Below are 57,329 nucleotides of genomic sequence, written 5' to 3'. Positions count from 1 at the left end.
ATAGGACTGTGTTGGTAAAGAGTAGCATCTCTGCCGAACATTCTCTATCTCTTATTTAATTAAACAGATGGTGCGTACAAGAAGAGAAGCGAACTTTTAATCAGATTTCCTATCACTTCATAGGAAATTCGTCTCTCCAGAAAGGAGGTGTTCCAGCCGCACCTTCCGGTACGGCTACCTTGTTACGACTTAGCCCCAATTACCAGTTTCGCCCTAGGCCGCTCCTTACGGTCACGGACTTTAGGCGCCCCCGGCTTTCATGGCTTGACGGGCGGTGTGTACAAGGCCCGGGAACGTATTCACCGCGCCATGGCTGATGCGCGATTACTAGCGAATCCAGCTTCGTGGGGTCGGGTTGCAGACCCCAGTCCGAACTGAGACAGGCTTTAAGGATTAGATGCGCTTTGCAGAACACCATCTCTCTGTACCTGCCATTGTAACACGTGTGTAGCCCCGGACGTAAGGGCCGTGCTGATTTGACGTCATCCCCACCTTCCTCACACCTTACGGTGGCAGTGTCCCCAGAGTGCCCAGCTTGACCTGATGGCAACTAAGGAGAGGGGTTGCGCTCGTTATGGCACTTAAGCCGACACCTCACGGCACGAGCTGACGACAACCATGCAGCACCTTCACAGAGACCCCGAAGGGCGTCATTGTCTCCAAATCCTTCCTCTGCAATTCAAGCCCGGGTAAGGTTCCTCGCGTATCATCGAATTAAACCACATGTTCCTCCGCTTGTGCGGGCCCCCGTCAATTCCTTTGAGTTTCACCGTTGCCGGCGTACTCCCCAGGTGGGATGCTTAATGCTTTCGCTTGGCCGCTGACCTATTCAGACCAACAGCGGGCATCCATCGTTTACCGTGCGGACTACCAGGGTATCTAATCCTGTTCGATACCCGCACTTTCGAGCTTCAGCGTCAGTTGCGCTCCAGTGAGCTGCCTTCGCAATCGGAGTTCTTCGTGATATCTAAGCATTTCACCGCTACACCACGAATTCCGCCCACTTTGTGCGTACTCAAGGAAACCAGTTCGCGCTGCAGTGCAGACGTTGAGCGTCTACATTTCACAACACGCTTAATCTCCGGCCTACGCTCCCTTTAAACCCAATAAATCCGGATAACGCCCGGACCTTCCGTATTACCGCGGCTGCTGGCACGGAATTAGCCGGTCCTTATTCATAAGGTACATGCAAAAAGTCTCACGAGACCCACTTTATTCCCTTATAAAAGCAGTTTACAACCCATAGGGCCGTCATCCTGCACGCTACTTGGCTGGTTCAGACTCTCGTCCATTGACCAATATTCCTCACTGCTGCCTCCCGTAGGAGTTTGGACCGTGTCTCAGTTCCAATGTGGGGGACCTTCCTCTCAGAACCCCTACTGATCGTCGCCTTGGTGGGCCGTTACCCCGCCAACAAGCTAATCAGACGCATCCCCATCCATCACCGATAAATCTTTAATCTCTTTCAGATGTCTTCTAGAGACGTCATTGGGTATTAGTCTTACTTTCGCAAGGTTATCCCCAAGTGATGGGCAGGTTGGATACGCGTTACTCACCCGTGCGCCGGTCGACGCCTAGAAAAAGCAAGCTTTCTCTATCGTTTCCCCTCGACTTGCATGTGTTAAGCCTGTAGCTAGCGTTCATCCTGAGCCAGGATCAAACTCTCCATTGTAAAATATCATTTTTACGTCGTCACTTCCGAAGAAGTAACTCGGTGTTTGTTGTCTGTACTTAGGACGAATATCCTTTTCGTTTATTGAAGCTTAGTAAACCTGACTTGTCAATTGCTTGACGGTTCGTTTCTTTTACCCAGTCAATTTTCTTATTTCTAAGAAGTTAACCGCTTCTTGTACTACTTGTCTGTTTATGTAAAATCTTTCAAAGAACTCTTTCTTCTGTTGCTTTGAGTAATGCTTGATTTCTCAAAAGCGAGTGCAAAAGTACGAACAATTCTTGAATCCACCAAATTTTTCACGAAAAAAGTTTTATTTTACCTTATATTTTAACAGTTATAAACAATTATAAGCGTTTTTCTTTCTTTTTACTCCTTATAATATACATACACACATGTCATGTGTGTGCAGGCACACAGGCACGCATACCCATAGGCGTACGCATACGCAAACATATTTAATATACGATAAAAACAGGGAGAACTTTTGGCTATTCCAATATTTCTTCGTACTTTTGCTCTACCAATCAGTTAGGTTTAACAGAAAACGGAAATTCATCATGAAAATTATTGTATCAGAAGAAATCGAATCAGTTTGCCCCACCTTTGTAGGTGCATGCGTAGAAGCCAATGTAGTAAACACCCCATATTGTCAGGAACTCTGGGATGAGATTCATGCACTTGGCGAGATGTATAAGGAGACGCTGACCACAGAATCCCTGAAAGAGATGAGCGGCATCGCTGCCACTCGAAAGGTATATCGTGCCTGCGGCAAGGACCCTTCCCGCTATCGCCCTGCTTCAGAAGCCCTCATCCGAAGAATGCTGCAGGGCAAGGAACTCTATCAAAGAGATACGCTGGTGGACTTGGTAAATCTGGCAAGCATAGCATACGGCTACAGTATCGGCGGTTTTGACGCCGATAAGTTTGAGGGAGACACTCTGACCCTAGGTGTGGGCAAGGCAGGCGAACCATACGAGGGCATCGGCAGAGGCATAATCAACATCGAAGGCCTGCCAGTTTACCGAGACAATATCGGTGGTGTGGGAACTCCAACCAGCGACAATGAGCGAACCAAGATGAATCGCGACACTACCCACCTGGTGGTTCTCATCAACGGATATGATGGAAACGAACAGCATGTTCGCGAGAATGCTGAGTACATCATCCAGCTTCTGAAGAAGTATTGCCAAAGCGATGGAGGCAACTACTTCATCTATCAATAGTACTTCATCTATCAATAGTACTTATTTATAAAGAAAGAAATCTCTCTAAAAAGAAAAAGGGAACCGGCCACTGCCGGTCCCCAAGACGAGAGAGATATAAGTGTTGACATTGTCAACAACGAGGCAAAATCACTTTGCCTTATATCTTTATATTCATTATCTCTTATATGACAAGCCGCCTCACAAATATGACTTTTTGTCATACATCATCCCTCTTTTGTTTAACAACTTACAAATTCGGGTACAAAGATACATACATTTTATAAAACAAACAAACTTTTTGATAACAAAACACCACAATTACCTTATTTTTCTATCTTTTTCGTATATTTTCCGCATGTTTATTTACTTTTAGAAACTATTTATAACTAAAAAGAGACAAAAGGTAAGGATTAATATCAAAAAGCTGCACTTTAGATTACTCCATACTTCAGCAGGGCATTCCTAACTCCATCCTCATCTACATGGGTGGTAATATAATCGGCCACCTGCTTCAGTTCTTCGCCGGCATTGCCCATTGCCACACCCACTCCAGCTTCCTTGATGATAGAGATATCGTTGCCGCCATCGCCGAAGGCCATCGTCTCTTCAATGTTCAAGCCCAGATAATCTGCCATGGCATGAAGTCCCTTGCCCTTATCAGCACCACTTGCCGTGATGTCGGTAAAGGCAGGATGCCATCTGCCGGAAGTACAATTTTCGAGCGTAGGCATCAGGAGCGCCTCCTGCTCCACGGTGCAGAAAGGAGTAACCTGCAGGATAGCCTCATCACCCAAACTGTTGATATCGGTGACGAAAACGCTGCTGTCTACCCCCAATCCCTTGCAGAAAATCTCATAAACCTCGTCGGTATAATGATGAATGGCAAAACGAGTCTCGCTGACCACGATGGCAGGATAGTTATCTCTATCAGCAGCCTCGATGATTTTCTTCACGTCAGAAGGAAGAATGGCGTGCTGGCTCACCAATGTATCCTCCACAAAGCAGCGGGCACCATTGGCTGTGATGTAACCATCGATGAGATGCTCTATCTGACCGAGGTTATTGATGATCTGCTTGGGGCGTCCCGTAGAAATATACACCTCTACCCCATTCTTCTTAGCCTGTTCCAAGGCGTCCACTGTGCTCTGCGGAATCCTGTGTGTCTTGAAACTCACCAACGTGCCGTCGATGTCGAAAAACAATGCTTTTATCTTCTTATCCATAAATATGTCTTTTAAACCTTAATATATATAAAGAGGTGTAAGCCTCATCTTGCTCTGATTTTCAGGTGCAAAATTACTAAAAAACAGATAATTAGCAAAAGAAATGCAGATTTTTTAAATTTTCCTTGCCACTTTCGCAGAAAAAACGTATATTTGCTTCGACTTTCATGCACAAGAAAACATCTTGACCCATGCATAAGAAAGCAATCCAAAAACCTAAAAGATTATGAAGAAGAAGAACTACGCTCTCGTAGCATCCTTCCTGATGATGCTAGTAGCGACGCTTACTTCATGCGAAAAGTTTGCACTCGATGAAACGAGTACTGACCCACATGATGCAAACGCCAATGTAACCTTCCATGTCTCCATGGGAAAGAACCAGTCGACAGAATTCAACACTAAGGCTGCTGGATTCAACACCAAGGCTGCCGACAGCAATGCCATCCCGCTAGAGAAAGTATGCTCCCGACTCTCACTCGGCATCTTCGACGAAATAGGAAAGGTGAAGACCCTCAACACCCTATCTACAGACAAGGAATACGGCAAGCTCTCCGTCGCTCTGGACAAAGGCGAATACCGGGTAGTCATCATCGGACATAACGGAGCCGGCAACTGCACCATCAGCTCTCCGGAAAAGATAAAATTCAGCAACAACAAACTCACCGACACCTTTTATTATTACGGCAGACTCAACATCACCAGCGAGGAAACCGAAGAGACGATAGAACTGAAACGAGCCGTGGCACAATTCAAGGTCCACATCACCGACTCCGTCATCCCTGCCAATGCCCGTAGCATCAAGTTCTACTACTTGGGAGGCAGCAGCACCCTGGACGCTACCAGCGGTTACGGATGCGTGAACAGCCGTCAGACCGAAATATTCAAACTGGCAAAGGACCAAAGAGACTATTCCGTATATACCTTCCCGCACGAAGACAGTCAGGGACTGAACATGAAAATCAGCATTCTCGACGCCGACGGCAAACCCTTCAGGGAACTGGACAAAGACAACATCGAGGTGAAGTGCAACTACATCACCAAGGCAAACATCAGCATAGCCGAAAGTTCCGGCGACAATCCGGGTGGCGGCGATGGAGAAGATGAAGACGATAAAGGAAATGGCGGATTCAACATCCTATTCAATCCGGAATGGGCAGGAGAAATAAACGTTGAATTTGAATAACTTATCAAAGATAAAGAGGATAACTTATCAAAGATAAAGAGAATAACTTACCATATTATTTAGGAGAAAAAGAACAACGAGAATTCATCTTGTATGTTCTTTTTTTCCATAATATAATATATTTTTCGATTCTTAAAGATTTGATAATTAAATTTTCTTTGCCATTTAAGAATAATTCCATAATTTTGCATCCGATATTATATAATATTATTGTAAAAGGATGAAAAAAATATTAACTCTTATCATGCTGATGGGAGCAATGACTGCCGCCGAGGCTCAATCTCTGGAATTGAACCTGGACAGTTGCCGTGCCATGGCGCTGCGCAACAACAAGCAGCTCAATGCCTCTAAGCTCAAGAAAGACGTGGCGACCAACCTGAAGAAGTCGGCACGCACGAAATATTTGCCTAAGGTGGATGCCTTGGGCGGATACGAATGGTTCAGTAAGGAGATTTCACTGCTCAATGAGGGTCAGAAATCAGCTTTCAGCAATCTGGGATCCAATATCCTGGGCGGCATTTCTGGCAACGCCAACAATATGATGACCGAACTGGTGGGCAAAGGACTGCTTACCCCGGAACAGGCGCAGAAGATTGGCGGATTGCTCAACGAGAAAGGCGGCCTTATCCAGCAGCAGGGCAACGCCCTGGGACAGAGCGTGGTGGATGCCTTCCGCACCGACACCCGAAACATGTGGGCGGGTAGCGTGATGGTGCGACAGCCTATCTACATGGGTGGAGCCATCATCGCAGCCAACAAGATAGCCGACATCGGGGAGCAAATCGCCGACAACGACCTCGACATGCAGACCCAGCAGACCCTCTACAGCATCGACCAGGCCTACTGGCTCGCCGTTTCCCTGAAACAGAAGTACAAACTTGCCACCAGCTATCACAACCTGGTGAAGAAGCTCAACGAGGATGTGCACAAGATGATCCAGCAGGGAGTAGCCACCAAGGCGGATGGACTGAAGGTAGATGTAAAGGTGAACGAAGCCGAGATGAAGATTACTCAAGCAGAAGATGGTCTGGTACTCTCGAAGATGCTGCTCTGTCAGCTCTGCGGCATTCCGATGAACCAGCAGATAACCCTTGCCGATGAAGACAAGGAGTCGCTGGCACTTTCTGGAACACCTGTGGATACTGAGCAGCAGCGGATAGCCGCATCCGATTCTGCCATGAACACCCGTCCGGAGTTGCGCATGCTGCAGAACACCCTCGATATTTCGAAGCAGGCCACCAATCTGGTGCGTGCCGTCTATCTGCCACACGTGGCTTTAACCGGCGGATACACCATCTCGAATCCGAATGTATTCAACGGTTTCGAGAAGAAATTCGCAGGTGTATGGAATGTGGGCGTCATCGTTCAGGTGCCGGTATGGAACTGGTTCGACGGAGCCTATAAGGTGCGCGCAGCCAAGGCTGCCAGCAACATCGCCCAGATGAATCTCGACGATACCCGCGAGAAAATCCATCTCCAGATTGCCCAAAGCCAGTTTAAGGTAAAGGAGGCGCAGAAGAAGCTCAGCATGGCGATGAAGAACATCGCCAGTGCCGAGGAAAACCTCAGATGCGCCAACCTTGGATTCAAGGAAGGCGTGATGGAGGTGACCGACGTGATGGCTGCACAGACCGCCTGGCAGCAGGCACAGAGCCAGAAGATTGACGCAGAAATCGACGTGAAGCTGACCCAGGTGGGCCTGAACAAGGCACTGGGAATCCTGCAGTAATTATAAAAACATAAAATAAAAATCAGAAGAATATGTCTAAGAAATCACAGCATAACAACATATTGCTCGCCGTTATCGGATTTACGGCAGTAGTCATCCTCGTGGGTGTCATCGGTTTCTTCACTCTGGAACAGAAGGACGACACCATCCAGGGCGAAGTGGAAGTATCAGAATACAGAGTATCCTGCAAGCTGCCGGGTCGTGTAGTAGAGTTGAGAGTGAAAGAGGGCGACTACGTTCACGTGGGCGACACCCTCGCCATCCTCGAAGTTCCAGAGATGAAATCGCAGGAGCAGATGCTCCAGGCTACCAATGCCGCAGCCGAGGCAATGAAGGATTTGACTGATGCCGGTGCCCGCAAGGAACAGATTCAGGGAGCCTTCCAGCTGGTTCAGCAGGCAGAAGCAGCCGCTACCATCGCCAAGAAAACCTACGACCGCATGCAGAACCTCTACAACGAGGGCGTCATCAGCGGTCAGAAACGCGACGAGGCCTTCGCTGCCTACAAGGCTACAGAGGCGCAGGTGGCAGCAGCCAGAAGCCAGTATGAGATGGCGAAGAACGGAGCCCGTGAGCAGGAGAAGCGCATGGCTGCCAACAACACCCAGGCTTCGAAGAGCGCCGTGGATGTAGTGAAGAATCTCTTGAAGGAGACTGTCCAGGTGGCTCAGTGCGAGGGCGAGGTAAGCAACGTTTATCCTAAGGTAGGCGAGCTGGTAGGTCTCGGTTCCCCAATCATGAGCATCTCTATCATGAGCGATATGTGGGGCACCTTCAATGTGCGCGAAGACCATCTGCAGGGCTTGAACAAGGGCGATGAGTTCACCGCTTTCGTGCCAGCCTTCAACAAGGAAATCAAGATGAAAGTGTATTACCTGAAGGACCAGGGCTCTTACGCCACCTGGAAGGCCACCAAGGACAATGGCGATTACGACCGCAAGACCTTCGAGGTGAAGGCCCGTCCTATCACCAAGCTCGATGGTTTGCGCCCGGGAATGTCACTCATCATTAAATAACTTCTATGTTCAAGAGATTATATCATATAGCCCTCAGAGAATGCAGCATCATGTGGAAGAATCCCATCTATCTCTTCTGCATGGTCATCTTCCCCATCGTGGTGGTGATCTTCTTCACCTCACTGATGAAGGAAGGTGTGCCTACAGACATGCCTGTGGGCATCGTTGACCAGGACAACACGGCTACCTCCCGACAGCTGGTGCATAAGCTCGATGCCTTCCAGACCACCAAGGTGGTATCGCATTACGAAAACATCGCTGAGGCAAGACATGCTATACAGAAGAACGAAATCTATGCCTTCCTGGTCATTCCCGATGGTACGGAGGCAGGGCTGATGGCTTCCCGACAGCCAAAGATTTCCTTCTACTATAGCAGTGTGTCGCTGGCGGCAGGTTCCCTGCTCTTCCGAGATTTGAAGACCATCTCTACCCTGGGAGGCGCTGCGGCAGGAATGGCGAAGCTCTCGGCCCTGGGAAAGACGAATGATGAAATCATGACCTTCCTGCAACCCATCGCCGTGGATCTGCACATGATTGGCAATCCATACGCCAACTACAACTACTATCTCTCCACCGTGATGGTGCCGGGACTCATCATGCTCTTCATCTTCCTGCTTACACCTTATTCTATAGGAACGGAATTGAAGTTCAACCGTGCCAGAGACTGGATGCGCATGTCGGACAACAACCCTTATCTCGCCATCGCCGGCAAGATGCTGCCGCAGACACTCATCTTCCTGAGCATCTTCCTGCTCTTTGAGTTCTACATCTATTATGTGTTGGGATTCCCTCATCCGGGCGGAGCACTGCCCATCGTACTCCTGGGCGTGGTGAGCGTACTGGCTTGCCAGTGCTTCGGCATCTTTGCCTTCGGACTGATGCCTTCGCTCCGCATGTCGATGAGTATCTGTTCGCTGTGGGGCGTGGTGAGTTTCTCCATCTGCGGAGCCACCTATCCGCTCTTTGCCATGGATTCCCCTATCGAAGCCATCGGCCAGCTCTTCCCTATGCGTCACTACTACATGATTTACCAGATGAACATCTTCAATGGTTTCCCGATGAGCGATGCCGTGCTCCACTGGGGTGCGCTAGTGCTTTTCTGCGCCCTGCCTATCCTCACCGTCTGGAACATCAAGAAGGCAATGCTGGTATATAAATACTTACCGTAATGAAGAAAAGTAGTTTATTATATAAGATTATCAATGGCATCTGGGACATGTGCTTCATCTGGAAGACGGAGATGCGCAATGTGTTCCGCGACGAAGGTGTGCTCATCTTCTGCATCCTGGTGCCGCTGGGTTATCCGCTGCTCTACTCGTGGATTTACAACAACGAGGTGGTGAGAGAAGTGGATACGGCGATTGTGGACTTGAGCCACAGCCATAGCTCCCGAGAGTTTATCCGCGACTACGATGCCTCTCCCGATGCCAAGGCCACCTATTACTGCAACAGTCTCGACGAGGCGAAGCAGCTGGTGCAGAAGCAGGCGGTGCACGGAATCATCTATATTCCTGCCGACTTCGACACCCGATTGAACCGTGGCGAACAGGCACATGTGGGCGTTTATTGCGACATGAGTCTGATGCTTACCTACAAGGCGATTTACCAGACGGCACAGAATGTGGCAAGCAAGATAAACTCGGGCATTCAGATTTCGAAAGGTGGAGGATTCACGGATAGAGACGATGAGCTTACCGCCCATCCATTGGAATTCGATGAAGTGCCGATATTCAACACCACCGGCGGATACGGCAACGCCATCCTGCCAGGCGTGCTGGTGCTCATCCTGCAGCAAACCATGCTGCTGGGCATCGGAATGGCAGCAGGAACATCGAGAGAGCTCAACAGAAACCGCGAACTGATTCCGGTGAGCAAACATTATGGCGGCATTTTCCGCATCGTATTCGGCAAGGCTCTGGTTTATTTCATGGTCTATGCCGTATTGGGCATGTATCTTACGCTGGTAGTGCCGAAGATGTTCGGCTTCGTCAGCATGGTAACCTGGACCACCATCCTGGGCTTCCTCCTGCCATACATTCTATCCTGCGTATTCTTCGGACTGATGCTATCCTGCTTGGTAAGATACCGTGAGAATGTAATGCTTCTGGTGGTTTTCACCTCAGTACCATTGCTCTTTATGACGGGAATTTCGTGGCCACAGAGCAATATTCCAGCCTTCTGGCAAGGTTTTGCCTGGGTTTTCCCATCCACTTTCGGTATCAGAGGATTCCTCAGAATCAGCAGCATGGGAGCATCGCTAGCCGACATTCTCCCTGAATTCCGGGCATTGTGGATACAAACCGGCGTGTATTTCCTCGCCACCTGCCTGGTTTTCAGACTTCAGTTGCGCTCAGCAAGACTCAAGGCGAATCTGCCAGCAGAAGTAGCAGAAGAAGAGGATGAGGCAGAAGAAATTATTGATAGTTAAGAGTTTAGAATTAAAAGTTTATAGCAATCTTGCTAACGGCTAAGCCCTATAAACTATAAATTATAAACTATAAACTATAAAAAATGAGCTGTTAACTGTTAACCCTGTTAACCCCCTGAGATAAAAATAAAGCTAGGACTGCTTGCGGGCAATCCTAGCTTTATTATTTTATGACTCAAGTTTTATAACCTTGCCAAATAGGTTATTTACTACTTATGAGTACTTACAATCTTGGTTGGAGCCTTCTCGGCATTTCTGCGGTTCACCACGGTAACGATGCTCTGGGCAAGACTCAGGAAAGCCTGACCGGTGATGGAATCAACCTTGGTTGCAGCAGGCGCACCATCATCACCACCCTCGCAGATGCTCTGAACAATAGGAATCTGCGCAAGCAATGGCACGTTCATCTCCTTGGCGAGGTTCTTGCAACCCTCCTTACCGAAGATGTAATACTTGTTCTCTGGCAACTCGGCAGGCGTAAAATAAGCCATGTTCTCGATGAGACCCAGGATAGGCACATTCACCTTATCATTCTGATACATGTCAATACCCTTTCTCGCATCGGCAAGTGCCACCTGCTGAGGCGTACTAACAATCACCGCACCCGTGATGGCGAGCGTCTGGAGCAAAGTAAGATGAATATCGCTGGTCCCAGGAGGCGTATCGAGGATAAAGTAATCCAACTCACCCCAATCAGCATCCGCAATCAGCTGCTTCAGGGCAGAACAAGCCATACCGCCACGCCACAAGGTAGCCGTAGTAGGACTTACGAAGAAACCGATACTCAGCAGTTTCACACCATATTTCTCTACAGGTTCGATAAGGTCTCTGCCATCCTTGTGAACAGAATAAGGACGCTCCTCTTCTACGCCAAACATCTTAGGCATGGAAGGCCCGAAGATGTCCGTATCGAGCAAGCCCACCTTGTAGCCCAACTTGGCAAGTGCGATGGCGAGATTGGCAGAAACCGTACTCTTGCCAACTCCACCCTTGCCCGAACTTACGGCGATGACGTTCTTCACCTGAGGAAGCATTTTGCCCACCTCTGGACGAGGAGCCGACTTGAACTCAGTAACAATCTCCACCTCTACCTCCTTAGAGATATGATAATGGATGGCAGCCTCAGCCGCCTTCACGGTACTCTTAAGGAAAGGATCCGTATCACGAGGGAAAAGCAAAACCACCTTCACTTTCATACCGTTGATGCTAGGCGTATCCGCCAGCATCTCGCTCTCGATGAGGTTCTTCTTGGTGCCCGGATAAATCACCGTAGCAAGAGCCTCTTCTATCAATTTTGGATATAATGTCATAATTTTTAATTTTATCTTGTGCAAAAGTAACAATAAATAATGTAATAAGCAAATAAAAACTAAATTATTTCAGATATTAAACACTTTTATGTATCTTTGCAGAACTGCAAAATGTGAAGTTTCGCACTTAAAGACGAACATCGGTTCAAATATCGACGAACATCGGTTCAAAATATCGACGAACAACGTCATTTAATGAACAATCAACGTTTAAAAACGAAGAAAATGAATTATAAGAAGATTATAATATGCATCGCCTTGGGCTTGGCTGGATTCACTTCGAATCTTTCGGCAACCGAACCTGCCGCAGCCATCAAGAGCCACAAGGCCGTGGATGCTTCAGCACCCAATGTTTACTGGACAGATGCCAATGGCCAGGTAAGCTACAACATCAACGCCAAGACTGCCCCTGTGGTAAAAATCGCTCTCAACCTTTTCGAGAACGACATGAAGGCAGTAACCGGAAATGCTGCCCGCCAGAAAGCCGCCGCTCCTATCCAGATATTCCAGCTCGACCAGCTCAGCAACAAGGAGTTTTCAAGTCTGGAGAAACTCGGTGCGCCCGTTCAGAAAATCATCACCACCAAGGACGCCTACTTCATCGGAGTAAGAAAGAACAAGCTGATTGTGGTGGGAAGCAATGCCCGAGGCACCGCCTACGCCATCCTAGAACTCTCGAAGATGGCAGGAGTTTCACCTTGGAAGGACTGGTACGACCTGAAGCCTCAGCCACGCAAGAGCCTCTTCACCCCCGTAGACCAGCAATGGACAGGCATCCCGAGAATCGAATTCAGAGGTCTTGCGCTGAATGGCAGCAAGTGGATGAATCCGCAGAACTACAGCCGCATTGCCCGCCTGATGCTGCGCCTGAAATACAACACCCTCTGGCAGGTGGATGGCAAGCACGACGCCACCTACAACAAGGCAGTGGTAGACAGTTTCGACATCTGCATCGCCGACAACTACAAGGTAACGGAATGGACGGGCAAGAAGCACAAGAAGAAGCACAGAAAAACCATCGAGAACGTGAAGATGGTTTGCGATAACGCCGAAATGCCTATCGAGAATGTGGCTCCGGGCCTGGTACTCGATATGCTCAACAACAGGGATTATCTGGAAACCAAATCAGAACGCCACGAGAAATCCCACCGCCACGAGGCTCATAACGACGAGGACTGTGCCTGGATAGCCAACGTAACCAATCCCAAGAAGGCACCCTTGCAGCTTGCCATGATGTCGGATCTTGCCTGGAACAAACATGCGCTCAAGGCGGGCATCAGAAACTATCTGCAATCGTGGCTCAACCAGCTTTTCGGAAGCATTGCCGGCAAGAAGATCCAGCCGCTCATGGAGGAGTACTACCGACTCACCAGCATCCGCCAGCCAGCCTACATGGCCATGCCATACGGCGACACCAAGTTCCATTCGGGCGAGTTCGGCAACGAGCTGGAGCGTTTCCTCTACAACTATGATTTATTGAAGACGAAGACGGTGAACATCGAGAAGACCCTGCCAGCCAACCAGCGCGACGGTTTCTTCGAGATCGTGAAATACCCTATCTTCTCGGCTGCCCTCATCGCCGAAAAGGAGCTGGAGGCACAGGAGGCAAGAGACATCGCACGTCCGGGGCTGTTCCCCAATGACGATGAAGCCAAGGCTGCCGCTGCCGTGAGCCTCAGCGCCTACAACACCCTGAAGCAGCTCAACGCCTATTATATGAAGTTGGGCAAGGGCAAATGGAGCAACTTCATCAGCATCAATGGTGCCGAGATGCAAGCCCCACAATTGCCGGGAACCCTTACTGCCAACGAAATCAAGCAACTGAAGGGGGAAGCCTTCGACAGAGATCAGGACCTTCAGCCGCTGGTAAACTTTACCAAGCCGATCATCGCCAAGAACGCATACGACTATACGAGTTATACGAAAGCCCCAGTCCTGAAGGGTCAGACTGCACAGGATATAGAGCTGAAGCCTTTATTGGGTCACAGCAACAAAGCCGTGAAGTTGCCTAAGGGAGCGAGTCTGCGCTATAGATTTGCAAGCAGTCAGTTGGGCGATGCCCGCTTCACGCTGGCCGTGATTCCGGGTTATCTGTCGAATACGAAGGATATGCGAGTGAGTGTGAGCATCGACAATGCCGAACCGGTAGTTTGCCAGATGATGGAGGATACCCGAAGCAAGGACGGCAAGTTTGGCATCTGGCGAGGTCAGGTGCTGAAGAGTTTCTACGTCACCCTGCTCGACGGTTATCACACCATAGATATCAAGGCATTGGATGACAATGTGATTATCGACCAATGGGCATTGGATTTCGACGTAGATAGAGAATACTATGTATTCCCTGTGTTGAAATAAGATGGGTTCCTGTGGTGAAATAAGATGGGTTTCTGTGGTGAAATAAGGAAAACGTTAACAAAACTAACTCGCTCTAAATTGGACTTTGATTGAAAATCAAGAAGTTGGGCGTTTGCCTATATTATATAGGTAACAATATGGAAACGAGCGGACTTCTGCTCGTTTCTGTATTTTGCAATATGCAAAGAACGCCTCAATTCGGGGACAAAGATACGATATTTTTCTTAATATCCCATAATTTGCAAGAAGAGAAACATAGAAATTAGGACTTTTTTACATAAAATCTTCTGTTCAGATATGTTCCTATTCATTTATATTATCCCCCTCACTGACATAAGAAAGAACCAAACGGCGAACCACGGCATGAATGTCTTCATTAGGGAACTTCTGGCGATATTTCTCCGTAAGGTCTTCGCAGAAATACATCTTGCTATCAACCATAGAAGAAGGAATATTTTGATGCATAAACACATCGTATGTTGCAACAGGCTTGCCATCCTTTGTGGCGACAGGCAAAATATCCATCTTATACCAACCATGTGCAGATGCGGCAGGGAACAATCTATAATTGTCCTTACGCTCCACTTCACCAGCGATGCGCAGTATATATCCGTCAGCAGACTTATCGTCCTCAGGATTCACCGCATATAGCATAAATAAAGGAGCAAGATTCGAGTATCTTTTTATTATAAACTGATATTTTTTGCTTCCTCCAAAAGGAGGGTTTGCCTTCAAATCCTGCTCTATATCCTCACGAATTTGCGGCGCATCCACCACAAACTCTACTTCGCCAGTATAATTGACGACAGTTTTCGATGACTGTGGATTTGGCTGAATAACTTCACCATTGTCATTGCTGTTGTCACACGCACAAAAAGCCAAGACTACCAACAGTAGCAAGACTGATTTTTTTACAAAAACACGCTAAAATCTGCCGAATAGCTTAAAATGAGCGATTTATAACGGTTTCACCTCAATGGAGGTAATGATTTAGCAACATTCCTAATTTCTGCAATCTGCGTACAGTTGCTGTCAAACAACTCTCCTTGGCTGCAAAAATACAAAAAAGAAGGAATTTACATGCCAAGATTGTTATAAAAAACATTAAAAGCAACAACAAATATTTGCAAATCTTTTATTTATTCACATTTTTGCATTATATTTGTGGCGAAAAGAAATTAATAGATAAACTCATATAGGATAAAACAATGAAGAAATTATTGGGTATCATATTATTGACAGTATTGGTTGTATTTAGTTCATGCAACTCTAATACAGATGCTTTTCTTACGGAAACATCACCACAACTATTTGGTGTATGTCAAGTAAGCACAGGCAATGTTGTGCAACATAAGGATTCTATAGCCTTTACTGATTTAGATATTGCATGGTTCAATCCTAAAACACGAGAAATCAAATTTAAGGAATATGATAAAATAAAATCTATTCCAATCTATGCATCAATAAGTGTAAAAAGTTCATCTGAAACACTGTTCATTATAGCAGCTAATATCAATCCTGTTGTGAATCGTTCATATGATGATTTGGTCTTATTCTGTGACAAGGATGGCAAATACTATCTCAACGATAATTATCCGAATTATTGGAATTTAGAAAAGACAAAACAAAATGCAGATAAGCGTTCTGAAGGTTGGAATAAATTTATCAATCTTCTCAGAAAAGAAGGGCGTATCAAATAATTAAAAAATGAACAATATGAAGAAATATCCATTGTATATTATAGCATTATTATCATGCATTCTGTTTCTATCGTGTGATAAGACAAAACATGAAGATACTTGGTGGTTTGACAACGAAACTGAGAATCTTTTTACAAACGGTTTGTTTGTCAATTATGAGTCAACATGTCGGGTTATAACTATTGGCTGTAACTCAGACAGTTGGATTGCGACGGTGAATAATAATGACAACCAGAACAATAGTTGGATTACTATCAATAAAGAAGAAGGGAATGATGGTATTAGCTATTGTTCTATTAAAATTTCAGAGAACAAAGGATGGAACGAAAGGTGCGCATATGTCAAATTTGCTAATGGTAATGACATCAGACTCCTAACAATAAAACAGGAGGCAGAGAAACGTGTATATATTCCGTATAAACTTGTGCAGATAACACGTGAAGGTGGAATGGTTGAAGTATCTTTTGAAGCAAATGTCAATTGTGAATGTAGTATAAGTAGAATAGGTTGGAATCCTTCTTGGATTGAAATGGTTTCTCACGAAAAAGACGGACAAACGAATAAAATCGTTCTTAAAGTTGATGAAAATTTATCTTTGGGTAGACAGGCCATCCTCGATATTTCTATAGCAGAAATAGGAACTACCGAGCATATTACTTTGCAACAAGAGCCCCGTTTGTTTAATGAAAATGAAAATATAAATATATATAGAGAGGGTACACTTGGGACTCTTCTGGGTTCTGATATTGCAAACTGTCGTAATATAAGAACATTAACATTATCTGGAAGGTTAAATGTGAGTGATATGATTTGTCTATATAGATTGACTAATGGACCGAACAGTTCCATAAAGAATCTTAATATGTTCTCGTGCAATACAGATGCATCTGGAAATACAATACTTGATGAGATGTTTAGTAATTCAAATATAGAAAGGGTAAATTTACCAGGAGACTTGAAATGCATTCCATACAAAGCGTTCTATCGTTGTACATCTTTAGATAGTATAAACGTAGAAGCAAATATTAAGAAAATAGACATACTGGCATTTGCGGGTTGCTCCAGTTTAAAAAGCATATCTTTTGATAGTTACTGTCAATTGGCTGAGATTGGAATGGGGGCTTTTAATACTAAATCGGTAATAGAAGATTTAGTTCTTCCTACTTTCAATGTAAAAATGCCTCCAAGTGCATTATATGGATGCACTATAAAACGGTTGCACCTTACAGAAGAGGTTCCTCCTATATTAGTAGGTGAAGGTAAGGGCTTGCAGAATACAATTCTTTATGTTCCTGCAGAGAGTGTCGAATTATACAAAAAGGCCAAATTTTGGAGGGATTTTAAGGAAATCTGTCCACAACAGACCTATTAATACGATTTCTATTAAGGTTTCCAAAGACGAAGAGCAAATGTTTAGTTCGATTTATAAGATGTAAATGGATTTAATGTAAGAAGGTATTTTTTTGCTACAATAGGTGTGTTCTGAGACAGGATGATATCCGGTATTGGCTATATTTGATAGATTTCAATCGTAGCTGTTAAAGAGATGGTGGCAGACCCATCGCATTCGGCATGCAGGTGCTGATAGCAAACCACTTTGTGCTGCTCTGATGGAAACAGATGGGTAGTGAACGACAATTGAAAGTCTTCCGTAAGGTTGGCAAGGTATGCGTCAAGGAGATGAACACAAGTGAACCATTGATGAAGCATCGTTAGCAAAATTTAGCAAGTCACATCAAAACAGTAACTACTCAGCACCCCTATGGGCATGAGTAGTTACATCTATAGGGGGTGCTGAGTAGTTACAAATAGAACCACCACCGTTAAAAATGCTTATTAGGGCGCTTTTGCGAGGTAATGATTTGAAAGCGTTTCTATTTCTCCAATCTGCGTTTTTTCGCTTTTTTAGGCGTTATTTTATAGTAAAATATTCAAGTTTCGCAAGTTCAGAAGTTAAAGGAGTTATCACTCCCTACGGTCGTTCGGGAAGTTAAGAGACAATAGTCTTCTAGCTTAAACATAGGACATTTGTCCCTTAACTTCCCTCTAACTTCCCTAACTTCCCCACATGCGAAACTTCAGTTAAATGACAAACATACAGGAACAAGACTATTCTCTGTGGAAATGCTACATTAAGACAAAGAATACTACCTTTTTGTTTTTATCAGTATTTTATCAGTATTTTATCTGCCTTTGCGTCTTAATGTCCCATTCTTGATGTATCTACAGCCTTTACGTTCTTCTCCTTGTAGCCACCAAACTTATAGATAACTGCAAAGGTGACAGACGCCCAGTTGTAGTTTATCTTCATACGGTAGTCTTGGTTGCCTTGTACTGAACGGGTGTCGAACCGGTTGTTGAAGATGTTGCTGCCATTTAGGCGCACGCCCCATTTACCGTCATGCGACGACCATTGCAGCTTGGCATCCATCCTGAAGACAGGACTTATGTCGTAAACACCTTGTATGGCCTTAGTCTGATAGAAAGGATTCAGAATGAGACGCAAGTCCTGTGTGCTGCTTAGTTTTACGGATGCTGTACCTCCAAGTATTACAGAGAGTTTCTTGCGATTGAATGGCAAGTCGAAGAAATTACTGCTCTTGTCGTGCTTGTAGGTTCCTACAGCAAACACATTGCCATTGAGCCATTTGCCTGCATTGAATATGACTGACGCCTGCAATCCATAACTATTGGAATAGTCGAAGTTGGTTTCCTTCATTATCACAGCCATGCGTTCTGTGGTCTGATATGGCAACTGTACGAAATAGTCGGGCTTCAGACTTGCAAAAGCCATCAGCGTATAACGTCGCTTTATCTGCCACATCAGGTTGACGTTATAATAAGAGAAGGGTTTCAAGTCGGGATTGCCATGTATCTCTGAGTATGTTGAAGAATAGAAAACGTTACTCATGGTCGACCAATAACTCGGGAACTCCGAATTGGAGCTGAATGATAGATTGAGCAAATGGTTGTCGTTGACGTTCCACAAAGCATTGAGCGTAGGATACACGCGCCATTTATCCCATATCGGAGAGTGGTATTGCTCGGCAGCAACAGATGCCTCTACACTAATTGCCTTGTTTATCTGCTTGCTGAAACCAGCATATATGTTCCATATCCGCTCATTGTTGTCCACGCTACTTGTCCCATTGGGCTGGATGGTTCCATCCTTATCTATTGTGGTCTGATAACTTTTGTTGCTTGTGAATTGCCCTTTCACACCATACGACAATCCCCAGCCGTGTGCCAACGAATGGGTTTGGTCGGCCGTGAACATCCATTTGTTGATGGTCTGCTCACTGCCGCTTGTCAGGTTGCGTTCTGTTTCCAGCATGCTTTCATCCGTATGCATCGTGCCGTCGAGGGCTTGTTGCTGAGGCGTGCGATAGTAGGTGTACGAACCGTTAAGGGTGAGTCCGAAAGGAAGCGAATAGTTAACATCTACATTGTGCAGATACTCATGACTGTCATGATGCATTCCGCTAATGCTCGATCCTGTGGTGTTGCTGTTTGAACACCTCTTGTCCCAGTGTCCTGTATAGGCAACGTCGAGACGATGGTTCTTACTGAAAGCATAATTCATCCCCAGTCTGTAGTTGTGTGTAATGCCAAACGACTTCTGCCCGGTTTCATCATTATAATACACACGATTGTTGCCAAGTGGATGATTGGCTATGCGTGAAGATTCACCGTATGAATTGCCGTTTACATATTTATATTGTGCGTCAAGTCCAAACTTGCCTCTTTACAAGGAAAGATATAAATCGCCAAAACCTTTGGCGTATTTGCTTTGCTTCATGCCGCCAATGACCTGCCCCGAAAGCTGATTGGTACCAGCATAGTCTTTCGTAACGATGTTGATAGCCATACCACGCACATGATAGCGAGCAGGGGCAGACAGCATCACCTCGGCTTTTGCCAACTGTGCGGCAGGCATTGCCTTCAGACGCTCTGTCAGTTGTTCCTGCGTCAATGTGGTGGCTTGTCCGTTGACAATCAGCGTCACCTCATTGCCCGAAAAAGATATGCTGCCAGTAGCATCGCTGATGCCTGGTATGCGTGTCAATGCCTCGTAAGCGTTGTCGGCAGGCAACTGCTTCAATAGCAACGGCATATTGTACGATAGCATACCCCGCTCTGCCTTGACAATAGGGCGCGAACCTTTTACCATTACTTCTGGAAGGTTGTGCATCATATTCTCCATTGTGAGCGAATCTGTATGCGTCAGAGTTTGAGCTTTCACGTTGGCAACAGAAAGCAGAAATAATCCTAAAAGAAATATCTTGTTGACCATATTTTATCTTTTTAATTGCACCAAAACGAAAGCAAACTGCAATTATTTGCCTCATTTTGTATTCCGATTGCAAAGGTATAAATACTTTTTGAAACAACATAATTTTAGGAGGATATTTAAATCACATTAAACAATGTTATACGTGCTTACACTTTGCATAATAATACAAAAATAACGTTTTCATTTACTTTTCTTACTGTTTATCTGCATTTTTATCCTATTTGATTCATCAATAAGTTGTCTTGCTATACTATCTTTATATGATGCTACCTCAACCATTTTATGGTGTTGATAGACAGAATCTTCATAAACATCAACTCTGGTTCTGAGCTTGTATATCACATCTTCATCTCGTTGCACATTGAAATGCTTTTCGATGTAGCGAATATTCGGGTCATCAGATGGAAGAACCATTTTCAATGCCCTATACTTCAAATCTGCCTCCTCCCAATCTTGGTGCTCTCGCCATTGGGTGAGATTGCCCCAAATGGAAATGACAAGAGATAGAGCCAAGCCACCTATGAAAAGAAGAATATTCTTTGAGGTTGGCTCGAAGCGATGGGTTACAACCTTCTTTTGAGGTGATTTGTTCATCACTTCAAGTTTATCTTGCAATGCTTTTAAGGAAACATCATTCTCTTGTCTCATCTGCTTGACAGCATCAACCAAGAGCTTGCTTCGCTGCTCATTTTTGCCGAGTTCAGCCTTGATAAGGTCAACAAAAACAACAATGGCATCTCTTAATTTGGATATTTTACCTCTGACTTCCTCTTCCTTGCCAAACATAGCAATGATTGATTTCTCCAACTTGGTTGTGTCATTACTTGCAGGAACGGTTTCCGCTCCTGCGTACTTTGGTGAAGCAGAAAGTTCATCGACTTTCTGCTCCAATCTCTCAACTGTGCCGTAGATGGCTTCCAATAGTTCTTCTTTCATCTTTCTTTTGTTGTTTGAATGGTTTGTAACTTGCATCAAAGGCTAAAGCCTCTTCTGCGTTTCTTCTTTTTCTTCTTGGATGATTCATCCTCTGGGAATTGCTCAAAGGTCTGAGCATTGGCTGGAGCAAAAAGTCCAATGGAAGAAATACCATTCCATGGGTTTTGGCTGCTCTCCGACATGAATGACAACAGTTCGTCCTTGAAACTACCTTGCTCATATTGTTGAGTAGAAATGGCTCTTGCTGATACATGGTTCTCCGTTCCCTCAAATCTTGCATTCAGTTTGCCAAAGCTATAGTCTCGGCTAATCTGCGTACCCTTGAAGCTATATCCATCCTTACAGAAACGGATGCCTTGAACCTTTGTTCGCTCCTTATCCTTATAGACAAACTCTAAGTGAACACCTCGCTTTGCAAGTTCACTTTTGAACTCGTCCCAACTATCTGCCATTCTCAATGCGCTCTTTACAGCATTGTGAATCTCGTATTTGGCACGCTCAGCATTGTGTAACTTGCGAGTATTAGTATTGCTCTTGTCCGTTCCGTAGGTCAGTTCATACTTGGATTTTAGAGCCTTGGTCACTTGCTCATTACGCCTGTAATCATTCCTGTCTGATATGAGTTTGCCCTCGTTATTGATGCGGTTATACACGATATGACAATGTGGATTGTCCGTATTGTGATGCCTTACGATGATGAATTGGGTATCGGTGATGCCCATCATCTGCATGTATTCAATGGCTATCTTAGCCATGAACTCATCCGTCAAGCGTGGCTTGTCCTCGGGCTTGAAGCTCAAAGCTATATGTCCCACCGGCTTCTTAATCCTTGGATTTAGTTGCCTTTGCAGCTCAAAGCTTTGCGCCATTTCGGTATTCGTGCCGAGTAACACTCCATCGGATGCAAGAATTTTCGCCTCGTCCTTGTCTGTCACGTAGCGGACGCAACCACCAAAGGATGCACCTTTCTTTAGCTTGCCTATCATGTGGCATCCTCCTTTCTGCCTATTCCGCATGGCTTAGATTTTGGACTTGCTTGGCGATACTCGCCAAGGATTTCTTTCAATCTTCTCAACAAGTCCACCACATATACATGGGTTTCATGGAAACCTCTCTGATGCGACAGCTTGGTAAGTTGGTTGAGGTTGTTCGCCATGCCAATGAGTTTCTTGGCGATGGCTACCGTCTCTGCATTGTGTCCGCTGACCACCTCGCCGTTCAAGGCGGACTCACGGATGTACTCCGCCAACTTGCGGTTGGCTTTTCTCGCCCTCAGTTTCAATGCCTCGTAGCTTGGCTTCGAGAACTTCACCGTAACAGACTTCGACAGCTTGCGAACCCTGCCTGTGGGCGGTCTTCCGCCCTTTCTCTTGTCTTGTTCCTGTACGTTTGTCATTCGATACACTGTTTATAGTTGGTACACTCACTTTCTGCGACCGTTGGGAGCAAAAAATCTCCGCCCTCATGGTGGAGCGAGGCGTTTTGGGGTTCCCAAAACATAACCTCGCTCCCTCTCAGAACACGTTAGTTGGAACTACAGCCTTTCAGCTATCCACGTCCAAGGTCGCAAACCTTAATTCTCACAATTTGCGCCAAGCCTCGAAGTCCTCTTCATAAAGGCTTAGGTGGTGGCGCACGATGTTCTCGATGATGCCCGATACGCTCATGCGTCTCCCTCCGAGGATGCGGACGACACGATCAAGACGGTCTCGCACATCGGAACTGACAAAGACTGGCTTGCGGTCGTCAATCCTTGGAACTTGGAGGAATGTCTGCTGATACTCCTCCAATGTCGCCTTGCGCTGCTTGCCACTGATGCGCTTCTGCGGATTCGGTGGCGATTGAGCCTCGTTCGTTAGCTCGTCCTCCATACAGGAGGTTGTTGCAGCCACATTCTCTGTCACAACTTCTAAATCGGAGTTCTCCACCTCTTCAAAGAAAGAGCTATGTTCTTGGGCATAGTCTTTACCATAAGTGGATGATTGAAGCGAAGCCACCACCTCCTGTGTCATTTTCTCCTGCTGTTCAGGAGACATTTTCGTTTCTTTTGTTCTTGCCATAGCTTATGCTGTTTTATTTGTTAGTATAGTGGTCACGGTTTGCACCATTGACCGATTGTCGGGTGCAAAGTAAGTGTACTGAGTGCAGCCATGCAACTGATTGGGTGTAACGTGGCAATTTAGTTGTGGCTTGCTTATTTGCATACCGAGATAGTTGTGAGAACTTCAACGTATTTCTCAACTCATCATAGTTCATGTATTCGTTGCAGTCGTGCAAGTTTTTCTTGTTGTTTTTGGCGTTGAAGTCGGCAAACCCCGGCAACATACTGCCACAGAAATTGAAAACGCTTGTTTTTAGATTGCCGTGCCTTATCTTTGCACTCACAAGCGTGGAGCACAGCATATGCGTGGAGCTTTGCGACATACAACATAGTATTAACTTAGAAAAAAGAAAAGTATGGGATTCATCGTATTCGAGGAAGAGGCATTCAACTATCTTGATGCCCAGTTGGAGAACTTCGTGAAGCGCATGGACAGAATCCGTGAGCGCAGTGAGGACAAGACCATGAACAAGTGGCTCGACACGCAGGACGTGTGTCAGACGCTCAACATCTGCCCACGGACAGTGCAGACGCTTCGGGACAACGGAACTTTGGCTTATACGCAAATCAGCCACAAGACCTACTACAAGCCGGAGGACGTGATGGCTATCGTAGCAGTAGTGGAGGACAGGAAAAAGGACATGCGCTTTCGCAAGCGCACAGGTTAGGCTGTCAATATACAACAGCCACTTTATCCAATGCAGCAAGTAAACCGAGTAACGTAAGTATCAACAATAAAACGAGACAACTATGAGCAATGAAGTAATGACAAGAAACAGCGAGTGGATGAACCACATCGTGAACCACCTCAACCGAATGGTTGACAATTTTGAACGTGCCGTGATGAACTACCGCCCCATGCTTGACGGTGAGCGCTTCATGACGGACAAGGAGCTTTGTGCCAGGCTGCAACTGAGCCGAAGAGCCCTGCAGGACTACCGAAACAACGGTGTCATCCCGTATATCCAGCTTGGCGGAAAGATTCTCTACCGCGAGTCCGACATTCAGAAGATTCTGATGGCTAACTATCGTGAGGCGTACCGAATGAAAGGTGTGTAGGAGAATGTCCTTGATGAGTGTGTGAAATGAACAAGGCGACAACGTATAGCTTACCGAGCGTGGTTGTTATAGGTTGTCGCCTCGTTTTATTGGCTATACCGAGTTGGTCGTGTTTGCCGGGTATCATTTGTGTTACCTGTATAAATCTAATACCATGCTAAAACACACTGCGGTGGTTCGCCCAAGTGGCTGGAGGCGCAAAGCCTCCAAGGAACGTTGCTTTATGGCAGGTCTATGCCATTGGATTTTTGTTCCTTTCTCGCTTGGCAATAAGCTTATCCATGTCATTTGAAATCTTCTGCTCCGTCACCTGCGCATAGACCTGTGTGCTTGTAATGTCTGCGTGTCCCATCATCTTGGCTATGCTGCCGATGGGAATATCCTCGTTGAGCATCAAGACTCCGAATGTATGGCGGCTGGCGTGGAATCCCAACTTATTGCTTATGCCAAGCACCATTCCAAGGGTATGCACATCAAGATAGATGTCTTTCTTCTCACCCAGTGGAAAAACAGGCTTGCTGTCGTCCGTGGTATTGTAGAGCGAAAGAATCTTCTCGGCTATCGGATGGAGTGGCACGAAGAACTCCACGCCTGTCTTCTCTCTTTCCTTGCGGATGAACTTCCTACCCTCGGAGTTCTCACTGATATGGTGAGGGTACAGTTTCTTTACATTTATATAGGATAAGGAGGTGAGCGAGGCAAAAATGAAACATCTGCGTGCAAGCTCCGTTCGCTCGTCAGCCATCGGGGTAGAGAGCATCTTGATGAAGTCTGCCTTGCTGATATGGGTCATCTTCGGGGCTGCCTTCTTCTCATACCCTATCTTGGCTATGGGATTGAAGCGGATAATACTCCTGTCCACTGCCTTGTACATCAACATGTTCAGCCAGAGAAGGCAATGGTTCACGTAGCTGTCGATACGTCCCTGGTCTCGTTTCAGGAATAGCTTGTATTCCTCCCCGAAATTCTCGTCTATGTCCTCAAAGGCGATGTCGTCCTTATCCAACGAATGGACAAAGGCTCTCAGGTTCTTCTGCCATGTCCGCTTGTGCAGAAAGGTTTGTCTGGCTTTTGAGGTTCGATACCATTCCACGATGGTATCACCAAAGTTCAGCAAGAACCTTCCTGTCGTGTCCTTGTCCTTCAACACAGCCTTCAGCATTTCCACGGTGATGATGCCGTTGGTGGTAAGAAATGAGTTGTATTTATCCTTGACCCCAGCAAGGAAACTTGCCAATCGTCCGTTGTCCCTTGCGTTCCGTACCTCTCCCTTCTTGGCGTTCCACTCCTGTGGGGTACAGGATATGCCTGTGGAAATGGCTGCACTTTTGCCGTCAACGGTGATGCGGCAAAGTATGTTGGCTGTTCCGTCTGCCTTCACCTTCTGTCTGTTGATGTAAGGCAAAATTGAAAATGTACTTCTGCTCATAGTTGTTGTCCTTATAATATAATAATGTAGTTGAATTGTAAAAAGAAAAGTTGAAAGCCCTGTTCATAATGCGAGAATAAAGTCCTTCTCGGTTGCAGCGATGAACTTGTCCATGTCCTCAAACAGCTTCTTTTGGGTTACTCTCGCATACCGCTGCGTCATCTTCACATCCTTGTGACCGAGCATCCTGCAGATGGTCTCCATCGGCACACCAGCCTCCAGCGTAATGAGGCTAGCGAACGAGTGTCGTCCCGAATGGTAGGAATAGGTCTTGCTCGTTTCCGCCAACTTGCAGATGGTGATGAGGTCGATACGAACACGATTCGTGCTCAGCAATGGGAAAAGGGTATCTCTTGCCCCGTCCTCGTATTTCGCCATCAGCTCCAACGCCTCGGGCAGGAGTTTCACCCTGGCAAGTGTTCCAGTCTTCTTGCGGTTATAGATGAGCCATTTGTCACCATCCTCCAACACCTTGACATTGGCTTTCGTGATGGAAACGGTGTCTATGAAGGCTGTTCCTGCATAGCAGGCGAAAAGAAACAGGTCACGGCTAACGGATAGTCTCGGCTTGTCTTCGGGCAGTTCCACATCACGGATTTTTATGAAATCAGACATGCTGAGAGCCTTGGGTGTCATAACCCTTGGAGTGCCAACCCGATAATGGGCGAACAGCAGGTTCTTGCACAAGCCTCGCTCAAAGGCGATGCGGCACATCTTCTTGAAGAGCGACACATAGATGGTGATGGTTCCTGATGAAAAGTCTTTCTCGTCAAGCAAGTAATGGTGAAAGTCACTGATGAAAGGCTCGGTCAGCTGTCCGAAAGCCAAATCAGTCAACCTATACTTCTCCCCGATGAACTCAGCGAGATTCTTGCGAATCTTTCTGTAAGTCCAGACACTGCTCTTCGACATATCGATGCCCTCATGGGTACTGAGTTCACTGATATGCTCGTCCACGAAGGAGAGAAGGGTGGTCTGTGTCTTGACGCTGCCCTGCAAGGCCTCCTTGACATCCTTAGCCTCGAAGTCCGTTCTCTTTTCCACAAGCACATCGAATGCCTTTTGGATGGAAAGCAACAACTGCTCGATGTCCTTGTTGGTTTCCACGGCTTCCTTGCTCTTGCCCTCCAATCGGCTGGCACGAGGATTCCAAAGCGATGGAGTGCAAGACAACTTGCAGGAGAACTGCGCCATAGTCCTGTTCACCGTGATGCGTCCCATGATGGGAGCTTTTCCATTCTTGTCCATTCCGCTCTTTTTTAGGTAGAGCAACACCTTGAATTTTTCGATTTTCATAACGCTTACATTTTGAGTGTGCAAATATAATCATTTTGTAAGCGTTCATTGATACGCAAAGCATTGAGAATCAGTGCAATAAAATCCGTTGATGCACAAAGTTGCCTTTCCGCATTGTTACCTGCTTTGCATAGGTAACTGTGGCTCACTATTTAGTAACTGAACTACTTCAATATTCCTCACTCGCTTGCTTTATGCCGATTTGGCAACTTTGTGCAAATCTACTCATTCCCAACTGTTTACGTTCCAACCTCTCTTATTCTCCTTTGGCTGCTTTAGAGCTTTATGTTAATAGACCTAACTCATAGCTTTTTCCTTAGAAACTCATAGTTTTCTGCAGGCTTAAACTATCTTTCTGGTCTTCTATGATGCCTCTCCTTGGTCTTCAATGATGACCAGGGGGAGGCATCTTTTATTAGACAGCTGAAGTTTCGCAAGTAGCATTCTACCGTCCCCGAAGGGGGCGAATGTGAATAACCGCGGGTGGAATGACCGAAGGGAATGGAACCTGCGGATAGTCACAGATACTCTCTTATCGTCCCCGAAGGGGGCGAACAGGAGCAAGACTGGATGTGGTTCGCCCCCTTTGGGGACGCTTTCTCCCTACTATTAGTTTGTCCGCAGGTTCCATGACCTTCGGTCATTCCACCAGCGGTTATTGAAAGTTGGCCCCCTTCGGGGACCGGAGGTTACTTGCGAAACTTGAATTAGACAGAATTGACAGTTGACAGTTGACAGGGTTAACAGGGTTAACAGTTAACAGCCCAAAAATGCATGGGTACCCCTCCCCTTACTATAAAAGAAGTATATATATATTATAATATAATAATGTACGCGAGGGGGACCCTTGAAAAATCAGCTGTTAACTGTTAACCCTGTTAACCCTAATGCTGGATAAGAGAAGAGAGAAAGAGGAAGAGAGAAGCAAAGAAAGAGGATAAAAGAAGAGAGAATTGAAAATAAAAAAAAGCACTCCAAGAAGCGGAAACTCCTCAAAGTGCTCTGATCTAAAAATTATCTCTTATTGGTTTTTACTCAATAACTACGGTTGTCCAACCGTGCTTGTCCTCGATGGTACCATACTGGATTCCACGGAGGGTATCATACAGATGCTTAGAGATAGGACCAGGCTTCTCACCGAAGTTGTAGCGCTTGCCTGTATCCAAATCGTCGATGTAGCTGATAGGACTGATTACGGCAGCCGTACCGCATGCACCAGCCTCCTCGAAAGTATCCAGCTCATCCTCAGGAATCTGACGGCGCTCTACCTTCATGCCCAAATCCTCAGCCAACTGCATCAAGCTCTTGTTGGTGATAGATGGGAGGATAGATGTACTCTTAGGAGTAACGTATGTATTGTTCTTGATACCGAAGAAGTTGGCAGCACCACACTCATCCATGTATTTCTTCTCCTTGGCGTCGAGATAGAACTCGCAGGCGTAACCCTTTTCGTGAGCGATAGAGTTGGCTCTGAGGGAAGCAGCGTAGTTACCACCCACCTTATAAATACCTGTTCCGAGAGGAGCAGAGCGGTCGAAATCACGAATGATGACGTATGGGTTGGTAGAGAATCCACCCTTGAAGTATGGGCCCACTGGGGTTACGAAAATCAGGAAGCAGTACTCCTTAGAAGGGTGTACACCCACCTGAGGACTTGTACCGATGAGCAAAGGACGGATATAGAGTGTAGCACCGCTCTCGTAGGTAGGAATCCACTCCTGGTTCAGGCGGACCACCTTCTTGACCATCTCCTCAAACAGTTCTGTTGGCACCTCTGGCATCAGGATACCACGGCATGTGCTCTGCAAGCGGGCAGCGTTCTCGTCCATACGGAACACGCGCACCTTACCGTCTGGACAACGGTAAGCCTTCAGGCCTTCGAAAGCCTCCTGTCCATAGTGCAGGCAGGTGGCAGCCATGTGCAATTTCAAATACTCATCAGAGCAAACTTCTATTTCGCCCCATTTGCCGTCGCGATAGTAACAACGAACATTGTAGTCAGTCTGGCGATAGCCAAATGACAAATTAGACCAATCTAAGTCTTTCATAACATCCTATTTTTAAAATGTTCTACTAATATTTATCTGCAAAAGTACAAAATATTCTACTAATCTGCAACTATTTTGCGATAAATCTAATAAAAACGTTATCATTTTATGGGTTTACACCATTTTCGGGCATGATTTTGCCATTTTTATGCCTGAATATAGCATTTTGTAGAATCAATCTTCGCTGAGCAGCTTCTTGATTTCCTCATCAGTCTTGGTGAGTTTATCCTTGCAGAGTTTCACCAGGACCTTGGCACGTTTCAACTGTTCGGAGAGCTGGTCGATGTCGAGTTCATCGTTTTCCATTCTTTCTACGATTTGCTCAAGCTCTCTTACGGCTTGCTCGTATTTCATTTCTTCTTTTGCCATAGTTTCATTTTGTTTTGGAGTTAACAGTTAACAGTTAACAGTGGATATTTTAAAGCTTTTGCCCTTACAGGGCGACAGGATTGCGGCCTTTATTACCCAGGGCGCTGCCCTGGGCTAGGAGCTTCTGCCCTTTCAGGGCGTGTGGGTGAGATACTTGCGAAAGTTCAGTTAACTATAAATTATTCATTACTTCTGCCTTCACGCTGCCTTCGGCGAATTTCGTTTCGATAATATCCCCGGATTTCAGCTGCGAGGCGGAGCGGACGCTCTTGCCATCTTTCAGCGTGATGCTGTAGCCACGTTTCAGCAGCAGGGCGGGGTCTTGCGACTGGATGCGCTGCTGGAGGAGCTGGAGACGATGGCTTTCGTTGAGCATCTTCCTTTCCAATACCGGCTGAATGTTCTGGGAGATGATTTCGAACTTGCGCTGGGCATTTGCAACCTTGGATTGCAGATTCGTGGTGAGACGATTCATCAGACGGTCGAGATAGGCTCCCTGACGAGTCTTTACCAGCGAGAACTGAACGGGGATAGTGGTGCTCAATCTCTCCAGCCTCATCTTCTCTACCTGCAGGCGGTGCTTCACGTTCTGTACGATGGCTTCCTGCGCATTCATCACACGGGCATAGACCTCAGTGAGATGGTTGATAAGGAAGGCGGCTGCGGCAGTCGGCGTCTTCACACGCTGGAAGGAAATCATATCCAATACGCTTTCGTCTCTTTCGTGCCCGATGCCCGTGATGATAGGCAGCGGGAAGTTGGCCACATTCTCGGCAAGTGCCAGGGTGTCGAAGCCCGAAAGGTCGCTGGTAGCACCTCCTCCTCGGATGATGACCACGCAATCGTATTCCTCCCATTCGGCATTGATGCTATCCAGGGCAGCGATGACGCTCTGCTCCACTCCCTCCCCCTGCATCGTGGCAGGAAAGAGACGGGTGGTGAACTGCAAACCGTAGTCGTTATCGGCAAGCTGATTGCAGAAATCGCCATATCCGGCGGCAGTGGCACTCGAAATCACGGCGATGCGCTGGCAGAACATTGGGAGCACCAGTTCCTTCTGGAGGTCGAAGACGCCTTCTGCCTTCAGCGTATTGATGATTTCCAATCTCTTGCGTGCCATATCGCCCATCGTATAGTTGGGGTCGATATCGTCCACTATCCAGGAGAAGCCATAGTTTTCATGAAATTGGGCGTGCACCTTGAGCAGCACCTTCATGCCGGCATGAATGCGCTGTCCGGTGATGCGCTCGAAATTCGGCTTGATGAGCATCCAGCGGTTTCGCCAGCAGTTGGCATGAGCCTTGGCTACCGGCGTATTGGAACGCTCATCTTTCTGGATGAGTTCCAGATAGCAGTGCCCGCCGTAACCCTCGCGAGCCTCGGAGAGTTCCGCTTCCACCCAATAGCTGTCGGGCAAGGACATCGAAATGATTTCGCTGACTATCGAGTTTAATTCATAGAGAGATAATCTTTGCTTCATACTCTTTTATTTTTGGCACTGAATTATTTTTTGTTGGCACGGGATTTTGTTGGCACGGGATTTTTTAGGCACGGATTACACGGATTACACGGATTTCTTATCAGAGGACAAGGGTGCGAGCCTCCGTGTAATCCGTGCCTAATTCTTTTTTCTCCGTGCCTTATTTTTTCTCCGTGCCTATTTTATCGCTTTCCCCGTCTGATAAGCTTTCCAAAAATCAGGAACACCATATCCGAAGACATTATCGGGGTGCTGCTGATTGTTGCCTGCCAATCTTACGAGTTTGATAATCTGCTTGGCAGTCTTGTGGGGAAGTGCCTGCCAGAGACAGGCTACCATGCCGGCTATCAGCGGCGATGAGAACGAGGTTCCGTTATCATTGATGATGCTGCCCCTGCCCGTTATCACGCAGGTGGGACTGCCATACGCCATCACATCCGGCTTGATTCTGCCATCCGCCGTAGGTCCCACGGCACTGAAGGCGGCGTTCGTGCCCTGCTCGTTGATACTGCCCACCGTCAGGATATCCTTGGCATCGGCAGGGAAGTTGATTTTCTTCCAGGCACCCATGCCGTCATTTCCGGCAGAGTTCACGCAGACGATGCCCTTATCGGCACACATCGATGCTGTTTGGGAAATCAGGGCGGTGTTGCCATCCTGCTCATAATAATGATGGTTCATCGAAGCATCATCAAAGCCATGATAGCCGAGCGAGGAGTTGATGATATCCACGCCACAACTGTCGGCATATTCTGCCGCACTCGCCCAATAATCCTCCTCGGCAAGGCTCTCGGTGCGCTCATCCTCGCATCTTACCAGCAGGTATTCCGCTTCCGGCGCCACTCCCACATAGTAGTTGGGCGCATTAGCAGCCATGGTAGAAAGCACCATCGTGCCATGTTCCATCTCAGCAAAGATATTCTTGGATTGCGGCACCACGAAGTCCCTGATGCCCGCCAACTTGATATCGTGCAGTGCCGGAATCTTATCCGCATTCATGAATCCGCCATCGAACACGGCAATCATCATACCCCTGCCCAGATGGTTGTTCTCGTGGAGCCGCTTGCCGTTCATCGCCTTCAGCTGGGCATCGGCAGCTCCATAGAATCCGGCGCCGTTGCCCCATTCGTTCAACCCCTTTCTCACCCCCGACCGTATTCTCTGGCTCACGGAATCGGGAGCGGCGAACACCTTCATCATCTTGCGGATGAAATCGAAGCCGTCAAGCTTGCGGAGTTCCTTCTCCTTGTGGATGCGGATGAGCAGGGTGTTGTTCCACTTGCTCTTGCCCACTATCTCGATGCCGGCATCAGCCACTGCCTTTTCGTAGGCAGGAGCCAGGGGCAGGTCGGTGAGGTCGACAGGGAGTCCCTGTCGCTTGCGCCTTTCGATGGATCGTGCCGAGAGGAACTCCTCTGGGCGGTTCACCGAATAGGGATTATGGTCAAGGTCTTTATCCTTGAGGTAAAGACGATACAACATACATTTGCCGCCTGGGTAGGACACCATGTCGATGCCAGCCACCCTATTATTGTGGGCAAACAATGTAAACGCAGTTAGTAAGAATGCATAAAGCATTAAAAATCTTTTCATCATTATATCGGTCTTTCGATTGTAAATGTTGTCTGTTACGATATGCAAAAGTAGTGATTTTGCAGGAGAATGCCAAAAGAAAAGGGAAGTTTTTATCAGGAAATGCAAGTTTTTCCTATATATATAATAAGGTATCAGATATTTTTTGTAATTTTGCAGACAAGTAGTCGACGCTGCTGCTTTCTGAAAGCAGCAGGGCGATGGGCTATGAGGAAAAAACAGATATAAATGGAAAATAAACAAGCGACATTAGAATTAGGGACGAAGCCGGTGGGCAAGCTGCTCGTTCAGTATGCCCTGCCAGCCATGATTGCGATGACCGCCGCCTCGCTCTACAACATTGTTGACCGTGTATTCATCGGTCAGGGTGTGGGAGCCATGGCCATCTCGGGTCTCGCCATCACCTTCCCCTTCATGAACCTCACCGCCGCCTTCGGAGCCGGCGTTGGCGTGGGAGCGTCCACAGCCATCAGCGTGAAGTTGGGACAAAAGGATTATGCCACAGCGCAGAACATTCTGGGTAACACGATTTCACTGAATCTCATCATCGGTATCGGACTGAGCATCATCTGTCTGCTCTTCCTCGACCCTATCCTGAGATTCTTCGGAGCCAGCGACCAGACGCTCATCTATGCTCATGAGTACATGGTCATCATCCTGCTGGGCAATGTGGTGAGCCACATGTATTTCGGCATGAACGCCCTACTCAGGGCGGCGAGCAAGCCCAAGCAGGCAATGTACGCCACCATCTTCACGGTGGTGATGAACGTGATACTGGATGCGCTCTTCATCCTCGTGTTCAAATGGGGAATACAGGGTGCCGCCATCGCCACCATCCTATCGCAGCTGATGGCGCTGATGTGGCAGTTCAAGCTCTTCAGCAACAAGAACGAGCTGCTCCACTTCAAGAAAGGCATCTACAAACTGAAGAGGAAACTCGTAGATAACATCCTCGCCATCGGCATTTCGCCGTTCCTGATGAACGTGTGCGCCTGCATCATCGTCATCTTCATCAACAACCAGCTGGTGCGTTTTGGAGGCGACCTTTCGGTGGGTGCCTACGGAATAGCCAACGGTATTGCGATGGTGTTCATAATGTTCGTGTTCGGCGTAAACCAGGGAATGCAGCCTATTGCCGGATACAACTATGGTGCCCAGAAACTAGACCGCCTGATGCGCGTGCTGAACCTGAGCATCATCGCCGCCACCGCCATCATGGTGACGGGCTGGCTGATAGCGATGTTCCTGCCTTACTATTGCGCAAGAATGTTTACTACCGATAAGCAGCTGATAGACTTGGGCATCAAGGCAATCAGAGTGGTGATGTTCTGCTTCCCGATCATCGGGTTCCAGATGGTTATCACCAACTTCTTCCAGTGCATCGGAAAGGTGAAGATCAGCATCTTCCTCTCCTTGTCGAGACAGTTGCTCATCCTCCTGCCCCTCCTGGCTTTCCTGCCGATGATATGGGATATTGATGGCGTATGGTACAGTATGCCTATCTCCGACTTCTCTGCCGCAGTCATCGCCGCAATCGTGATGGTGTGCTACATGAACAAGTTGAAAAGACAACACCAAGAACAGCTAAAAGTTAAAAGTTAATAGTTAATAGCAGCTTCGCCGTTTAGCAAGATTGCCCTATAAACTATAAATTATAAACTATAAATTATGAACAAGATTATCATAAACGTGGGTCGCCAGATAGGAAGCGGCGGCCATATCATCGCCGAGAAGCTGGCGGAGGATTTCGGTTGCAAGTGCTACGACCGGGAGCTGCTGAACCTTGCTGCCAAGGAGAGCGGTTTTTCGGAGAAATTCTTCGAGCAGAACGATGAGCAGAAGGGATTCTTCAAGTCTCTCTTCCACACTCATCTGCCTTTCTTGAGCGACAGCAACTTCTATCACAACGACTTCTCGCAGGAAGGCCTGTACAAGTTCCAGAGCGACGCCATCAAGAAGGCTGCCGATGAGGGCAACTGCGTGTTTGTGGGCAGAACCGCCGACTATGTGCTGCGTGATTACAAGAATGTGATCAATATTTTCATCACCGCCAACATCGACGACCGCATCCAGGCGGTGTGCAAGCGAAAGAACATCGACAGAGCCACCGCCCGCAAGTTCATCGAAAGCCACGAGGAGCAGCGTGCCTCCTACTACGATTACTACACTGGCAAGAAGTGGGGACACAGCGAGAGCTACGACCTCTGCATCAACAGCAGCCATCTGGGAATCGAAGAGACAGAGAAGTTTATTGCAGAATTTATCAGAAAGAAGTTCGGACTTAGTGATTAATTATTAGTGATTAATTATTAGTGATTAGTGATTAATTTTAGGGACATAAAATATTAAACATCATATAAATGAAGAAGATTATGCTTTTGGGCTCAGGCGAACTGGGCAAGGAATTCACCATCGCCGCAAAGCGCGCAGGACAGTATGTCATCGCTTGCGACAAGTATGACAATGCACCAGCCATGCAGGTAGCCGACGAGCGAGAAGTGTTCTCGATGCTCGATGGCGACGCATTGACCGCAGTGGTTGAGAAACATCACCCAGACATCATCGTGCCTGAGATTGAAGCTATCCGCACCGAGCGACTCTTCGACTTCGAGAAGGAGGGCATCCAGGTTGTGCCTTCGGCACGTGCCGTGAACTACACCATGAACCGCCGTGCCATCCGCGACCTGGCTGCCAAGGAACTGGGGCTGCGCACAGCCAAGTATTTCTATGCCAAGACTTTCGAGGAGTTCAAGAACGCAGCCGACGAAATCGGATTCCCATGCGTAGTGAAGCCACTGATGAGCTCCAGCGGCCATGGTCAGAGCTATGTTCACAACGACGATGAGCTGATGGAGGCTTACAAGGAGGCGATGGAAGAAGGCCGTGGCGACGTGAAGGAAGTGATTATCGAGGAATTCATCGACTTCGATTCAGAGTTCACCCTGCTCACCGTAACCCAGAAGAATGGTCCTACCCTCTTCTGCCCACCTATCGGCCACGTACAGAAGGGCGGCGACTACCGTGAGAGCTGGCAGCCATTCCACCTCCCAGAGGAAGCTCTGAAGAAGGCTGAGCACATTGCCGGCGAAGTGACCAAGGCATTGACAGGTGCAGGTCTCTGGGGTGTAGAGTTCTTCCTGAGCAAGCAGGGCGAAGTAATTTTCTCAGAGCTGAGTCCTCGTCCACACGATACGGGTATGGTTACCCTCGGTCACACCACCAATCTGAGCGAGTTTGAACTCCACTTCCGTGCCGTGATGGGCTTGCCTATCGCCGGAATCCACCTGGAGCACATCGGCTGTTCTGCCGTGATCCTTTCTCCAGAGGAAAGCACCGAGCCATTGAACTACAACATGCTCGATGCGCTGAAGGAAGACCACACCCGCATCCGCATCTTCGGCAAGCCAGAGGCTCACGTGGGCAGAAGAATGGGTGTAGTGCTCTGCTACGGCGAGAAGGGCGACGACCTCAATCAGCTTCGCGACAAGGCAAAGCGCCTGGCAAAGACCGTATTGGGCACCGACCCTTATATGAAGAAATAAGATTCATGAAAGAATAAGAATTCATGAAAGAAATAGGAAAAATCATCAGTTTCCAGAACACGCATCAATCTGAAGGCTTCCATACCAAGGTGGAGGATTTCAAGGATGTGCCGTTCGACATCAAGCGCACCTACTGGACTTACGATATTCCAGCAGGTGCGGCTCGTGGCGGTCATGCCCACAAGGAATGTCTGGAAGTGATCATCGCTGCCAGCGGTTCGTTTACGGTGATATTGGATGATGGAACCCGGAAAGAAGCGTTCCATCTCAACCGTCCCGACGAAGGACTGCTGGTGAACACGGGCATCTGGCGAACCCTGGAGGATTTCTCTGCCGGTTCGGTATGCTTCGTGCTGGCATCAGAGCTATACGATGCCGATGATTACATCTATGAATACGAGGATTTCCTGGAATATACTAAGAACGGGCAGTCATGATAACGATCAAGAGATACGATTCCATCACCGACCGTGAAAGATGGAACCAGTTTGTGGCGCAGTCCAAGCAAGCCACCTTCCTTCTCCACCGCTCGTACATGGATTATCACAGCGACCGTTTCCATGACCACTCGCTCATGATTTTCCGCAACGACAAACTCTATGCCCTGCTCCCTGCCAATGAGAACGAAGACACGTTCTATTCTCACCAGGGACTTACCTATGCCGGACTGATTACCAACGAGAAGGCGTCGGCAGAAGATGTCTGTCTGGTTTTCGTTGCCATCAACAAATATCTGAAGCAGGCAGGTTTCCGCAAGTGCATCTACAAGCCTATCCCCTGGATTTACCAGCAGCAGCCAGCCGAAGAAGATCTCTATGCCCTTTTCAAGGAATGCCATGCGCAAATCTGCGTCAGGAACATTTCGGCAGTCATCAACCTGAAGCATCCGCTGAAATGGTATAATATCAGGAAGTCGGGTGCCAGGAAGGCTTTAGCGAAAGGCATCGTCGTCGAGGAAAGCGAGGATTACGAATCGTTCTGGAACATTCTGAGCGAGAATCTGATGAACACCTATCATGCCCATCCCGTTCATACATTGCAAGAGATTAAACAGCTCCAGTCTTCTCTTCCGGAAAACATCAAACTGTTTGTTGCTCGGGAGGAAACGGGAAAGATGCTCGGCGGAACCGTTTTGTACATCAGCCCAAAAGTGGTGCATACGCAGTATATTTCGGCTTCGGAAGAGGGAAAGCAGCAGCATGCGCTCGACGCCCTGTTCCAATATCTCATCCAGACGAGATACAAGGATTTCGATTATTTCGATTTCGGAACATCGAATGAAGAAGGGGGAAAGGTACTCAACACCAGCCTCATCTACCAGAAAGAAGGTTTTGGAGGAAGAGGAGTGGCTTATGATACCTATGAATGGACATTATAAGAAAAAATGTAAAATCCCGAAGTTCACCAAGATGATGAGCTTCGGGATTTTTTATGGCTGGAGTTAACAGGGTTAACAGAGTTAACAGTTAACAGCTGTTTTTTTATACTAGCACTACGGTTACGCCTCTGGCTGCCTGCGCACCCATCACCAATGCCTGCTCAATATCGGCAGTCTTGGAAGGACCGGAGATGAAGATACCGAAATTGTACTTCGGATCCATCTCAATGCGGGCATAAGCCTCGTGCATATTGTTCACCACCTTATCTTTCTCCAGGACGATGACGAGATATTCTGAGATGAAAAGCACAGCTTTCTCCTTCATGGTCTGAGGAATCCAGATGCAGCCATTCTCGGCTACACCCACTTCTCCACGGACAATACCCACATCGGTACCATTCAGGTCGTTGGCCTCAGCCACGGTATCAGGATTCTTCTGTGCGATGGTGATTTCAGGCAGATGAGAGGCAAAGACCTTGGCTTCAGGATAAGCCTTCTTCACCAGTTCGTCCAGGCTTTCGCCCTCCTTCGCCTCAATCACATGACCTCCCACAGACTCAGTCATCTCAATAAACTGCTTCAAGGTATCCTCATACTGGATTCCCTTGACATCTACGGCAGGCATATCGAATTGAACGTGCGTATTCTTACGCAACTTGTTCAGGAAATCTTCTTTTTTCATTTTACTTTCCCCTCCTTCCATAATTGATGAAAACTCTTCTTCGCAAACTCAGGCATGGCGTGACCGATGCCCCAGGCATTCCAATTGCTGAAGTGCGTGCAGCATTCAGGAACCAGGTTGACAAGCGGAGCAAACTGCAGGGCGGTGGTGTAGAGCGCAGGACGGTCGAAGAGATACTTCATACCATTCGACATTGCTCTCTTCACAGGATTAGCCTTGCCCAATCTCTCCAGACTCTGGCGCCAAGCGTAAATCTGAGAACCAGGGCCCACCTTGGAAGGACATACATTGTCGCAAGACAAGCACAAGGTGCAGGCTGAAACATTGTCGCTGTACTTCTGAGGATTCTTCAGCATTCCCAGGTTCACACCGATAGGACCCGGAATGAAATAGGTGTAACTGTATCCGCCCGAACGGCGATAAACCGGACAGGTATTCATGCAGGCTCCGCAGCGCATGCACTTCAAGGTCTGCCAGTGGTCCTTGTCGGCAAGAATATCGCTTCTGCCATTATCCACCAGAACCACATGCATCTCGGCACCCGGACGAGCCTGACGGAAATGAGAAGTGAAGGCGGTGGTAGGCTGACCGGTTCCGCAGCGGCAGAGCAGACGCTGGAATACAGCCAGTGACTTATAGTCAGGAACCAGCTTCTCGATACCCATCGCCACGATGTGGAGCTTAGGCATGGAAGTGGTCATATCGGCATTACCCTCGTTGGTGCAGACCACGCAATCGCCGGTGGCAGCCACGCCAAAGTTGCAGCCGGTCATACCTGCTCCAGCTTCCATAAACTGGTCGCGCAGATGATGGCGGGCGCAGCGGGTCAGATAAGTAGGATCGTAGTTTCCAATTTCCTTGGAGATTCCCTTCTCCTCGAACATCTTTCCCACTTCCTCACGTTTCAGGTGGATGGCAGGCATCACGATGTGGCTTGGCTTCTGGTGCAGGAGCTGGATGATGCGCTCACCCAGGTCGGTCTCCACCACGTCAATGCCGTGCTGCTCCAGGTAAGGATTCATCTCGCACTCCTCGGTGAGCATCGACTTCGACTTCACCATCTTCTTCACGTTATGATCTTTCAGAATGCCGAGCACAATCTCGTTAAACTCCTGCGCATCCTTTGCCCAGTGCACCTTTACCCCACGGCTCTCCAGATTCTTGGAAAACATATCGAGGTAATCGGCAAGATGGGTGATGGTGTGCATCTTGATTTCAGACGCATGCTCGCGTAGGTCTTCCCACTCAGGAAGTTCCTGCGCCATCTTATCTCTCTTCTGACGAACAGACCAGAAGGTAGCGTCGTGCCAGGTGGTCTTCTCTACATTCTGCGTAAACTTCGCAGCTCTCTTGGAATGTTCTGTACTCATAATCCTGCAGCTAAAATTTGAACAACATGGATAAACTTAATCGGCATCTTCTCCTTCTTGGCAATACCCGCCATGTGCATCAGACAGGAAGAATCCGGTCCGGTGACATATTCGGCACCCGTAGCCATGTGGCGCTTGATCTTATCCTCTCCCATTCGGATAGAAACGGCAGGCTCCTCGATAGAGAACATACCGCCGAATCCGCAGCACTCATCCTTGCGCTCCGGTTCGTGGATGGTAATGCCTTCCACCATATTCAACAGGTCGATAATCTTGTTGAATGGCTTGATGTGTCGCTCAGATGGCGACGACAAGCCCAGTTCCCGCACACCATGGCAACTGTTGTGCACACTCACCACGTGCGGGAATTTGCCCGGCACATGATCCACCTTCAGCACATCGTGAAGGAACTCCACAACATCCATAATCTTCTTTGATGAAATACACTCGTGCTTACCCTCCAGAATCTTAGGGTAATACACCTTTACGTAAGCGGCACATGAAGCTGAAGGAGCTACGATGTAATCGTAATCCTTGAAAAGCTCATCAAATGTCTCTATGACCTTCTCCGACTTGTCCTGAAAACCCGCGTTAGCCATCGGCTGACCGCAGCAAGTCTGCTTTTCGGGATAGCCGACATCCAGTCCGTAGTGCTTTAATAACTTGTATGTAGCCACACCCGCTTCAGGGTATAAGGCATCCACATAACAAGGGACGAATAATCCGACTTTCATTGTTGTTATCACTTTATCTTGTAAGCTATTGTTTAATCTAATTCTACATTGACTATAAGCCGCTGCAAAAGTAATAAAAAAAACGGAAAAGACGAATCTTTTATCTCAGAAATAAGAATAATTCATGTTATTTAACTGTAAAGATTTGCAGAAAATTTGGAGAAACGAAATAAATAGCGTATCTTTGCATACCGAAATAGAAAATAAACTTATAGTTAAATAACATGATGAAGAAACAGCTTAAGAAAGTCCTAGTCCTGGGTTCCGGTGCTTTGAAAATCGGCCAGGCAGGTGAGTTTGACTATTCCGGTTCGCAGGCTCTCAAGGCGCTGCGCGAGGAGGGTATCAGTTCCGTCCTTATCAATCCTAATGTTGCTACAATTCAGACGAGTGAAGGTATTGCTGACAAGGTTTATTTCTTGCCGGTGACACCTTTTTTTGTAACTGAAATTATCAAGAAGGAACGCCCTGACGGCATTATGCTGGCTTGGGGTGGACAGACGGGTTTGAACGTGGGTACAGAGCTTTACCTCAGCGGCGTGCTCAAGGAGTATGGTGTGGATGTATTGGGTACCTCGGTAGAGGCTATCATGAACACTGAAGACCGCGACCTCTTCGTAAAGGAGCTTAACAAGGTTGACCTCAAGGTTCCAGTAAGCCACGCTTGCGAGAACATGGAGGAGGCTGTGGCTGCAGCCCGCAACATCGGCTTCCCTATCATGATCCGTTCTGCCTATGCGCTGGGTGGTCTCGGTTCCGGTGTCTGCAAGACCGAAGAGGAGTTCAAGGAGATTGCTGAATCTGCCTTCACTTTCGCACCTCAGGTACTCGTTGAGGAGAGCCTGAAGGGATGGAAGGAGATTGAGTTCGAGTGCATCCGTGATGCGAACGACCGCTGCTTCACCGTTGCCTCTATGGAAAACTTCGACCCGCTGGGTATCCACACCGGTGAATCTATCGTAGTGGCTCCTACCTGTTCTCTCACCGACGAGCAGGTGAAGATGTTGCAGGACATCGCCGTGAAGTGCGTCCGTCACCTCAACATCGTGGGTGAGTGCAACATCCAGTATGCTTTCAATGCTGAGACCAACGACTACCGTATCATCGAGATCAACGCTCGCTTGAGCCGTTCTTCAGCCCTCGCATCTAAGGCTACAGGTTATCCTTTGGCTTTCGTTGCAGCCAAGATTGCCCTCGGTTATACACTCGACCAGATTGGCGAGATGGGTACTCCTAACTCAGCTTATGTGGCTCCATCACTCGACTATATGATCTGCAAGATTCCTCGTTGGGATCTTACCAAGTTTGCCGGTGTAAGCCGCAAGATTGGTTCTTCCATGAAGTCTGTAGGCGAAATCATGTCTATCGGCCGCTCATTCGAGGAGATGCTCCAGAAGGGTCTCCGTATGATTGGTCAGGGAATGCACGGTTTCGTCGGCAACGACCACACCAAGTTCGACAACCTGGATGAGGAGCTTTCCAACCCTACCGACCTCCGTATCTTCGCCATCGCCCAGGCTTTGGAGGAAGGCTACACCATCGAGCGCATCGAGGAGCTGACCAAGATTGACCCTTGGTTCATCGAGCGCATGAAGAATATCGTAGATTACAAGCACAAGCTTTCTGAATATAATACTTTGGAGGAGATTCCAGCCGAGGTATTGCGCGAGGCTAAGGTATTGGGATTCTCTGACTTCCAGATAGGCCGCTTCGTATTGAAGACTCAGAACACCAATATGGAGAAGGAGGTGCTCGCAGTTCGTGCCCAGCGCAAGAAGCTGAACATTCTGCCTGCCGTGAAGCGCATCCCTACTGTGGCTAGCGAGCATCCTGACCTCACCAACTATCTCTACATGACTTACGCCGTAGAGGGTTACGACATCAACTACTACAAGAACGAGAAGTCTGTCATCGTTCTCGGTTCGGGTGCTTACCGCATCGGTTCTTCTGTAGAGTTCGACTGGTGTTCTGTAAACGCCATCAACACAGCCCGCAAGTTGGGTTACAAGTCAATCATGATCAACTACAACCCGGAGACTGTATCTACCGACTACGATATGTGCGACCGTCTCTACTTCGATGAGCTTTCATTCGAGCGTGTACTCGATGTCATCGACCTGGAGTCACCACGTGGTGTGATTGTTTCTGTAGGTGGTCAGATTCCAAACAATCTGGCTATGAAGCTCCATCGCCAGTCTGTGCCAATTCTGGGTACATCTCCTGTCAACATCGACCGTGCCGAGAACCGTGGTAAGTTCTCTGCCATGCTCGATAAGCTGGGCATCGACCAGCCTAAGTGGAGCGCCCTCACATCAATGGAGGATGTTCAGAAGTTCATCGACGAGGTAGGCTATCCTGTTCTCGTTCGTCCATCCTACGTTCTTTCTGGTGCAGCCATGAACGTTTGCCACGACGATGACGAGTTGCGTCGCTTCCTGGAGGCAGCATCTGAGGTTTCCAAGGAGTACCCAGTGGTTATCTCTCAGTTTATGACAGAGACCAACGAGATTGAGTTCGATGGTGTTGCCCAGAATGGTGAGATTGTAGAGTATGGTATTTCAGAGCACGTAGAGTATGCAGGTGTTCACTCCGGTGACGCTACCATGACCTTCCCTGCTCAGCAGATTTCCTTCGCTACAGCCCGTCAGATCAAGAAGATTTCACGTGCCATTGCCAAGGAGCTCAACATCTCGGGTCCTTTCAATATCCAGTACCTGGCTAAGGGTCGCGATGTGAAGGTGATCGAGTGTAACCTCCGTGCATCCCGTTCATTCCCATTCGTGAGCAAGGTATTGAAGCGCAACTTCATCGAGACGGCTACCCGCATCATGCTCGACGCTCCATACCAGAAGCCAGACAAGTCTGCCTTCGATATCGACCGCATGGGTGTGAAGGCATCACAGTTCTCATTCGCCCGTTTGCAGAACGCCGACCCTGTTTTGGGTGTAGATATGAGTTCTACCGGTGAGGTAGGCTGTATGGGTGATACTTTCGAGGAGGCATTGCTCAACTCATTGATTGCCACCGGCTACAAGATTCCTTCAAAGGACAAGGGCATTATGCTTTCAAGCGGTGGTGCGAAGGAGAAGGCTTCCCTGCTCGATGCTGCACAGGCGCTGGTGAAGAACGGTTACACCATCTACGCTACAGCCGGTACAGCGAAGTTCCTGAACGAGAACAACGTGAAGGCTACAGCCGTAGGATGGCCTGATGAGGAGCACAAGGATCTCCCTAACGTGATGCAGATGATTGCCGACCACAAGTTCGACCTCATCGTCAACATCCCTAAGAATCACACCAAGCGTGAGTTGACCAATGGTTACAGAATCCGTCGTGGCGCTATCGACCACAACATTCCTCTGATCACCAATGCCCGTCTGGCTTCCGCCTTCATCGAGGCATTCTGCACATTGAGCCAGAATCAGCTTCAGATTAAGAGCTGGCAGGAGTACGAGTAATCTCCCACAGATTTCACAGATTTTCACAGATTTATATGAATACGCCCTGAAAGGGCAGAAGCTCCTAGCCCAGGGCAATCGCCCTGGGTTAGATAACAATTAGCAAGGTCGCCCTGAAAGGGCAAAAGCTTTGAATACAAGAAGCTTTTGCTCTTTCAGGGCGACTTTTTTGCTGAATATTTTATTCCCTTCCATGAGAAAAGAAGGCGAAATGATGGCTATCTCATTATTTTATTGTACCTTTGCAAACAGAAATAAGAATAAAGAATGATAGTTTGTATAGCAGAGAAACCTAGCGTGGCTAAGGACATCGCCCGAATCATCGGGGCTACGTCGGCGCGCGACGGTTATATGGAAGGTAATGGTTACCAAGTAACATGGACTTTCGGCCACCTTTGTGAGCTGAAAGAACCGGATGATTATACTCCGATGTGGAAACATTGGAGCCTTGCGGCGTTGCCGATGATTCCACAGCGCTTCGGCATCAAGCTCATCAACGATGAAGGCATCAAGAAGCAGTTTGCCACCATCGAAAAACTGATGCAGGCTGCCGACAGCATCATCAACTGCGGTGACGCCGGACAGGAAGGAGAACTCATCCAGAGATGGGTGATGCAGAAGGCGCAGGCGAAATGCCCCGTCAAGAGACTGTGGATTTCATCCATGACCGATGAAGCCATCAAGCAGGGCTTCCAGGAACTGAAAGACCAGGGGGAATATCAGTCGCTCTATCTTGCCGGACTTTCACGTGCCATCGGCGACTGGATTCTCGGCATGAACGCCACCCGACTTTACACATTGAAATATGGTCAGAACAGACAGGTGCTCAGCATCGGTAGAGTGCAGACCCCTACCCTTGCACTCATCGTGAACCGCCAGAAGGAAATCGACAACTTCGTTTCCGAGCCTTACTGGGTACTCGCCACCATCTACCGCGACACCCAGTTTACGGCAACCAGCGGCAAGTTTACCAGCAAGGAGGAAGGCGAGAAGGCTTTCAGCACCATCGCCGGAAAACCCTTCACCGTTACGGATGTAAGCAAGAAGAAGGGAAACGAGGCGCCGCCTCATCTCTACGACCTCACCTCGCTGCAGGTGGATTGCAACAAGAAGTTTGCCTACTCTGCCGATATTACGCTGAAGCTCATCCAGAGTCTCTACGAGAAGAAGTACACCACTTATCCTCGTGTAGATACCCAGTTTCTCACAGACGATATCTATCCGAAATGTCCGCAGATTCTGAATGGTGTGAGCCAGGCAAGAATAGCCAGTCAGCAGAAATATCTGCCGCTCATCCAGCAGCTCGCCGCCACCGGAAAGAAGTTGCCTAAGAGCAAGAAGGTATTCGATAACAGCAAGGTGACCGACCACCACGCCATCATCCCAACCGGTGTTCCGCCAACCGGACTCACCGATATGGAGGCGAACGTGTATGATCTCATCGCCAAGCGATTCATCAGCGTGTTCTATCCGGATTGTAAATTCTCTACCACCACCGTATTAGGCGAGGTAATCAACGAAGACGGACCAAAACCGGAAAAGATAGAGTTCAAGGTGAGCGGCAAGGAAATTCTGGAACCAGGCTGGCGGGTGGTTTATGCCAAGGATGCGAAGAATGCCGATGACGACGATGCTGATAATGCCAACGGAAATGATGGCGGAAATGCAGGCGATGGAAACGGAAACGGTGCCAAGAAGGAAGTGGTAGAAGAAAGAACCCTCCCCTCTTTCGTGAAAGGCGAATCGGGAGACCATCAGCCTACCCTGACAGAGAAATGGACCACGCCGCCTAAGTATTACACCGAGGCAACCCTGCTCCGTGCGATGGAGACAGCGGGTAAATTCGTGGAAGACGAGGAACTTCGTGCAGCCTTGAAGGAGAACGGCATCGGCCGTCCATCCTCCCGTGCCGGCATCATCGAGACTCTCTTCAAGCGCCACTACATCCGCCGCCAGCGCAAGAACCTGATGGCAACACCAACGGGCATCGAGCTGATAGACACCATCCACGAGGAACTCCTGAAGAGTTGTGAACTGACCGGTATCTGGGAGAAGAAACTCCGCGACATCGAGCACAAGACCTACGACCCAGCCGAGTTCATCAATGGTTTGAAAGAGCAGATTAACCAGATTGTCATCGATGTACTATCGGATAACAGCAGCCGAAGAGTCACCATCATGACAGAGGAAGATCTCAAGAAAAAACCGGAAAAGAAGAAAACGGCGACAAAGAAACCAGAAGCGAAGAAGGCTCCAGCCAAGAAAAAGGATGAAGCCGACCCATTGGTAGGCAAACCATGTCCGCTCTGCGGCAAGGGTGTCATCATCAAGGGCAAGACCGCCTACGGTTGCAGCAACTGGAAATCCGGCTGCCAATACCGCCAGCCATTCTCGCAGATGTAATAAGATATAGCTCAAGTTTCGCATATAAGCTCCACACGCCCTGAAAGGGCAGAAGCTCCTAGCCCAGGGCAGCACCCTGGGTAATCATGGACGCAAGCCTGTCGCCCTGTAAGGGCAAAAGCTTCAAAACACGAGGCAATTTATAAAGCTTTTGCCCTTACAGGGCGCCTTGCTGACTGCTACTATACCCAGGGCGATGCCCTGGGCTAAGAGCTTCTGCCCTTTCAGGGCGTGTGGGAGAGTTGCTTGCGAAAGTTCAGTAAAATAATTAAGTTGTTCCATTATGAAGCAAATAAGATTTTATCAAATCATAACAGCCGTCTGTTGCCTCCTCCTGATGAGTTGCGGCATCGACAAGAATCTGAAAAAGGGAGAGAAGTTCCTGGCTTTGGGCGAATACTACGATGCTGCCGACCAGTTTAAGCAGGCTTACACCAAGACACCTTCCAAGGAACGTGCCAGCCGTGGCAAGATAGCCCTGAAGATGGCTCGCTGCTACGACAAGATCAACTCCACCCCCAAGGCGATTGCCGCCTATCGCAACGCCGTGCGCTACAACCAGGCTTCCATCGACGACCGCCTGGCTTACGCCCGTCTGCTCCTGAAAAACGGAGAATACAAGCAGGCGGAAAAGGAATTCAGAATCCTCGTTGATTCGCTTCCCGACAATGTGCTTGCCCGAAACGGCTTGAAATCGGCACAGCTCGCCCCTACCTGGAAGAAGGAAGGAAGCCGATATAAGGTGAAGAAAATGGATGTGTTCAACTCCCGAAGAGACGATTATTCGCCGATGCTTCTGGGCGATGAGGCCGACCAGCTCTATTTCACCTCTACCCGCAACGAGGCGCAGGGCGATGAACTCAGCGGAATCACCGGCACCAAGGCAGGCGACATCTTTCTTTCAGAAAAGGATGACAAGGGAAAATGGAGTAAACCGGAAGCCATCGCCTCGGGCCTCAACACCGCCTACGACGAGGGTGCCTGCTGCTTCGCTCCCGATGGCAGGGAGATGTATCTCACGCAATGCGTCACCGATGCATCTGCTCCCCGATTCGCCCAAATCGTCACCTCCAGCCGCTCGGATGCGGCATGGGGAAAGCCGAATCCGCTGGAACTCACCAAGGATACCCTGAGCACCTACGCCCATCCGGCTGTCAGTCCGGATGGCGAATGGCTCTATTTCGTATCAGATATGCCGGGCGGCGTAGGCGGATACGACATCTGGCGTGTGCGCATCACCGCTGCCGGACTGGGTGGTGTGGAAAACCTCGGCGAACCCATCAATACCCCGGGCGACGAGATGTTCCCAACCTTCCGCCCTAATGGCGACCTCTATTTCAGCAGCAATGGTCATGTAGGAATGGGCGGTCTCGACGTCTACATCGCCAAGGTGGATAAGAAAACCAAGCAATATAAGATAACCCATCCGGGTTATCCGCTGAATTCCGAAGCCGATGATTTCGGAATGACCTTCGAAGGTCCGCACAACCGCGGTTTCTTCTCATCCAATAGAAAGGATGGACGTGGCTACGACCACATCTATTCCTTTGAGAATCCGGAGATTGTTACCACCATGAAGGGTTGGGTCTATGAGATGGATGGCTACGAGTTGCCTGCCGCCCAGGTTACGGTGGTAGGAAACGACGGAACCTACAAGAAGTTGCCGGTGAAGAGCGACGGTTCTTTCACCATGCCTATCAACACGAAAGTAGATTATCTAATCATGGCATCCTGCAAGGGATTCCTCAACCACAAGGAGGAGCTGCGCGTGGATTCGGCGAAGGAAAGCAAGGAGTACGTACTCCAGTTCCCATTGGCTTCCATCACCGCCCCTGTGCTCATCGACAACATCTTCTACGATTTCGACAAGGCTACGCTGACACCAGCCAGCACCAAGTCGCTCGACGAACTGGTGGGACTACTCAAGGAGAATCCTAACGTTACCATCGAGTTGAGTGCGCATTGCGACTACAAGGGCAATGCCGAATACAACAAACGATTGTCTCAGCGCCGTGCCCAGTCGGTGGTCAACTATCTGATAGCCCATGGCATCGAGAAGGAGCGCCTTACCCCTGTGGGCTATGGCAAGGAGCGACCAAAGAAGGTTCGCAAGAAACTGACCGAGAAATATCCTTGGCTCAAGGAGGGCGATGAGCTTACCCAGGAGTTTATCCTGAAGCAGAGCAAGGAGCATCAGGAGATTTGCAACCAGATCAACCGTCGCACCGAGTTCATTGTTCTTCGCACCACCTACAATATGTTTGATGAGAAGGGCAATCTGAAGAATCCTCCGAAACCAAAGCCAAAGCAGCAGGAGAAGGAATCCGATGACAACGGCTTCGATTTCGAATTTGATTTGGAATAAAAAGTATTTTATCCTAAGAATAATCTTCGTTCAAAAGCTTTGAACTTATGTTCAAAGGCTCAGAACATAAGTTCAAAGCTTTTGAACATAACTTTTATAGAAACAAAAAAACTCTTTCTATTAGCTTTCAAAATATCATCAGCTAATAGAAAGAGTTTTTTCTTCCTTATTCCCTGCTATTCCCTGGCATCCGCCAGTTCATTATATCCCCACACCATGATGAGGACAACAATGCCTGCCAGCATCATCCAGAGATTCTGCGAATTTCCGAAAGAATCTATCCCATGCCTGATGGCATGGAAACCCGTAAGCAGGAAATCAATCTTCATGCCATAGAGCCAGCCCTGAATCTGCTCCCAGCCCTGACAGAGCACGGCAGCAATCACTCCTATTGCCACGCACACCGCCGTCCACAGATGTTCCAGGCGATGGCGCTTCGCCAACGCAATGTGGAATTCCAGCAACGACTGTTCCGTTTCCATAGCCGGCAAAGCCTGCATCACCCTGTCTGAAAAACCATCGTCAGGAATCTCAGCCATCTTGTTATCAGCAAAGAATGCCTGCAAGAGTTGCTCGTCTGAAGCACTCAGCAGGTCAACATCCATGCTCTGTATCTTATCATTCTTTTTATCGGTCATAACCATTATGCTTTAAGTAACTTGCAAGTTTCTGTTTTCCACGCGAGAGATGCGACTTGATGGTACCTAGCGCCATCCCCGTCACCTCTGCAATCTTATCTATAGAGAGTCCATCCATCAGCTGCAGCGTGATGCATGTACGTTCGTTCTCGCTCAATATCTGCAGGGCATTGAGCAAATCCATCTTCAATCCGCTATTTACGCCCTGCGCATTCTGCCGGGCCACCGCCGGCGTATCAATATCCTGCGTCGCCTTATGACTGCGGTTGTAATCATACCACACGTTATAGGCGATGCGGTAAAGCCAAGTGGAGAACTGCGCCGTACCCTTGAAACTCGCCAGATGGGTATAGGCCTTGACAAAGGTATCCTGAGCCAAGTCGTCACTCAGCTGCACATCCCCCAGCGTCTGACGCAGGAAAAACCCACGAATAGGTGACTGATACTTCTTGACCAGCAAGTCGAACGACTTGCGGTCGTGAAGCATCACCACCTTCGTGACGAGAGAAATATCGGATATCTTTTCCACTATATATTAACTAATAATTATTCTATCTTTGATTCTTTATACCGGAGTTCCATTATACCCCGTGCCCTGGTTGCCATGACGGTTTTTCCACCAGTCCTTGATGGCTGGAAGCAAGCCTATCAGGGTCTGCCCCAATCCATAGAAGCCTATCAAGGCTCCTATGCCGGCAAGGAAATCAACAGACCACCACGAGAACATGGCGCACAAGCCGGCTCCCAGGAAGACGTTTCTCAATCCGCGCTTCACCAGATATTCATCACTCTGCTTGTCTATCGGACGGTCGCTCTCCGGAACATTGATGCCCTTCTCCATCGCCATCTCAGCCAGTTTGATTCGGTCGTTATGGCGGCGAACCAGATATCTGATAAGCAGGACGAAGATGATCAGCGGAGCCAGGATAAAAAGCAATCCGAAGATGACGCAAAAGATGACCACCACACCCAGCATACCGCTGCCGAATACCGAACCGATGAAATCGAACGGGTCATCATAATTTTCCAAACTGTACTTGGAATGATAAGCACGGGCATCATCATAGTCGCAAGCATCATTGATGGCAGAATCCGAACTGGTGGTATCCGAATAAGCCTCCAGCGCCCCGTCATCCTGGGCAGAAGCTTTCTGCTCAGCCGAAGCAGTCTTCCCATCTGCCGCCTTTTCCTGCGCATCCTGCTGATCCACCTGCTGCGCAGTAGGATGATAACGATGTTTCGGAGCAGAAGACGCCCAAGACACCTGCGTAGCTCCCATGCTCATAACGAGCGCCAATGCTAATATTGCTTTCTTCATATCTATCAATATTTTTATGGTTTTACCTTATTTTTTATTAATTTTTCTATGTCTTAGACGCATCTCTTCCCGATTTAGTTGCAAAGAAACGAAATTTTTCTTATTTTTGCAAAAGATTAGAGATACTTTTGCCTATTTAGGGGCTTATTTATACTCTTCAAATAGATAATTACACATTATTATATATAATAGATGGCTAAGATTTTACCAGAAGATTTCAGAAAATATACCCTTGGGCTGATGGGCGAGGAATTGTACCAGCAGCTGGAACAGGGAATTACAGAGGGCGAAGCACCTACCAGCATCCGACTCAATCCTTTTAAATGCAAAGAGGGAGAGGATGTTAAAACTCCTAAAGAGGAAAAGGATGTTAATTCTCAAAAAGAGGGAGAGCAGAAAGTGATGGGCGAACCTATCCCTTGGTGTCCTTCCACGGGCAGATACCTGGCTACCCGCCCCAACTTCACCTTCGACCCATGGCTCCATGCCGGAAAATATTACGTGCAGGAAGCCTCATCCATGTTCGTTGACCTGGTGATTCGCCAGCTGGTTCACGAACCCGTGATGATGCTCGACCTCTGTGCGGCTCCTGGCGGAAAGTCCACTGCCGTGCGTGCAGCGCTGCCAGAAGGCAGTCTGCTCTTCAGCAACGAACCGATGCGCACCCGTTCACAGATTCTTGCCGAGAACATTCAGAAATTCGGTCATCCCGACATGATTGTCACCAACAATTATCCACGTGACTACAAGAAGTCGAAGCTTCTGTTCGACGTTATTCTCACCGATGTGCCTTGCTCGGGCGAAGGCATGTTCCGCAAGGACGATGGAGCCATCGCAGAATGGAGCCTGCAGAATGTGGACAACTGCTGGCATCTGCAGCGCGAAATCGTGAGCGACATCTGGGGCAGTCTGAAACCGGGCGGCATCCTCATCTACTCCACCTGCACCTTCAATGCCCACGAAGACGAGGAGAACATCGCATGGATTTGCGAGGAACTGGGTGCTGAGCCTGTAGCCTTAACCGGCATCGATGATTCTTGGAACATCACGGGCAATCTCATCGGTTCCAGCTTCCCCGTCTATCGCTTCCTCCCAGGCAAGACCCGAGGCGAAGGCATCTTCCTCGCCGTACTCCGCAAGGAAGGCGAAGAAGAGGAAAACATGCTCCTGAGCTATGCTGCCAAGGCAGAAAAAGACAAGAAGAAGGGAAAAGCCAAGAAGGGAATGAATGCCGACCAGAAGGAAAAAGCAGGAAAGGGAAACAAGAACAACGCAGGAAAAGCAGGAAAAAGCAACAAGAATGTGTTGACGATGATTCCCGGGAACTGGATCCGCAGCACCAGCGATGCGCTGAAGGATGGCGAATATGGCATGGGCTACGACTATCAGAAGACAGAAGATGGTGATGTCTATGCCATTCCGCAAAGATGGCAATACATCTACGAACTGGCAAAGAACAGTCTGAAGGTGATTCATGCCGGCATCAAACTGGGAACCGACAAGGGCAAGGGCCTCATCCCCGACCAGTGTCTCGCCCTCTCCACCATGCTCAACCCCGATGCCTTCCCGCAGGAGGAGCTGTCGTACGAAGATGCCATCCGCTATCTGCGCAAGGAAGCCGTCAACCTGCATGTGGATTCTCCTAAGAAATATGTATTGGTCACCTATCAGGGAGTACCGCTGGGCTGGGAAAAGAACATCGGCAACCGTGCCAACAACCTCTATCCGCAAGAGTGGAAAATCAAGAGCACCCACGTGCCGGAAGAACAAATTATAATTAATAGTTTATAGTTAATAGTTTATGCTTAGCATCATCGCCTGCATATCGCAAACCAATAGAGCAATCGGCTATCAGAACCGGTTGCTCTATCATATTAAATCCGATTTAACCCGCTTCCGCGAACTCACCACGGGACATACCATCATCATGGGCCGCAAGACCTATGAGTCACTCCCCAATGGTGCCCTGCCCCATCGCCGGAACATCGTTGTTTCCCGCAGTATGAAAGAGATGGAAGGCTGCGAAGTATATCCTAATCTGGATGCGGCATTAAAGGCTGCAGAAAGTCCCCAAGAGATTTTCATTATCGGAGGCGAAAGCATCTACCGCCAAAGCCTTCATGTTGCCCGCAAACTCTATCTCACCGTGGTAGATGATACCACTGTAAATGATGCGGAAGTAAATGATGCCGCTATAGATGCTACCCCGCAGCAAGCCGATGCCTTCTTTCCGGAAATCAATCCCGAAGAATGGGAACTGATAGAAAAAGAAATGAGGAATGAAAACGGATTATCGTTCTCATTCCTCACCTATTTAAAAAAGTAACTTCTATTTTCGCAAGAAAGCCCACACGCCCTGAAAGGGCAGAAGCTCCTAGCCCAGGGCATCGCCCTGGGTAATCATGGACGCAAGCCTGTCGCCCTGAAAGGGCAAAAGCTTTAAAGAATCTGCAGAAAATCTCTTTATTCTGCAGAAGCCTCGCCCTCTTCCTCCTCATTCTCCTCATCAGGAGCCATCGTCTTGAGGTCCTTCATTGACAACTGACGGTTGATGGCTGCATTGAAAGAGATGATGGTCTCGCTGCGAGACAAGCCCAGAGGCTGCAACTTGTCATGGATAATCTCCAACAGATGATGGTTGTTGATGGCATAAATCTTGATGAACATATCAAAACCACCCGTGGTATAATGACACTCCACTACCTCAGGAATCTTCTTCAGCTCTTCCACTACCTGGTCGAACTTCTCAGGTTCCTTCAGGAACAAACCCATGTAGGCACAAGTCTCATAACCGATCTTCTCAGGATCGATGATAAACTGTGAACCCTTGATAATGCCTAGGTTTGATAGCTTAGCCACACGCTGATGAATAGCTGCACCGCTCACATTGCAAGCGCGTGCTACTTCCAAAAATGGAATACGGGCATCCTGAGAAATCAGCTTCAGGATCTGCCTATCTAATGAATCTAATACTTGTTTTGCCATTTCGATATTATTATTTGAGTGCAAAGTTAGCACTTTTTTTTAAAAAATGCAACTTTTTAAAAGAAAATGACAACAAATTAATATTATTTTTCCTTTCAGAACATATTATTGCCCTTTTTCCACCGCCGAATAACTAATTTTTAGTGCTTTTGCCTCGCGCAAAGCCTGCTTCACATCGGTAATCACACCCATCTTCGTCTCCCTGTCAGCCTTGATGGAAACGGTCATCAGTTTCTGGTCTTCCGGCGACATGCGCTTCTTCTCGGCACTGATGTAATCCATCACCTCAGGAGCCGTGGCAAACTTATCGTTCAGCTGTATCTGCGTTCCCGTTCCCACCTTGCCCTGCTGGTCCTTGGTAGGTTTACCGATATAGATATGGCTCACCGCCGATTTCTTGGTCAACCGAGTAAGATGCTTTCCCTCGGGCATGCGGCATTCCACCTTCAGGGTAACCTGTCGCATGTGGGTAACAATCATGAAGAAGAAGAGCACGGAGAAAATCAAATCAGGCAGGGATGAAGTGTTCAGTCCCGGCACCTCATGCGATTTCTTGCGGAAATTCATCATTTCGTGCCTCCTTTCTGCTTATTCTGCCCAGACTTCTCTGTCTTCGCCTCAGCATCCCCTATCTTCGCCTCATCGCCCTTTTTCTCCTCGGCATTGGCATCAATGCGCTTGTCAGAATAGGTTGTGGCATTGGCATACGATTCCGTGATGCGCTGCGGACAGAGCTTTCTCACTTCCTCCTTCTGGTCATTGCCCAGTTGGGCATAATCCATGTGATATTTCTTCTGCGAAGTCTCGTTTCTCAGTTGGTTGTAAGCCTCCATCAGTTCGTTCTGCATCTGGAAATAGAGATTGTAATCCGCCTCCCTGTCGCTCTCCACGGAAATCAGATGCTTCTTTCCCAGGCGATGCACCAGTCGGATAACCTCGTCTTTCAGCTGTCCCACCTTCATCGGGCGGTCGTTAACCAGCAGGCTATCTCCAGCCGTAAGACGGATAGCCAGCAGATTCTCCTTATCCACCACCGATTCCTGTCGCTCCTTGTTCTGAGGCTCAGGCGAAGGAAGCTGGCGCAGCAATCCCTTATCCACATCCATCGATGTGGTGACAAGGAAGAATATCAGCAGCATGAACGAGATGTCGGCTGTTGAGGTGGTATTCAATCCCGGGGTTTCGTGACTTTTCCTTCTAATCAGCATTTTCTTGAATTATTTTTTCTTACGAATATAACGGGTGGCACCAAAGCAGACGGCGCCGATGCCTGCCACCAGCATCAGAAGCGAGGTGATGACAAACATATCTGAAAGTTTCAGCCATATCCAGTCGGCATAGTCCTCACCATTGATCAGCATCGGATCGGAACTGCCCAAGAGGAAGGATAGCACCAGGATGGCGAGTGTGCCCAACCAGGTGATGCGGAAGATGCGGCGCACAGGCACTCCATTCACCACCGCCTCCGACTTGGCGCCCCGATAATCCCTGACCATCGAATAGACCGCCAGGCCCACGCCTCCTATCAGGAAGAGCCACATCAGGATGATGAGCACATCCGTAAAGAGCGGCGCATTGAAGTCGGGATTCTCCAGGAAAGGCATGTCGTAGCCCACCAGGAAGAACAGAGCGAACACTACCACCGCCAGGCCTATCAGAATGAAGAACACCTGCTGTGATATCTGCTCGGCAGACTTATGCTTCGCATTTAATTTCGACTTTGAAAATTGAAATTTACCCATTTCTCTCTTCGTTTATTTGCTCGTTTATTTGCCCTAGGCAATCATTATTTGCTCTTGGCAATAATATCCATTAACGTTACAGCCGATTCCTCCATCTGGCTGGTAAGATGCTCCACCTTCGAGAGGATGTAGTTATAGAACACCTGCAGAATCAGCGCCACGATGATACCGAAGATGGTAGTAATCAGCGCCACCTTCATACCCGAAGCCACGATGGTAGGGCTGATATCGCCTGCCTGCTGAATCTGGTCGAACGACATCACCATACCAATCACCGTACCCAGGAATCCGAGCGATGGTGCCATGGCGATAAAGAGCTTGATCCAGGAGCATCCCTTTTCAAGGTTGGCAGCCTGCACCGTGCCATAACCGCTGACAGATCGTTCGATGTCGTCGAGGCTTTCGCTGATGTGCATCAGTCCCTGGTAGCAGATAGAAGCCACTGGTCCGCGGGTGTTGCGGCAGAGGTCTTTCGCCCCCTCCACATCTCCAGCCGTCACCTTCTGGTCGATATCCGCCATCAGTTTCTTGGCATTGATTTCCGAAAGACTGAGATAGATGATTCTCTCGATGCAGAACGCCAGACCCACGATAAGGGCGATAGCAACGAGCGACATAAAGCCGGCATTACCCTCTATAAACTTCGTTTTAAGAGCCTGATGGAATCCCATGTTCTCCTCCTGTGCCATCATTGGCAGAGAACACATACAAGTGAAAATGAATATTGCGAAACGCGCAATAGCTGTATTTTTCTTCATAATCATATATACCTTATTATATATATAAGCGGAAAGAGGGGGATTCGAACCCCCGATTCCCTTTAGGGGAATACACGCTTTCCAGGCGTGCCTCTTCAGCCACTCGAGCACCTTTCCGTGTTTCGGATTGCAAAATTATCACTTTTTATTCGAAACACCACATATTTGCTGTATTTTTATATATCTTTAACCAAAAGGAAACATGGTGATTCCTGAAGAAAAACATGATACATTCTGAAGAAAGGCATAATTTGCCCGTGTACATGAGGATTCATGCCCACGGACGTGAGCACCGACGCCCGAGAACGCGAGTACACTTAACCGACAATTTCGGGCATAAATACCCAAAGCCTTGGGCAAAGTTGGGCAAAGCCTTGGGTAAAGTTGTTCACTGCCTTGGAGTGACTTTTCCTGCAACTTTTCCCAGAAATCCCTTGCAGATATGAAAATAAAGTCGTAACTTTGCGGCATGGATATTTAAAACAGATGATTATGAAGCAGGTAGAAGAAAGATACATCAGCTTGCTGACCGACTTCGGTTTCAAGCGAATTTTTGGAACAGCAATGAACAAGGATTTGCTCATTTGCTTTCTCAACAGCTTGTTTAATGGCAGACAGGTTGTGAAGGACGTATCGTATCTGAATCCAGAGCACGTGGGAGATGTCTATACCGACCGCAGAGCCATCTTTGATGTATATTGTGAGGGCGAAAACGGCGAGAAATTCATTGTAGAAATGCAAAATGCGTATCAGGCGTATTTCAAGGATCGCGCCCTTTTCTACTCAACCTTCCCTATCCGTGAACAGGCACCCAAGGGGAACGACTGGGATTTCAAGATCAATCATGTCTATACTGTTGCGCTACTCAATTTCAACATGTATGAGGATGCCTTCGACAAGGAGAATACCCGCCATCATGTACAGTTGTGCAATACCGCTACCCACAAGATTTCCTACAACAAGCAGGAGTTTATCTATGTAGTACTAGCTAAATTCAATAAGACACTAGGAGAATTGGAAACGCTCTACGAGAAGTGGCTTTATGCGCTGAAGAACCTCTATAAACTTACCCAACGCCCAAAGGAGTTGTGCGACAAGGTTTTCGACCGCCTCTTTGAGGAAGCCGAGATTGCCAACTTCACACCTCAGGAAATGAGGGAGTATGAAGCAAGTAAGATGGCATATCGGGATATCAAGAACTGCATTGATACGGCGAAGCAAGAAGGTCTTGCGGAGGGTATAGAACTAGGGAGGAAAATATGTATGGAATTAGGAATGAACCAGAAAGCCCTGGATATTGTCAGGAACATGCTTGCTGATGGCGTTGACATCAATCTGATTATGAAGTATTCCGGACTTACCCAGGAACAGATAGAAAAATAAAATATTATCTCAGAAATAACAGATAAAGAAATTCCCCCATCCGGCTTGAGAAAGCAGGATGGGGAAATTTCTTTATCATATCTATGATATCAACTTTCTGATTTCTTCTTGGGTTAACCCCGTTATTTCCATGATGGTATTTTC

At 47.9% G+C, this 57,329-nt stretch carries 48 protein-coding genes, 2 tRNA genes, 1 rRNA gene and 1 pseudogene (2 of these 52 cut by a window edge); 22 read left to right on the top strand and 30 right to left on the bottom strand.

Features of this window, described 5'->3' with window-relative positions:
• Together KUA49_RS00435 and KUA49_RS00430 are read right to left on the bottom strand one after the other, a co-directional pair.
• Positions 1–8 (bottom strand) — tRNA-Ile (locus tag KUA49_RS00435); it reaches 66 nt to the left of the window's first position.
• Positions 9–140: 132 nt separating this feature from the next.
• Positions 141–1,672, bottom strand: a 16S ribosomal RNA gene (locus tag KUA49_RS00430).
• A gap of 560 nt (positions 1,673–2,232) precedes the next feature.
• Between KUA49_RS00430 and KUA49_RS00425 the strand changes: the two genes are divergently transcribed.
• Positions 2,233–2,898, top strand: a complete 666-nt coding sequence (locus tag KUA49_RS00425; RefSeq protein ID WP_218413382.1) for a B3/4 domain-containing protein — start codon at positions 2,233–2,235, stop codon at positions 2,896–2,898.
• Positions 2,899–3,311: 413 nt separating this feature from the next.
• Here the strand turns inward: KUA49_RS00425 and KUA49_RS00420 are convergent, their stop codons facing one another.
• Positions 3,312–4,103 (bottom strand): Cof-type HAD-IIB family hydrolase, encoded by a 792-nt coding sequence (locus tag KUA49_RS00420; RefSeq protein WP_218413381.1) that lies wholly within the window; start codon positions 4,101–4,103, stop codon positions 3,312–3,314.
• Between the two features lie 226 nt (positions 4,104–4,329).
• Here KUA49_RS00420 and KUA49_RS00415 point away from each other — a divergent pair, with 226 nt between their 5' ends.
• The 5 genes from KUA49_RS00415 (at position 4,330) to KUA49_RS00395 (ending at position 10,459) form a co-directional block, all read left to right on the top strand.
• The gene (locus tag KUA49_RS00415) at positions 4,330–5,286 is read left to right on the top strand and encodes a FimB/Mfa2 family fimbrial subunit (protein WP_218413380.1); all 957 of its coding nucleotides are present in this window, start codon (positions 4,330–4,332) and stop codon (positions 5,284–5,286) included.
• 220 nt (positions 5,287–5,506) lie between these two features.
• Positions 5,507–7,015, top strand: a complete 1,509-nt coding sequence (locus KUA49_RS00410; RefSeq protein WP_218413379.1) for a TolC family protein — start codon at positions 5,507–5,509, stop codon at positions 7,013–7,015.
• A 32-nt stretch (positions 7,016–7,047) separates the two neighbouring features.
• Positions 7,048–8,031, top strand: a complete 984-nt coding sequence (locus KUA49_RS00405; RefSeq protein ID WP_203051720.1) for an HlyD family secretion protein — start codon at positions 7,048–7,050, stop codon at positions 8,029–8,031.
• 5 nt (positions 8,032–8,036) lie between these two features.
• Positions 8,037–9,200, top strand: coding sequence for an ABC transporter permease (locus KUA49_RS00400; protein WP_218413378.1), 1,164 nt, complete (start codon positions 8,037–8,039; stop codon positions 9,198–9,200).
• On the top strand, positions 9,200–10,459 hold the full coding sequence (locus KUA49_RS00395; protein WP_218413377.1) for an ABC transporter permease: 1,260 nt from the start codon (positions 9,200–9,202) through the stop codon (positions 10,457–10,459). Before KUA49_RS00400 ends, KUA49_RS00395 begins: the two co-directional genes overlap by 1 nt.
• Positions 10,460–10,668: 209 nt before the next feature.
• Here KUA49_RS00395 and KUA49_RS00390 read toward each other — a convergent pair whose 3' ends face one another.
• Positions 10,669–11,769, bottom strand: a complete 1,101-nt coding sequence (locus KUA49_RS00390) for an Mrp/NBP35 family ATP-binding protein (RefSeq protein ID WP_117661265.1) — start codon at positions 11,767–11,769, stop codon at positions 10,669–10,671.
• A gap of 225 nt (positions 11,770–11,994) precedes the next feature.
• Here KUA49_RS00390 and KUA49_RS00385 point away from each other — a divergent pair, with 225 nt between their 5' ends.
• Positions 11,995–14,124: a glycosyl hydrolase 115 family protein gene (locus tag KUA49_RS00385; protein WP_218413376.1), complete on the top strand. Its 2,130-nt coding sequence runs from the start codon at positions 11,995–11,997 to the stop codon at positions 14,122–14,124.
• A gap of 303 nt (positions 14,125–14,427) precedes the next feature.
• Here KUA49_RS00385 and KUA49_RS00380 read toward each other — a convergent pair whose 3' ends face one another.
• The gene (locus KUA49_RS00380; protein ID WP_218413375.1) at positions 14,428–15,024 is read right to left on the bottom strand and encodes a hypothetical protein; all 597 of its coding nucleotides are present in this window, start codon (positions 15,022–15,024) and stop codon (positions 14,428–14,430) included.
• Positions 15,025–15,332: 308 nt separating this feature from the next.
• Here KUA49_RS00380 and KUA49_RS00375 point away from each other — a divergent pair, with 308 nt between their 5' ends.
• Positions 15,333–15,824, top strand: a complete 492-nt coding sequence (locus tag KUA49_RS00375; protein WP_218413374.1) for a hypothetical protein — start codon at positions 15,333–15,335, stop codon at positions 15,822–15,824.
• A gap of 16 nt (positions 15,825–15,840) precedes the next feature.
• Positions 15,841–17,196, top strand: coding sequence for a leucine-rich repeat protein (locus tag KUA49_RS00370; RefSeq protein WP_218413373.1), 1,356 nt, complete (start codon positions 15,841–15,843; stop codon positions 17,194–17,196).
• 828 nt (positions 17,197–18,024) lie between these two features.
• Here the strand turns inward: KUA49_RS00370 and KUA49_RS00365 are convergent.
• The 6 genes from KUA49_RS00365 to KUA49_RS00340 all read right to left on the bottom strand — a co-directional run bounded on the left by KUA49_RS00365 (position 18,025) and on the right by KUA49_RS00340 (position 23,114).
• A complete protein-coding gene (locus KUA49_RS00365) occupies positions 18,025–19,407 on the bottom strand; it encodes an outer membrane beta-barrel family protein (protein WP_412178590.1) in 1,383 nt (460 codons plus the stop codon).
• Between the two features lie 162 nt (positions 19,408–19,569).
• On the bottom strand, positions 19,570–20,118 hold the full coding sequence (locus KUA49_RS00360) for a hypothetical protein (RefSeq protein ID WP_318331647.1): 549 nt from the start codon (positions 20,116–20,118) through the stop codon (positions 19,570–19,572).
• Positions 20,119–20,298: 180 nt separating this feature from the next.
• On the bottom strand, positions 20,299–21,054 hold the full coding sequence (locus KUA49_RS00355) for a hypothetical protein (RefSeq protein WP_218413383.1): 756 nt from the start codon (positions 21,052–21,054) through the stop codon (positions 20,299–20,301).
• 35 nt (positions 21,055–21,089) lie between these two features.
• A complete protein-coding gene (locus KUA49_RS00350; RefSeq protein ID WP_318331646.1) occupies positions 21,090–22,040 on the bottom strand; it encodes a relaxase/mobilization nuclease domain-containing protein in 951 nt (316 codons plus the stop codon).
• Positions 22,037–22,450 (bottom strand): plasmid mobilization protein, encoded by a 414-nt coding sequence (locus KUA49_RS00345; protein WP_318331645.1) that lies wholly within the window; start codon positions 22,448–22,450, stop codon positions 22,037–22,039. The genes KUA49_RS00350 and KUA49_RS00345 overlap by 4 nt, the downstream gene beginning before the upstream one ends.
• A gap of 184 nt (positions 22,451–22,634) precedes the next feature.
• Positions 22,635–23,114: a DUF3408 domain-containing protein gene (locus tag KUA49_RS00340; protein WP_117988923.1), complete on the bottom strand. Its 480-nt coding sequence runs from the start codon at positions 23,112–23,114 to the stop codon at positions 22,635–22,637.
• Between the two features lie 397 nt (positions 23,115–23,511).
• Between KUA49_RS00340 and KUA49_RS00335 the strand changes: the two genes are divergently transcribed.
• Together KUA49_RS00335 and KUA49_RS00330 are read left to right on the top strand one after the other, a co-directional pair.
• Positions 23,512–23,823, top strand: coding sequence for a helix-turn-helix domain-containing protein (locus tag KUA49_RS00335; protein WP_008628599.1), 312 nt, complete (start codon positions 23,512–23,514; stop codon positions 23,821–23,823).
• Positions 23,824–23,905: 82 nt separating this feature from the next.
• On the top strand, positions 23,906–24,214 hold the full coding sequence (locus KUA49_RS00330) for a helix-turn-helix domain-containing protein (RefSeq protein ID WP_318331644.1): 309 nt from the start codon (positions 23,906–23,908) through the stop codon (positions 24,212–24,214).
• Between the two features lie 232 nt (positions 24,215–24,446).
• On the opposite strand, the gene KUA49_RS00325 is transcribed toward KUA49_RS00330, so the two are convergent.
• The 6 genes from KUA49_RS00325 to KUA49_RS00300 form a co-directional block, all read right to left on the bottom strand.
• Positions 24,447–25,643, bottom strand: coding sequence for a site-specific integrase (locus KUA49_RS00325; RefSeq protein WP_318331643.1), 1,197 nt, complete (start codon positions 25,641–25,643; stop codon positions 24,447–24,449).
• A gap of 63 nt (positions 25,644–25,706) precedes the next feature.
• The gene (locus KUA49_RS00320) at positions 25,707–26,939 is read right to left on the bottom strand and encodes a site-specific integrase (protein WP_318331642.1); all 1,233 of its coding nucleotides are present in this window, start codon (positions 26,937–26,939) and stop codon (positions 25,707–25,709) included.
• Positions 26,940–27,970: 1,031 nt separating this feature from the next.
• Entirely contained in the window at positions 27,971–28,987 is a 1,017-nt protein-coding gene (locus tag KUA49_RS00315) for a branched-chain amino acid aminotransferase (protein WP_203041290.1), read from the bottom strand.
• 174 nt (positions 28,988–29,161) lie between these two features.
• Positions 29,162–29,356, bottom strand: a complete 195-nt coding sequence (xseB, locus tag KUA49_RS00310; protein ID WP_203041291.1) for an exodeoxyribonuclease VII small subunit — start codon at positions 29,354–29,356, stop codon at positions 29,162–29,164.
• A gap of 172 nt (positions 29,357–29,528) precedes the next feature.
• Positions 29,529–30,836, bottom strand: a complete 1,308-nt coding sequence (gene xseA / locus KUA49_RS00305; RefSeq protein ID WP_218413107.1) for an exodeoxyribonuclease VII large subunit — start codon at positions 30,834–30,836, stop codon at positions 29,529–29,531.
• A 177-nt stretch (positions 30,837–31,013) separates the two neighbouring features.
• Entirely contained in the window at positions 31,014–32,432 is a 1,419-nt protein-coding gene (locus KUA49_RS00300; RefSeq protein WP_218413106.1) for a S8 family peptidase, read from the bottom strand.
• A gap of 225 nt (positions 32,433–32,657) precedes the next feature.
• Here KUA49_RS00300 and KUA49_RS00295 point away from each other — a divergent pair, with 225 nt between their 5' ends.
• From KUA49_RS00295 to KUA49_RS00275, 5 genes are all read left to right on the top strand, one after another.
• Complete coding sequence (locus KUA49_RS00295) at positions 32,658–34,031, top strand: MATE family efflux transporter (RefSeq protein WP_218413105.1); 1,374 nt, start codon at positions 32,658–32,660, stop codon at positions 34,029–34,031.
• 66 nt (positions 34,032–34,097) lie between these two features.
• Positions 34,098–34,721 (top strand): AAA family ATPase, encoded by a 624-nt coding sequence (locus KUA49_RS00290; protein WP_218413104.1) that lies wholly within the window; start codon positions 34,098–34,100, stop codon positions 34,719–34,721.
• Positions 34,722–34,789: 68 nt separating this feature from the next.
• Entirely contained in the window at positions 34,790–35,971 is a 1,182-nt protein-coding gene (purT, locus tag KUA49_RS00285; RefSeq protein ID WP_218413103.1) for a formate-dependent phosphoribosylglycinamide formyltransferase, read from the top strand.
• A gap of 23 nt (positions 35,972–35,994) precedes the next feature.
• A complete protein-coding gene (locus tag KUA49_RS00280; RefSeq protein ID WP_218413102.1) occupies positions 35,995–36,408 on the top strand; it encodes a sugar 3,4-ketoisomerase in 414 nt (137 codons plus the stop codon).
• On the top strand, positions 36,405–37,349 hold the full coding sequence (locus KUA49_RS00275; protein WP_218413101.1) for a GNAT family N-acetyltransferase: 945 nt from the start codon (positions 36,405–36,407) through the stop codon (positions 37,347–37,349). Before KUA49_RS00280 ends, KUA49_RS00275 begins: the two co-directional genes overlap by 4 nt.
• A 103-nt stretch (positions 37,350–37,452) precedes the next feature.
• On the opposite strand, the gene KUA49_RS00270 is transcribed toward KUA49_RS00275, so the two are convergent.
• Genes KUA49_RS00270 through KUA49_RS00260 form a run of 3 tightly spaced genes read right to left on the bottom strand, consistent with a single transcriptional unit; the run spans position 37,453 to position 40,135 of the window.
• Complete coding sequence (locus KUA49_RS00270) at positions 37,453–38,031, bottom strand: LutC/YkgG family protein (RefSeq protein WP_218413100.1); 579 nt, start codon at positions 38,029–38,031, stop codon at positions 37,453–37,455.
• Complete coding sequence (locus tag KUA49_RS00265) at positions 38,028–39,401, bottom strand: lactate utilization protein B (protein ID WP_218413099.1); 1,374 nt, start codon at positions 39,399–39,401, stop codon at positions 38,028–38,030. Before KUA49_RS00265 ends, KUA49_RS00270 begins: the two co-directional genes overlap by 4 nt.
• Positions 39,398–40,135, bottom strand: coding sequence for a (Fe-S)-binding protein (locus KUA49_RS00260; RefSeq protein WP_117661276.1), 738 nt, complete (start codon positions 40,133–40,135; stop codon positions 39,398–39,400). Before KUA49_RS00260 ends, KUA49_RS00265 begins: the two co-directional genes overlap by 4 nt.
• A gap of 227 nt (positions 40,136–40,362) precedes the next feature.
• Between KUA49_RS00260 and carB the strand changes: the two genes are divergently transcribed.
• From carB to KUA49_RS00245, 3 genes are all read left to right on the top strand, one after another.
• Entirely contained in the window at positions 40,363–43,593 is a 3,231-nt protein-coding gene (gene carB, locus KUA49_RS00255; protein ID WP_218413109.1) for a carbamoyl-phosphate synthase (glutamine-hydrolyzing) large subunit, read from the top strand.
• A gap of 267 nt (positions 43,594–43,860) precedes the next feature.
• The gene (locus KUA49_RS00250; protein WP_218413098.1) at positions 43,861–45,996 is read left to right on the top strand and encodes a DNA topoisomerase 3; all 2,136 of its coding nucleotides are present in this window, start codon (positions 43,861–43,863) and stop codon (positions 45,994–45,996) included.
• A 283-nt stretch (positions 45,997–46,279) separates the two neighbouring features.
• Positions 46,280–48,361 (top strand): OmpA family protein, encoded by a 2,082-nt coding sequence (locus KUA49_RS00245; protein ID WP_218413097.1) that lies wholly within the window; start codon positions 46,280–46,282, stop codon positions 48,359–48,361.
• 176 nt (positions 48,362–48,537) lie between these two features.
• Here the strand turns inward: KUA49_RS00245 and KUA49_RS00240 are convergent, their stop codons facing one another.
• Genes KUA49_RS00240 through KUA49_RS00230 form a run of 3 tightly spaced genes read right to left on the bottom strand, consistent with a single transcriptional unit; the run spans position 48,538 to position 50,317 of the window.
• Positions 48,538–48,999: a DUF5056 domain-containing protein gene (locus KUA49_RS00240; RefSeq protein WP_218413096.1), complete on the bottom strand. Its 462-nt coding sequence runs from the start codon at positions 48,997–48,999 to the stop codon at positions 48,538–48,540.
• The gene (locus KUA49_RS00235; protein WP_218413095.1) at positions 48,989–49,528 is read right to left on the bottom strand and encodes an RNA polymerase sigma factor; all 540 of its coding nucleotides are present in this window, start codon (positions 49,526–49,528) and stop codon (positions 48,989–48,991) included. Before KUA49_RS00235 ends, KUA49_RS00240 begins: the two co-directional genes overlap by 11 nt.
• Positions 49,529–49,564: 36 nt before the next feature.
• Positions 49,565–50,317 (bottom strand): DUF6249 domain-containing protein, encoded by a 753-nt coding sequence (locus KUA49_RS00230; RefSeq protein WP_218413094.1) that lies wholly within the window; start codon positions 50,315–50,317, stop codon positions 49,565–49,567.
• A 192-nt stretch (positions 50,318–50,509) separates the two neighbouring features.
• On the opposite strand from KUA49_RS00230, the gene KUA49_RS00225 reads away from it, so the two are divergent.
• Positions 50,510–52,108 carry a methyltransferase RsmF C-terminal domain-like protein gene (locus KUA49_RS00225; RefSeq protein WP_218413093.1) on the top strand — a complete coding sequence of 533 codons (1,599 nt, stop codon included), beginning with the start codon at positions 50,510–50,512 and terminating at the stop codon, positions 52,106–52,108.
• A 10-nt stretch (positions 52,109–52,118) separates the two neighbouring features.
• The gene (locus tag KUA49_RS00220; RefSeq protein ID WP_218413092.1) at positions 52,119–52,643 is read left to right on the top strand and encodes a dihydrofolate reductase; all 525 of its coding nucleotides are present in this window, start codon (positions 52,119–52,121) and stop codon (positions 52,641–52,643) included.
• Between the two features lie 137 nt (positions 52,644–52,780).
• On the opposite strand, the gene KUA49_RS00215 is transcribed toward KUA49_RS00220, so the two are convergent.
• The 6 genes from KUA49_RS00215 to KUA49_RS00190 all read right to left on the bottom strand — a co-directional run bounded on the left by KUA49_RS00215 (position 52,781) and on the right by KUA49_RS00190 (position 55,919).
• Positions 52,781–53,302 (bottom strand): Lrp/AsnC family transcriptional regulator, encoded by a 522-nt coding sequence (locus tag KUA49_RS00215; protein ID WP_203051075.1) that lies wholly within the window; start codon positions 53,300–53,302, stop codon positions 52,781–52,783.
• Positions 53,303–53,407: 105 nt separating this feature from the next.
• Positions 53,408–53,872 (bottom strand): ExbD/TolR family protein, encoded by a 465-nt coding sequence (locus KUA49_RS00210; protein WP_203041309.1) that lies wholly within the window; start codon positions 53,870–53,872, stop codon positions 53,408–53,410.
• The gene (locus tag KUA49_RS00205) at positions 53,869–54,510 is read right to left on the bottom strand and encodes an ExbD/TolR family protein (RefSeq protein WP_218413091.1); all 642 of its coding nucleotides are present in this window, start codon (positions 54,508–54,510) and stop codon (positions 53,869–53,871) included. Before KUA49_RS00205 ends, KUA49_RS00210 begins: the two co-directional genes overlap by 4 nt.
• 9 nt (positions 54,511–54,519) lie before the next feature.
• Positions 54,520–55,044, bottom strand: a complete 525-nt coding sequence (locus tag KUA49_RS00200) for a hypothetical protein (protein WP_203051072.1) — start codon at positions 55,042–55,044, stop codon at positions 54,520–54,522.
• 44 nt (positions 55,045–55,088) lie between these two features.
• Complete coding sequence (locus tag KUA49_RS00195) at positions 55,089–55,751, bottom strand: MotA/TolQ/ExbB proton channel family protein (protein WP_203051091.1); 663 nt, start codon at positions 55,749–55,751, stop codon at positions 55,089–55,091.
• 80 nt (positions 55,752–55,831) lie between these two features.
• A tRNA-Ser gene (locus tag KUA49_RS00190) sits at positions 55,832–55,919 on the bottom strand.
• Between the two features lie 375 nt (positions 55,920–56,294).
• Here KUA49_RS00190 and KUA49_RS00185 point away from each other — a divergent pair.
• Positions 56,295–57,185, top strand: coding sequence for an Rpn family recombination-promoting nuclease/putative transposase (locus tag KUA49_RS00185; protein WP_318331641.1), 891 nt, complete (start codon positions 56,295–56,297; stop codon positions 57,183–57,185).
• Positions 57,186–57,266: 81 nt separating this feature from the next.
• Here KUA49_RS00185 and KUA49_RS00180 read toward each other — a convergent pair.
• Positions 57,267–57,329: pseudogene (locus KUA49_RS00180) on the bottom strand (PD-(D/E)XK nuclease family transposase); its annotated part runs 321 nt beyond the window's last position; the annotation flags it as partial.

The sequence above is a fragment of the Segatella copri genome (assembly GCF_019249655.2).
GTDB lineage: Bacteria > Bacteroidota > Bacteroidia > Bacteroidales > Bacteroidaceae > Prevotella.
Note: the sequence above shows the minus strand (reverse complement) of the source record. Positions and strands in the feature narration are given on the sequence as shown.

Excerpts from the sequence above, each read along its gene's own strand:
- KUA49_RS00425 (WP_218413382.1), top strand. The coding sequence starts at position 2,233 with ATGAAAATTATTGTATCAGAAGAAATCGAATCAGTTTGCCCCACCTTT.
- KUA49_RS00420 (WP_218413381.1), bottom strand. The coding sequence starts at position 4,103 with ATGGATAAGAAGATAAAAGCATTGTTTTTCGACATCGACGGCACGTTG.
- KUA49_RS00415 (WP_218413380.1), top strand. The coding sequence starts at position 4,330 with ATGAAGAAGAAGAACTACGCTCTCGTAGCATCCTTCCTGATGATGCTA.
- KUA49_RS00410 (WP_218413379.1), top strand. The coding sequence starts at position 5,507 with ATGAAAAAAATATTAACTCTTATCATGCTGATGGGAGCAATGACTGCC.
- KUA49_RS00405 (WP_203051720.1), top strand. The coding sequence starts at position 7,048 with ATGTCTAAGAAATCACAGCATAACAACATATTGCTCGCCGTTATCGGA.
- KUA49_RS00400 (WP_218413378.1), top strand. The coding sequence starts at position 8,037 with ATGTTCAAGAGATTATATCATATAGCCCTCAGAGAATGCAGCATCATG.
- KUA49_RS00395 (WP_218413377.1), top strand. The coding sequence starts at position 9,200 with ATGAAGAAAAGTAGTTTATTATATAAGATTATCAATGGCATCTGGGAC.
- KUA49_RS00390 (WP_117661265.1), bottom strand. The coding sequence starts at position 11,769 with ATGACATTATATCCAAAATTGATAGAAGAGGCTCTTGCTACGGTGATT.
- KUA49_RS00385 (WP_218413376.1), top strand. The coding sequence starts at position 11,995 with ATGAATTATAAGAAGATTATAATATGCATCGCCTTGGGCTTGGCTGGA.
- KUA49_RS00375 (WP_218413374.1), top strand. The coding sequence starts at position 15,333 with ATGAAGAAATTATTGGGTATCATATTATTGACAGTATTGGTTGTATTT.
- KUA49_RS00370 (WP_218413373.1), top strand. The coding sequence starts at position 15,841 with ATGAAGAAATATCCATTGTATATTATAGCATTATTATCATGCATTCTG.
- KUA49_RS00365 (WP_412178590.1), bottom strand. The coding sequence starts at position 19,407 with ATGAATTATGCTTTCAGTAAGAACCATCGTCTCGACGTTGCCTATACA.
- KUA49_RS00360 (WP_318331647.1), bottom strand. The coding sequence starts at position 20,118 with ATGGTCAACAAGATATTTCTTTTAGGATTATTTCTGCTTTCTGTTGCC.
- KUA49_RS00355 (WP_218413383.1), bottom strand. The coding sequence starts at position 21,054 with ATGAAAGAAGAACTATTGGAAGCCATCTACGGCACAGTTGAGAGATTG.
- KUA49_RS00350 (WP_318331646.1), bottom strand. The coding sequence starts at position 22,040 with ATGATAGGCAAGCTAAAGAAAGGTGCATCCTTTGGTGGTTGCGTCCGC.
- KUA49_RS00345 (WP_318331645.1), bottom strand. The coding sequence starts at position 22,450 with ATGACAAACGTACAGGAACAAGACAAGAGAAAGGGCGGAAGACCGCCC.
- KUA49_RS00340 (WP_117988923.1), bottom strand. The coding sequence starts at position 23,114 with ATGGCAAGAACAAAAGAAACGAAAATGTCTCCTGAACAGCAGGAGAAA.
- KUA49_RS00335 (WP_008628599.1), top strand. The coding sequence starts at position 23,512 with ATGGGATTCATCGTATTCGAGGAAGAGGCATTCAACTATCTTGATGCC.
- KUA49_RS00330 (WP_318331644.1), top strand. The coding sequence starts at position 23,906 with ATGAGCAATGAAGTAATGACAAGAAACAGCGAGTGGATGAACCACATC.
- KUA49_RS00325 (WP_318331643.1), bottom strand. The coding sequence starts at position 25,643 with ATGAGCAGAAGTACATTTTCAATTTTGCCTTACATCAACAGACAGAAG.
- KUA49_RS00320 (WP_318331642.1), bottom strand. The coding sequence starts at position 26,939 with ATGAAAATCGAAAAATTCAAGGTGTTGCTCTACCTAAAAAAGAGCGGA.
- KUA49_RS00315 (WP_203041290.1), bottom strand. The coding sequence starts at position 28,987 with ATGAAAGACTTAGATTGGTCTAATTTGTCATTTGGCTATCGCCAGACT.
- xseB (WP_203041291.1), bottom strand. The coding sequence starts at position 29,356 with ATGGCAAAAGAAGAAATGAAATACGAGCAAGCCGTAAGAGAGCTTGAG.
- xseA (WP_218413107.1), bottom strand. The coding sequence starts at position 30,836 with ATGAAGCAAAGATTATCTCTCTATGAATTAAACTCGATAGTCAGCGAA.
- KUA49_RS00300 (WP_218413106.1), bottom strand. The coding sequence starts at position 32,432 with ATGATGAAAAGATTTTTAATGCTTTATGCATTCTTACTAACTGCGTTT.
- KUA49_RS00295 (WP_218413105.1), top strand. The coding sequence starts at position 32,658 with ATGGAAAATAAACAAGCGACATTAGAATTAGGGACGAAGCCGGTGGGC.
- KUA49_RS00290 (WP_218413104.1), top strand. The coding sequence starts at position 34,098 with ATGAACAAGATTATCATAAACGTGGGTCGCCAGATAGGAAGCGGCGGC.
- purT (WP_218413103.1), top strand. The coding sequence starts at position 34,790 with ATGAAGAAGATTATGCTTTTGGGCTCAGGCGAACTGGGCAAGGAATTC.
- KUA49_RS00280 (WP_218413102.1), top strand. The coding sequence starts at position 35,995 with ATGAAAGAAATAGGAAAAATCATCAGTTTCCAGAACACGCATCAATCT.
- KUA49_RS00275 (WP_218413101.1), top strand. The coding sequence starts at position 36,405 with ATGATAACGATCAAGAGATACGATTCCATCACCGACCGTGAAAGATGG.
- KUA49_RS00270 (WP_218413100.1), bottom strand. The coding sequence starts at position 38,031 with ATGAAAAAAGAAGATTTCCTGAACAAGTTGCGTAAGAATACGCACGTT.
- KUA49_RS00265 (WP_218413099.1), bottom strand. The coding sequence starts at position 39,401 with ATGAGTACAGAACATTCCAAGAGAGCTGCGAAGTTTACGCAGAATGTA.
- KUA49_RS00260 (WP_117661276.1), bottom strand. The coding sequence starts at position 40,135 with ATGAAAGTCGGATTATTCGTCCCTTGTTATGTGGATGCCTTATACCCT.
- carB (WP_218413109.1), top strand. The coding sequence starts at position 40,363 with ATGAAGAAACAGCTTAAGAAAGTCCTAGTCCTGGGTTCCGGTGCTTTG.
- KUA49_RS00250 (WP_218413098.1), top strand. The coding sequence starts at position 43,861 with ATGATAGTTTGTATAGCAGAGAAACCTAGCGTGGCTAAGGACATCGCC.
- KUA49_RS00245 (WP_218413097.1), top strand. The coding sequence starts at position 46,280 with ATGAAGCAAATAAGATTTTATCAAATCATAACAGCCGTCTGTTGCCTC.
- KUA49_RS00240 (WP_218413096.1), bottom strand. The coding sequence starts at position 48,999 with ATGACCGATAAAAAGAATGATAAGATACAGAGCATGGATGTTGACCTG.
- KUA49_RS00230 (WP_218413094.1), bottom strand. The coding sequence starts at position 50,317 with ATGAAGAAAGCAATATTAGCATTGGCGCTCGTTATGAGCATGGGAGCT.
- KUA49_RS00225 (WP_218413093.1), top strand. The coding sequence starts at position 50,510 with ATGGCTAAGATTTTACCAGAAGATTTCAGAAAATATACCCTTGGGCTG.
- KUA49_RS00220 (WP_218413092.1), top strand. The coding sequence starts at position 52,119 with ATGCTTAGCATCATCGCCTGCATATCGCAAACCAATAGAGCAATCGGC.
- KUA49_RS00215 (WP_203051075.1), bottom strand. The coding sequence starts at position 53,302 with ATGGCAAAACAAGTATTAGATTCATTAGATAGGCAGATCCTGAAGCTG.
- KUA49_RS00210 (WP_203041309.1), bottom strand. The coding sequence starts at position 53,872 with ATGATGAATTTCCGCAAGAAATCGCATGAGGTGCCGGGACTGAACACT.
- KUA49_RS00205 (WP_218413091.1), bottom strand. The coding sequence starts at position 54,510 with ATGCTGATTAGAAGGAAAAGTCACGAAACCCCGGGATTGAATACCACC.
- KUA49_RS00200 (WP_203051072.1), bottom strand. The coding sequence starts at position 55,044 with ATGGGTAAATTTCAATTTTCAAAGTCGAAATTAAATGCGAAGCATAAG.
- KUA49_RS00195 (WP_203051091.1), bottom strand. The coding sequence starts at position 55,751 with ATGTGTTCTCTGCCAATGATGGCACAGGAGGAGAACATGGGATTCCAT.
- KUA49_RS00185 (WP_318331641.1), top strand. The coding sequence starts at position 56,295 with ATGAAGCAGGTAGAAGAAAGATACATCAGCTTGCTGACCGACTTCGGT.